Source organism: Planctobacterium sp. AWH2_060 (genome assembly GCF_056158425.1).
The window spans coordinates 1,211,098-1,268,768 of record NZ_JBSWTG010000001.1 but is presented as its reverse complement, the minus strand read 5'-3'; the positions used below and the strand labels follow the sequence as shown (position 1 = coordinate 1,268,768).

Sequence of the window (57,671 nt, the reverse complement as noted above, 5' to 3'; positions counted from 1 at the left end):
AGGTAATTAATTGTCCGGACCAGCGCTATTCTCGGTTTTTTAAATGAACGTAAACTGAAATTTAAGTGAATTAAATTTGGCGAATGACGTCAAAAGATCGGAGTAAATTGTGGATTACTTCATAGGAATGGGGGGAAAGCTGCAAAGACTTAAGTCTGGTTTTATCTATCCCACTATCACTTCTATGGTCTGGATTTTGGAGTAAGCTTTGTGCTGTTTTTTACCTTTTATGACAATGGTCAGAGAGTGTTTGCCAGATTGCTGCGCGTTGTATTTTAAACGATAGATGCCAGACTCTTGCTCGGGTTGAAAGGGGGCATCTTCCTGAAAAGTAATTTCAGGTGAGCCCTGAAAATTGAATTCAACGTCCTGGTAGCCTTTGGGTATGCGATAATAGATTGGAACAGATGCTTGTTTACCGCGTGAAGCGATAACTTTCTTGGCATGCTTTAATGATATTGGCGCAATGAGCTCTTCAATTTTTGGGGCTGGTAATTGGGCATGCATAACGGGAAATCGACCAAACCCGGCACTGGCGTGCATATCGCAGGCTAAACTGGTAGCGGAGCCCACAACAAGAGCGAGCCCTAAAATACATGCTCTGGCTGGTTTAGCCTTTGTTGAAAGTTTCATGTTCAGTCCTCATAAGGTGTTACCTTGCTCATGGCCAGGCTATACGCCGCAACGCCTAACTCATTTTCTTGTTTTTCTATTTTTAGCTTGCCCTCAAACCAAAAAGGTTGGCTGAGATGTGTAAGCTTAATCCCCTCACTGCTTTTTGCAAAGATTATTTGGTTTGGTGGAGGTGGAGGCATATGCAGGCAGGCACCAAAGTAGGGTACGATAAAGTACTCAGTTATTTTTTCATCTTCTGATGTTTCAAGTGGCACAATAAAACCAGGAATCTTAATATTTTTTTCAGCCATCGCCTCCACTACTTTGGTAGAACGCAGAGCCTGTTGAAAGCGTTGTGCTTTTTCATCCTCAAAGTTTTGTTCGGTAAAACTGTCTACTGAGTCTTGTTGTGAGCCATCGGCAATATCAAACAGAGCCTCTGGGGGATTAAGCAAAGCGTCCAGGTCGTCTTGTGGAATGAGCTCAATCCATTCTACTTCTTTGAACAGGGTACCGGCATGGGAAAAAGAAATTAAAGAACTGACAATTAAAATCTGAAAAATTGCTACTAAGGTTTTTAATGCTGACTGAATAAGTGACTTGAAATACATCATAGTTTGAGAGTTAGCCAAAGAATGTGAAATAGGTTGTTATAACATAACGATATTGGTTTGTGTATCCAGCTTATACCCGTTTTTGCCATATTTCCTGATGTCAGAGTAAAAAAATGCAGCAGATTTGGCATTTTTTTGTAACAATGAATTGCTGTTGATTGAAAATGCGCTGCTATATAGCTAGCGTCTCATCCTCACTACTAAAACGGATAATAACACATGAAACTTACTCTACTTGGTTCAGTCATTGCACTGGCACTGATGGGGTGCAGTGATAATCAAACTGCGCAACAAAGCAACCAATCTGCCCCTGCTGCGGCTGAGCAAAAAGCAACTCCTACGCCTGAACAGATCGAAGCAGAAACTGCACGTCTGAACCAATGGTTTGACGCAAAATATGAAGAAGGCGTGATGCGCAGCCCGATTCAGTTGGCTTTCTTGGGTCGCAAAGAGCGTCAGGGCGAGATTGATCAAATGTCTGAAGCGGCATTGGAAGAAAATCTGGCATTTACCCGCAAAAACCTGGAAGAACTGAAGTCTTCTTTCGACTACAACAAGCTAACCGACGATGCCAAAATCTCCTACGATGTTTGGGTACACCAGGCTGAAGCAGAGTTAGCAGCAGACGAATTCCGCTATAATGGCTATATCTTCGAGCAGATGAATGCCATCCAAACCTTTTTCCCAACCTTGCTGATTTCCTTCCATACGGTAGAAACCAAAGCCGATATGGATAATTACATCAATCGTCTTAAAGAAACCGGCAGAGCCTTAGATCAGTTAATAGAAGGCTCTAAAAATGTAGCAGAAAAAGGTGTCAGACCTCCGTATTTCGCTTTTGAAGAAGTCATTAAGTCTTCTGAGGCAATTATTACTGGTGCACCGTTTGACGATGGCGAAGATAGTTCTATCTGGAGTGCCACTAAAGATAAAATTGCTGCCCTGGTGGAAAAAGAAGAAATTGACCAGAAAACTGCTGACGAGCTGACCAATCTAGCAAAAGAGCATTTGCTAAATCATTTCCAACCAGCTTACGAGCGTCTGATAGCTTGGCAAAAGCAAGATCAGCCTAACGCAAGTAAAGAAGCTCAGGGTGTTAGTGCATTGCCTAATGGCGTTGCTTATTACAATGAGCGTCTGGCTAACCAAACCACCACTTCTTTAACTGCCGATGAAATTCACGAGATTGGCCTGAGTGAAGTGGCTCGTTTACGCGAAGAAATGATCGCGGCAAAAGAAGCCTTTGGTTTTGAAGGTTCACTGGCTGAGTACTTTGTATTTTTACGTGATACTAAAGATGATGAGCGTTTGTATTATCCCGACACTGATGAAGGTCGTCAGGGCTATATTGATGATGCTACAGCGGCCATTGATAATATTAAAACCATGTTGCCAGATTATTTCGGCATCCTGCCAAAAGCAGATATGGTGGTTAAGCGTGTAGAGCCTTTCCGTGAGCAGGATGGTGCTGCTCAGCATTACTATCCCTCCACACCTGACGGTTCTCGCCCAGGTATCTACTATGCCCATTTGTCTGATATGACAGCCATGCCGAAACGTGAACTAGAGGTTATTGCCTATCACGAAGGTTTACCGGGGCACCACATGCAAATTGCTATTGCCCAGGAGCTGGAAGGTGTGCCTACCTTCCGTACCCAGGCCGGTTTTACGGCTTACATTGAGGGGTGGGCCCTGTACACCGAATGGTTGGCAAAACAAATGCCTGGAACCTATCAAGACCCACTGTCTGAGTTTGGTCGTTTAGGTTCAGAAATGTGGCGTGCCATCCGTTTGGTATTGGATACTGGTTTACATGCAAAAGGCTGGACAGAGCAACAGGCGGTTGACTACTTCAAGGAAAACTCTGCGATCACTGAAGAGCAGGCGCGTTCAGAAGTTCGTCGTTACATGGTGTTACCGGGTCAGGCTACCAGTTACAAGATTGGTATGCTGAAGATTCAGGAGCTTCTGGCAAAATCGCAAGCGGAGCTGGGTGATAAGTTTGATTATCGCGACTTCCACGATGTAATCCTGGGCGGTGGTGCTGTGCCACTATCCGTACTGGAAAGAATCGTTGATAACTGGATCGCTTCTAAAAAGGCCTGATAAATTGCTGTTTTAGCATTTAAAAAGGTGACTTTAGGTCACCTTTTTTATTTCTGCTAATTGATTTTCTGCAAGTCGTGACAATTCATCTAACAATTCCACATTTATTCACTTGAAACTTATCTCCGGGCACACATATCGGGGCTTATTACAAACTTAGAAGCCTGATTAACATGTATCCAGTTGCATTAGAATCCTTATCTGCCAGTCGACGTAAAGCTGCTCAGTTTATTGAGAGTCCCTGGGTTACCCGTATTATTATCGCTTTGATTTTAATCAACGCCGTTACACTTGGGCTGGAAACCGATAAAGATATTTATGCTCACTATGGCACTTTATTGCAATGGGCCGACAGGTTTCTACTCAGTGTCTTTACGGTTGAACTGGCTATAAAATTTTATGCTTATCGCGGCCACTTTTTTAAGTCCGGCTGGAACGTCTTTGATTTTGTGATTGTGACCATTGCCTGGATCCCCGCCAGTGGGCCATTGTCCGTATTGCGTGCGTTTCGTATTCTGCGGGTATTGCGCTTGCTCTCTGTGGTGCCGCAAATGCGTCGGGTTATCTCTGCGCTGGGGCATTCCATTCCCGGTATGTCATCGGTAATTGGGGTACTTCTGTTGATTTTCTACGTCTGCGCGGTACTGGCTACTAAGCTGTTTGGTCAACATCCCGATCCCAATATGCAGGAGTGGTTTGGCTCCATCAGTGCCTCTGCTTATACCCTGTTTCAGGTAATGACCCTGGAAAGCTGGTCGATGGGTATCGTTAGGCCCACCATGGATATTTTCCCCTGGTCCGGTGTTTTCTTTATTCCTTTTATTATTGTTACCAGCTTTGCTGTACTGAATTTGTTTATCGGTATCATTGTGGATGCTATGCAAATGGCGCAGGTGGATTCCAGAAAAGAAGATAAGGAAGAAATGAAGGAATTCACCCACGATGAAATCATGTTGCTTAGTGAGCAGATAGATATGCTGCAAAATCAACTGACAAAAATGCAGCAGCAGTTAAAGCGTGGTGACTCCAGAGGAAAAGCTGATTTGTGATTATTTTATGCTTATAAAGTAAAGCGATAATGGTAAACGCCAAATTCGCTGCTTCGCTCGAAGTCGACGTTGGCGTTTTCAAAAGCCCAGTTCATGGCGTCGTTGTCCACCAAAACATCGGCTTTAAAGTGCTTGATTTTGTACTCTTTACCCAGTTTAAATAAACGTTTGATAAAGAAACTGCCCAATCCTTGCCCCTGCCAGTCATCCCGCACCTGAAAGGCAATTTCCGGAATACCATCACTGTCGTCCAATATCCATTGACCAATAGCAACGATTTCGTGTTTAGCTGTTTCAGGGGGCGATAAGGCCACCAGTGCCATATCCTTGCTATAGTCAATGTCAGAATACTGTTTCAGGATCTTTTGCGGTAAGGAGCGCAACTTGGAAAAATAACGCATGTACACGTTTTGGTCTGATAGCTTGTGAAAAAAGTCCCTTAGCAGGTCTTCATCAACCGCCTTAATGGGGCGGATCAATACTTGTTTATTATGTCTGGTGGTATGTACACATTCCCAGTTCTTTGGATAAATAGACTTAAAAGAGTGACCCGGTTGGGCAGAATGTACCAGATAGGACTGTTTTGCCTGTTCTAATAGCTTAGCCCGGTATTTAGGGTGTGCGATATCAATCAGCGCCAAACAGCGCTCCCTGATACTTTTGCCAAACAAAAAAGCAGTACCGTATTCGGTTATCACATAGTGTACATCGACGCGAGTAATGGTTACCCCCGAACCTTCCGGCAGCGACATCAAAATATTGGAATTACCCTTAACACTCAATGAGGGTAGGGCCACGATAGGTTTACCATTAAGCGAATAACCGGCTGCCCGAATAGAGTCATCAGAGCTGCCCACTCCGGCGTAAAAGCGATTGCCCACCGAATCTACCGCCACCTGACCCGTTAAATCCACCTTCAGCCCGGTAATGATGGAAATCAGGTTATTGTTGACGGCAATTCTGTCCAGGCGGTTGACGTAATAGGAAGGGTGAAATTCAATGGCTGGATTCTTGTGAATACCTTTATACAAATCACTACTGCCATAGGCATGGCAGACGATGGTTTTGCCCTGATTCACATTCTTTTGACTGTTGTTGATCACACCTTCCTGAATCAGTTTTAGTAATTTGTCGGTGAGCAAATCGGTGTGCAGTCCGAGGTTTTTGCGTTTGCGCAAATAGGGAATGAGATCGTCTGTCATGGCTGTCAGGTTAAATTTCAACGTAGCGCCATCGGGGATTTCGAACAGGATATTGGCTGCGATTTTATCCAATACCGACTTTTCAATTTTAAAATCGCCAAGCCATGGGAATAACTCTTCTTTGTCTGGGAGCGGACTATGGTTTTCCGTCCACCAGTTGATATCCTCAGCTTTTATCAGAGAATTGCCCTCTGTCCAGGGCATGTTTTCACAGATCTCGGCAATAACTATCTGAGCCGCCTCAACTGCTTCCTGACTAAAATCTACACCAGTACCCAGACTACAGAAGCCGTTATTGTCTGGTGGGGTGACCTTGATGATGGCCACTTCAATGGGAATACGCTTTTCTCGGATAAGGCGGTGCAACCTGGCACTGGATACCGGCATATAGTCAGTGATACCTTCGCGAATATTCTTTGCGGCCCGATCAAAAGCATAAAAGGCGGTTGTTCTGATACGACTTACATTTTGTTCCAGGTGGGGTAATTCGCCACCAGGAATAAATTGCAGAATGTTGATATCCACCAAATTGTGGGCACCAGAGACAATCGCGTTGAGGGTACAGTGTGCGGTAGCCGCGGTGCTCCCTATAAATATGCGGCTACCATCGGGGATTTTGGCTGCAACCTGGTCAAAGTTAAGCTTCTTTAGCTGCCACTGTTTAGATTCGGCATAATCAGATGCCTTATTTAATGGCTTGCGAAAGCCTAACTTACGCCAAAACACGAGAGCTCCGTTAGTCTGGGTTGCATTCAAGGGCATCATAGCCAACCTGGTATACCATTGCGACAGATTAATTGTCGTATTACACCTTGTTGAAGCTAATATCGCTTCATTTTACTATAGCGCCTTTATTTTCAGTCGCACCGCTATTTCGGGTAAATTTTGCAGTTCATACAATCACTTCCTATCAGTCAGCATCTGTCCGCAATCAGTGCTGAGCTGGAAAATCACCAACGTCTTGTGCTTACCGCTGAGCCCGGTGCCGGTAAATCCACCGCGGTACCGCTATTTCTGTTACAGCAAGCCTGGCTTACCGGCAAAAAGATAATCATGCTGGAACCCAGAAGGGTAGCAGCCAAGGCAATCGCCCATTTTTTGGCGTCTCAGTTCAATGAGCCAGTAGGGCAGCGAGTAGGTTATCGGGTGAAAAACGATGAAAAAGTCTCGCAACATACTCAACTGGAAGTGGTAACTGAGAGGATATTAACCCGGCAACTACAACATGATCCGGAGCTATCCGGTGTAGCGTTGGTGATATTTGATGAATTTCATGAGCGCAGCATCAATGCTGATCTCGGTTTGATGCTGGTCAAAGAAGTGATGTCGGCATTACGTGATGATCTGCACTGTCTAGTTATGTCTGCCACCATAGACAGCGAGGCAATCAGTGCCTATCTGGAAAATGCACCGGTGTTGCACTGTGAAGGGCGCACTTATCCGGTGGATATCAGCTACCAGCCAGTGCAAAACAAACGACTGCATGAGTCGGTTTGGCAGGCCGCTCGGGATGCTATTTCTCAGGAGCAAAGCGCCACTGCGAATAAAGACATCCTGGTATTCTTGCCGGGGCAAGGAGACATTAAACGGTGCATTGAGTTTTTCCAGGAAAAGCTGGGTGACAATAGCTGTCAGTTGTTACCTCTGTATGCAGCGTTACCGTTGCAACAGCAACAAGCAGCGTTGCAGCCGGATGCGCATGGCAGGCAGAAGATCATTTTTGCCACCAATATCGCTGAAACCAGTTTGACCATTGATGGCATTGCTTTGGTTATTGACTCGGGTCTTGAAAAACAAATGCTTTACGACCCAAAAACCGGAATGTCACGGCTGGAAACCAGTTACATTGCTAAATCTTCAGCCACCCAGCGCAGTGGCCGCGCAGGTCGAACCGCAAGCGGCAAGGCAATTCGTTTATGGTCGCAAAGTCAGCAGCAACAATTAGCTGATTATCGTCAGGAAGAGATTTGTCGCAGCGACCTGATGGATACGGTGCTGGAACTGGCGGTTTGGGGACAGCATGAATATCAGCAGATTGATTGGCTAACGGCACCGCCAATAGGCCATTACCAGCGCAGTGCGCAATTATTAAACTTGATGGGCTTTATCGATGCTTCTGGTAAGCCAACAGAAAAGGGTAGGCAGGCTTGTCAATTGCCATTGTCGGTTCGCCATGCCGCCGTGTTTTTAGCGGCAAAGACTGAGCAGGAACAATTAATTGCGGCAGATATCTGTGGGCTTTTAAGCGAGCAGGATTTACTGCGAAATTTCCACAGTGTGGCTTTCTCTCATCGTTTGCAGGCATTGTGGCAGGAAGCGGATTATAAATCCTGTATTCGTTATCAGGTATTAAAACAGGTAAAAGCCACAGCGCAAAAACTCAAAAAGCGGTTGGGGTTGAAGGACGGCAAGCTCAATCCAGAACAGCAGTGTTTCAGGCTGGCCTCCAGGCTGTTGTTAGCAGGGCATCCTGACCTGCTAGCCAGGCAAAGGTCATCCACAGAGCACAAATACCTGTTAGTTAACGGACGAGGCGCAGAGCTGGATAGTACTGATCCGTTAGTATCCGCGCAGTGGTTATTGGTGCTGGATATCAATGCCCAAACGCAAAGTGGCCGTATCTGGCTGGCGGCAGAAATTGATGATGAAGAGGTCAGTGAGTTTGCCGCATCAAAAGCCGTCAAAGAAGAAACTTTGTTTTGGGATGACAAGGCCGGTGCTGCCAAAATTAAGATCAGTCAAAAACTCGGGGCTGTAGAGTTTCAGAGTCAGGTGAGTGCCGAACTGAGCCAAAACCAGAAACAACAATTTTTATTGCAACAGGTAAAACAAAAAGGACTGTCAGCGCTTAACTGGACAAGCGCCTGTCAAAGATGGTTGCAACGAGTTAGCTGGTTATCCTCAGTGGATGAATCTTTCCCGAAACTCAATGAATCTGTGCTGACAGATAGCCTGAATGAATGGTTATTACCCTATATAGGTACCACTACCAGCTTATCGGAATTGCGAAAAATTGAGGTTTTACCCTTGTTGAAAGCAACCCTGGACTGGGACCAGCAGGAGTTGCTGGATAAGTACGCACCGGAACAGTTTGTGGCACCGGGCGGTGAAAAGTACAGTATTGCCTATGATTCACCGCAGGGACCGATTGTGTCACTGCCATTACAGTCACTGTTTGGATTGACTTCAACGCCCCTATTGGGCAACAACAAGATTCCATTGTGTTTTGAACTGTTATCACCGGCAAGACGTCCTATTCAGACCACCAGCGACCTGAATGGTTTTTGGCAAGGATCCTATCATGACGTGGCAAAAGAGATGCGCGGCAGGTATCCGAAACACCGCTGGCCGGAACAGCCGTTACTGGAAAAGCCTGGTAAGTCGTTAAAGAAAAAGACTTAAGTTGCAACGAAAACCACCCCGGAGTTAGCGTCTGAGGTCATCCCTGACTCTCATTTCCGGGGCGGTCCTAAACAGGGAAAACGTGATAAGTCTTAGTGGTCGTCACATTCAGGTTTTTGCTCGCCATCTTTGTCTTCGCACTCAGGCTTTTGTTCTTCGTCCTTTTCACATTCTGGCTTGGTGCTGCCATCATCGTTTTTACAATCTTCAACGCCATAAAAGGCGGTTGTTAGCAGATTCTCAGAAGCGTTTGCCGATGCGTTGGTAAACATAGCAGCAGTTACCAGGTAAGCCAGAGTGACAAATACGGTTAATTTTTTCATAGGAATATCTCCGTGGTTTTATTTATTTAATTTTTCAAATTGGCTTCAACAGATTTGGGAACACTATCAAAGCTTCGATTAGCTAATGGCGATTTCTGTGCCAACTTTGTAACTTGTTGATATTTATAGCAAATACTGTTTTTTCGGGTTTTTTAGAGGTGAATTTCTGTTGGGGAGAGGCGACAGTCTTGCGTTTCTCGCTCTGAATTTGACAAATTTAAAATCTGGTTGATGTAGTTAACTATATGAATTTATTGTAAATATTTGAGTTTTAGGAATGTTATTTAATACTGTCTCAAAAAAGCGACAGCTTAACAGCAAGCGCTAATTCCCTTAAAGTTATGCCTCATTTGTCCTGGCATTAAATTTGGGGCAACTATGGATTTTGGCTTAAACAGGAACTTTGAAAAGCAGCAATCATGTCATTAGCGTTTTTATCTTCCATGTCGTTGCGCACTCTTGTTTTATGGAGTTTTAGCGCTGTCACCTTGCCCTTGGCTTTAGTTTTAGCTTCTTCAATGATGAGCATTGGTGATGTGTCCGGTAAAGGCGTGAACGCAGTGAAACAAGTGGCTGATGTGGTATTTACCAGCCAACAACTGTCGACTTTGCTAAGCAACATGGAACGCACTGCCAGTCAGTATCAGGTGTTGGCTGACGAGGACTTGAAGCAACAATATTTAGTTCAACGCACAGAATTTCTCGCTGCGGTAGAGACAGCCTATGGTGGTGCACATTCAGCTCAACTGGAAGGGGTACTCGGGCAATTAACATCAACCGAAGAACGCGTTTATAAGGGCTTAATGCAGGCTGATAGCGCACTGACTTTAACTCAAGTACAGCAAGAGTTTGGTGAGTTACACACTTATGCACAGGCGTTATTTGCGCTTAACAACGATATAATTTCCGCCGAAATAGATGCTATCGAACAAAGTGCTTCAGAGGTTTCTGATAAATTATTGCGCTCCACCTTAATATTCCCAATTACTTTACTGTTGGCGGTGTGCTTTATGGGCATCATCAACAGGCCATTAAAACAACTTATGCCGCAGTTAAAGCAACTGGAATTAGGCGACCTCAACCATCAAATTAAGGTGTCTGGGGCAAAGGATTTTCAGGATATCGCCACCACAATCGAAAATATGCGGATACAACTGTTGCGTCTGGAAGAGCAAAAAAAGCAGTCGTTGCAACATTTGTCACACGAATTAAAAACGCCGCTGGCCGCCATCAGAGAAGGAACCGAATTATTGTATGACGGCACGTCTGGGCAACTGAACGAAGCCCAAACTCATATCGCGGGAATTTTACGCAGCAGCACCGGGCGATTACAAAAACTCATTGAAGCGCTACTTGATTTAAATATCATTATTGCCGCTAAACTACCGGCACAAGACCGATATTGTGATGTTGAGCAGGTTTTAAATGATCTTCGTCAGGCACGCAGCCTGGAAATAAGTGCAAAAGCCTTAGATTTAAAGCTGACCATCCCCACCGGGATATCTTTACCCATGCAGGAAGAACATTGTCGCATTGTGCTGGACAATGTGTTGTCGAATGCCATCAGGTTTTCACCTGAACAGGGTGAAATAAGGTTGGTCATTGAGCAAAATGAAGAGCTGTTTACGATCCAGGTGTCGGATGACGGGCCAGGTTTACCTGAAGGGGAGTCTGAACAAGTTTTTGAACTGTTTTATCAGGCCAGGAATCAACCTGATAGCAAAATTAAGGGCAGCGGCATGGGGCTAACCCTGACACGTGAGATATTAAACAAATACGGTGCCTCGATAAGGCTGAAGAATAATACAGCACAGCAAGGTTGCTGCGCTGAAATCCAGTTGCCGATAATCAGGAAGAAAAACTAAATGCGACTTGTTTTTTCTACTTTAATACTGCTATGCCTCAGTGCCTGTCAGTCATTTACCGTCGAGACCGAGACCGTTCAAAACAGCAATGAACTGCATACTGATAGCAATAGCTGGTCTGCGCTTTATCTGCACTATAAGGCGATGAATGTGACTGAACTGGAACAGGCTATCACAGAGCTACAGTCTGCGCCGGTATCTAAAGAGTCTACTATTCGGCAAGTGCTTATTTATCTGGTTCCTCATTCACCTGTTAAAAATGTTCACATGGGCAGAACCCTATTGCGACGCTGGTTATCGGCTTATCCGGAAGAAGCCTCAGGTGAGTGGCAACTGCTATTGGATACCTTAACCGAAACAACGCGTTTATCTGAGCGACTGCAGCGAAATACCGAAACACATAAGAGCCTGTTACAGCAGTTGGAGCAGGGCAAAATTCAGCTGCAGCAGCAAATTGAACAGTTAAAATCCATTGAACAACACATTAACGACAGGGATAACCGAAACAATGGCAAGTGATGCTTTGCAGCGTATTCTGGTGGTGGATGACGATGAGGATTTGTTGAGTCTGATCACCATGCGACTAAGGGGAGCCGGCTATCAGGTGGAAAGCACTCTGAGCAGTGAGGCTGCTCTGGGCATGATTGAAGCCAGTCGGCCACATTTGTTAATAACCGACATGCGTATGGATGGCATGGACGGTATGGCACTGTTTAAGGCGGTAAGAGCCAAGTTCCCAGCGTTACCGGTTATTATCTTAACGGCTCATGGTTCAATTCCCGATGCAATCAATGCCACTAAACAAGGTGTGTTTTCTTATTTAACCAAACCCTTCAATAGTCAGGAGTTGCTGGACAATGTGGCACAGGCACTCAGACTGAATCCGGCAGCAGAAGTTAGTGAGCAAAACCAGGACGCACTTCCAATGCACCGGGACATTATTTATCGCAGTAATGTCATGAAGGAAGTGTTGTTGCAGGCGGTTCAGGTGGCACAAAGTGATGTCAGTGTATTGATCAACAGCCAATCGGGAACAGGGAAAGAGTTATTGGCAAAAGCGATCCATCAGGCCAGTGACCGAAAGGAAGGGCCTTTTATCGCGGTAAATTGCGCTGCGATCCCTGAAACCCTGTTGGAATCAGAGCTTTTTGGGCATGTTAAAGGCGCGTTTACCGGGGCGAATAAAGATCATTCCGGGCTGTTTCAGGCCGCTCAGGGCGGTACCTTATTTCTAGATGAGATAGGTGATATGCCATTGAATTTCCAGGTAAAGCTGCTCAGAGTTTTACAGGAAAAAGAAGTGCGACGGGTAGGAGATACCCAGACAGTGAGCATTGATGTGCGGGTGATCAGCGCCACTCACAAGGACTTGGAGCAAGCTGTCGAGGAAAAAACTTTTCGAGAAGACTTGTTTTATCGCCTGAATGTTGTGGAACTGCGCTTGCCTGCCTTGTCCGAAAGACGTGACGATATTCCGCTATTGGTAAATCACTTTTTCCAGCAAATTATAAAGCGCATTCAAAAACCGCTGACTGGTTATACCGATGACGCCATGGCTCTGTTGATCGCAGCCCCCTGGCCCGGAAATGTCAGGCAGTTGCAAAATGTGGTAGAGCAAACCGTGGCATTGAGTCAGGGACCGTTGATTTCTGCCGAGTTGGTACAACGGGCGTTGCGTATGAAGTCACCCGAAACGCCGTCATTGTCCTCGGCAAAAAACGATTTTGAGAGAGCTTATCTGGCAGAGATACTCAATGCTACATTGGGAAATATCACTCAGGCGGCCAAAATTGCCGGTCGCAATCGCACCGAGTTTTATAAATTGTTGGATAAGCATCATTTAAAACCTGAGCAGTTTCGTCAGGAGTAAACTGGGTAAAAAGTGCTTATCTGCTATACCCCTGTAGGTTGGAATTTATTCCGACGCCTTAGCTAAATTTACCTGTTCCCGTTCGAGGTAATGGTTACAAAACAAGCTGTCATGCTCTCACTTACCTAAAAATACAGAGCAAAATGAAGATTTTACGAAAAAATTAAAAAAATCTTTGCTGAATAAATATAAAGTGTCGGGTTACACTTTTTATAACGAGCACTAAATTTCTCCTGCGCAGTTGAAGTCGCTGTTAATTACGGTGTTCAAACTCGCGGGGTTGCAGGATGTCTGCGCACTCAATGGCAGTTTTTTCGTGCATAATTGTGTGGATAAATGCATTAAAATCTGATTTGTTGTGATGTGTATCCTAATTAGTTATTTTGGATTCATAGACATGAAATTGCCACAGGTTGATTTCTTTTGAAACCTTGTGATATACCTTGAGTAGTTCAAAAATAAAGCAAAAGTGAGCTTGTGGTGAATACCCCTCTTGCAACAAACAACGACAACCGTGCCCTCTCATTGGGAACAACGGTTGTTAATGTTGCGGTGTCAGCCACTATCAGCTCTTTGCAATCCCAAACCATTACCTATCCAGAATGCTCGACAGATTATCACCTGTCCGAGTGGTTTGACGAATAGTCTCTATTTCACTCTGCCCGATATTTCCGCTTGCAAATAGCGGGCGTATTCCTGCAAGCAAAAAACAATAAAAATAATCAAAAACAATTAACAACAACTGTTGGAAAAATCTATGAAAACATCAATAAAGCTGGTGTCAGCCATGACACTTTTGGCTTCGTCTGTGGCCAATGCCTGTCTCACTCAGGAAAGTGAGTCAAATAACACAGAATCCAGAGCCAATGACGGTATCTGTAGTGGCGTGCTGATTGAAGGAAGTATCAGTTCCCGGAATGATAAAGACTGGTATCGATTTGACGCTGCCAGCAGTGGTACCGTCAGTATTTCATTGGATCACAATGGCAATGATGACTTTGACTGGGACTTATATCGTTCCTCCGGTGGTGCGGTGGCTTCTGGTGCCACCAGTTCGGTTCCGGAAAACGGCTCTTATTCAGGCTCGGCGGGTGAGTACTTTTTAAAAGTCAGTCGTTATAGTGGCACAGGTTGGTATGATCTAACCATTAACTACCCTGACAGCGGCTCTGGTAGCGGCTCTGGTAGCGGCGGTGGCGGTAATTGCCAATACGGTGCTCGTCCTTCTAAGCCAGGTGGTTTACAGGCCTTTATTAGCGGAAGCTCACAAGATGTCTGTATCGCCGAGCCAGCTCAAGGTGCTGTATTGTTAATGGGCGGCGGTCCGGATGTCGATGCGTCATTTAGCCATCGGGTTAATCCTCATATTGATGGTGGTGATGTAGTGGTGCTGCGCACCTCAGGTTCCGATGCCTACAATAGCTATTTGTTACCGTTAACTGGTGCCGATTCCGTCGAAACCATTATTGTCGATACGGTTTCTCGCGCTAACTCTGACTATGTTGAGTGGGCCATTAAATCCGCTGAATTTGTGTTTATTGCCGGTGGTGATCAATCTGATTATCTAAATCAGTGGCAAGGCACCAAAGTGCAGACTGCATTACAACATGTATATGACAAAAACGGTATATTAGGTGGTACATCAGCTGGTAACGCGGTTCAGGGGGAATACATCTATGATCCTGATGGGGTATTGGGCGCTATCAGCGAAGAGGTGGTGACCGACTTGTGTCATCAAACCGTAAATATCTCAACCAACTTCCTGAATACACCAGTATTAGCCAATGTCATTACAGACACCCATTTTGCAGAGCGCGATCGAATGGGACGTATGGCTAACTTCCTGGCCAATATCGGTTTTGGTAAAACTGCGATTGGTGTGGACGAAGACAGTGCCTTGTTTGTAACCGAAGATGGCAATGGTGTCGTGGATGGTTCCGGTAATGTCTACGTGCTTAAAACCGACGGTCAAACCAGCTTCACCCAGGCTAGTTGTGGACAGGCTCTAATTCTGGATGACTTGTTAAACTATCGTTTGCAGCCAGGAGATACCTTTAACGTATTAACTGGGGCTTCCAGCGTGAACCCAACTCGGCTGGACATTGACGGTCGCAATACTAATTTCTATAACCCAACTAACCCTTACTAAAAATTGAGCAAAAGCACCACTTCTGACTGAGGTGGTGCTTATCCTGAAACCACCTGTCTCGTTTACTGTGTCGTTCGTCTGAAAGCGCTGGAAAAAGTCCTCATTTAACACTGTAATTCCGCTGTTAAGCCCGCGTAGGATTTTTTTGGAACAGACATGAACCTCACTCGCTCATCAGTTAAGAACCCGGCAGCTGTGCTGGTTATCGTTGCCCTGGTGTTTATTTTTGGCGTGATTGCCATGCTAAAACTACCCATTCAGTTAACCCCGGATATCGAACAACCACAAATCACTATTTCCACAGGCTGGCGCGCAGCCGCACCAGAAGAGGTGGAATCGGTGATAATCGAACCGCAGGAGAACGTGGTTAAGAATACTCGTGGTGTGGTGGATGTCGCCACCAATATCCAGCGGGGGTTTGGCAATATCACACTGACATTTGATGTCGGCACAAATATGCAACAGGCCATGTTGGATGTGATTAATAATCTGAACCAGGCACCGCCATTACCGCTGGATGTCTTCGAACCTGTTGTTGCTGCTGGCGGTGGCCGGGGCGGGCCAAATGCGGCCTCTTTATTAGTGCGCCCTGTTCCAGGAAGCGATTTGGCTGACATGGCTAATCATCAGGCCTTAATTGAAGACGTTATTGAGCCAAGGTTAGCCAGAATCCCTGGGGTGGGGCAAGTCAACCTGAATAGTCAGCGCCCCCGTGAACTGCGTATTACATTTGACCCATATAAACTGGCTGCTTTGGGCATTCAAATTGGTCAGGTAGCGAATACGGTATCCAGAGCTTCGGATGTGTCGGGCGGTTTTGCCGACGTAGGACGTCGCCAGTATACAGTGCGTTTTGCAGGCCAATACGATTTGCAATCTTTGGCAGATATGATCATCTCTTACAGTGGTGATCGCCCGGTATTTCTAAAAGACGTTGCTACGGTAGAGAACACCCTGGTAGACCGTTTTGGCTTTACACTGCGCAACGGTGCGCCAGCCTATTACATTACAATTACTCGTGGAAATGAGGCCAATACTGTTGCCTTATTGGATGATATTAATCTGGCCATTAAAGAACTCAACGAAGGCCCGCTGGCTGATGTTGGTTTAATGATCGATCTCAGTTTTGACTCTTCGGTGCACATTCGCAACGCCTTGCTGCTGGTTAAGAGTAATCTGGGGCTAGGTGTGTTTCTCGCCCTGGGCATTTTGTGGTTATTTTTACGGGGCTGGAAAGCCACGTTGATCATTGCTACCACCATTCCCCTGTCAGTTATGGTGGCGTTTCTGGTATTGAGTATGCTGGAGCGCAGTCTTAACGTTATTTCCTTGGCTGGCGTTGCCTTTGCGGTGGGACTGGTGCTGGATGCTGCCATTATTGTTCAGGAGAACATTGTGCGCTTGCGCGGTGAAGGCATGGAGAACAAAAAGGCGGTAGTTAAAGGCGCTACTCAGGTGGCTGGTGCCTTATTTGCATCAACCGCCACCAGTGTCGCTATTTTCTTACCTATCTTGTTTATGAAGGGCATTGAAGGCCAGTTGTTTTCTGATCTGGCGCTGACACTGTCGGTATCGGTGATTGCTTCATTAGTAACGGCAATAACGGTTCTGCCTATCACCAGTCGATATTTATTGTCAGAGAGTCAGAAGCAGGATCCTCACGAAGGTTATTGGCAACGATTAACCGATCTGATCATGACTTTGACGGATTCTGCTAAAAAACGCACGGCCTGGATTGTGGGACTGATGTTGGGATCTGCATTAATAACCACCACGCTGATGCCACGTACCGATTTTATGCCCAGAGCGCCAATAGACGGTTTTTTCTTTTCTCTGAATTTACCGCCCGGCGGCAACATCGAGTTTTTGGATGAAGAAATGGCAAACCGCTTCCGGGATCGCATTCAGCCTTACCTGGATGGCGAGCTACAGCCGAAAGTAAAAAGCTATAACTTTTACAGCTATGGTCCGGATTCTACCGGGGGATTTATCTATGCCGACGATCCTACCCGGGTTGAGGAGTTGATGCAGGTTGTGCAAAACGAGGTGTTAGCGGGATTGCCTGATACTCAGGTCTTTCTGTTCCGCGGCTCAATGATAAATGTAACCGGCGGGGGCAATGGTCGTTCGGTTAATATTGATTTGCAAGGTCCTGATATGGAGCCTCTGATGGCAGCTGCGCAAGTGGGCATTCAGAAAATTCAGGAACATTTGCCTGGCACCAGCGCCCAACCTGTACCAGCTTTGTCTATGGCGGAACCAGAATTGCGATTAATCCCCAATGACCGTCGTATTACTCAGGCAGGCTTGAACCGCAGTGACGTGGCTAATGCTGTTCGGGCATTTACCGATGGTCTGTTTGTCGCAGAATATTTTGACGGGAATGACCGTATGAATGTCATTCTACGTGGCTCACAATGGAGCGACCCGGATGAGTTTGCGTCATTACCGATTTATACACCGCTCTCCGGTATTCAAACCTTAGGTGAACTGGCAACCGTTACTCGTACAGTTGGACCCAGCCAATTGCGCAGGGTGGATGGCAAACGCACTGTTACCTTGATAGTGCGCCCGCCGGAAACTTTATCTTTAGAAGAGGCCATGTCTCAGTTAGAAGAGCAAGTGATCCCGGCGATAAAAGCTGAATTGCCGGTGGAGGCGAATTTGCTGATAAATGGCAACGCCAACCGAATGCAGCAAGCCATCTGGGATATGTTGCAAAACTTTATTCTGGCTTTGGTGATTTTGTTCTTGTTGATGACGGCTTTGTTCAAGTCGGCCAAGGACAGTTTGCTGGTATTAACTGTGATGCCAATGGCTTTGGCCGGTGGCGTATTAGGCTTATGGGTGCTTAATCTGTTTAGCTTCCAGTCGTTGGATTTACTTACCATGATAGGCTTTATCATTTTGCTGGGCCTGGTGGTTAACAATGCCATATTGTTGGTGGATCAGACCCGTAGCTCAGAGCGAGAGGGGTTAAGCCGCAGAGAAGCAGTGAGTCAGGCTGTGCGCATTAGAGCAAGACCTGTGTATATGAGCACCCTTACCAGTTTATTTGGCATGTTGCCTTTGATGATCTTACCCGGTGTAGGATCGGAGATATACCGTGGCCTGGCAACGGTCATTGTGGGGGGCATGGCTATCAGTGCACTGTTTACATTGATCCTGTTACCTTCATTGTTGCGAATAGGAGAGCAACAACAGCAAAGCAACTATACTTCTACAACATCAGACTTAGCGGGACGGGAGTCAGTCTAATGAAAAAACTAATTACACTAGCGACAGGGGTTGCCTGTTTATTTTACGCCGCCAGTGCCCTGGCTCAGCAGGCACCCGCAAAGCCGGTAAATGTCGGCACGGTAGAAAAATCCGTGTTTGTTCCCACAGTAGACATTGTGGGCAGCATATACAGTCGTAACAATGTGCAGCTTACTGCCGGTGTCGGTGGTCGATTGGAATATGTGGCAGAACCTGGTACCTATATATTGCAGGGTGAAGAAGTGGCCAGAATTGATCAATTACCACTGCAACTGCAGCAAGCCGAGCAAGAAGCAGAAATCAAGCGTGAACAAATTAATATCAAATACCTGGCAAGAGAAGTCGAGCGTCTGAGAAATCTGCGGGAAACTAACAGCGCCTCGGCGTTTCAGCTGGATCAGACGCAATCGCAATATGATTTGGCTCAGGCGGATTTAGAAATTGCGCAACTCAGATTACGTCAAATCAACGATCAATTAAGTCGTGCCATAGTCAAAGCGCCTTTTGATGGTGTGGTAACCGAAAGAGTAAGAGAAGCCGGTGGTGATGTTAATCGCAGTGATGTGTTGGTGACTATGCTGGACACAGAAAACCTGGAAGGGCGAATTTTCGTGCCTGTTAAATATCTGCCTTTTCTGCGCACCAGTAAAGATGTGTTAATTAGATCGGAAAACAATCAAATAAACGCCAAAATTAAAGCCATTATTCCGGCGGCCGACAGGCAATCGCAATCCTTTGAATTGCGAGTGAGCCTGCCCGCAGGCGCAAACGAAAACTGGACCAGTGGTGAGCTAATCACCGCGACTATTCCGGTGCGTGCTCCACAGGAAACCCTGACGGTTCACAGAGATGCGCTTATCCTTCGTAAAGAAGGTACTTTTGTGGTGGTCATAGATGATGAAAATAAAGCCCATCGCCATCTGGTGGAAGTCGGACAGGGTATGAAAGACCGGGTCAGCATTCAAAGTGAAGCCATACAAGCGGGGGACAAAGTGGCTACCCGCGGCGCTGAGCGGATTCAGGACGGTCAGACAGTCACGATTGCCGTACCTAATGCCTGATAGAAATTGAACCGGTCAGAGTTAACTGGCCGGCTTTTGTTTCACTTATTGCTGTTTTTCTTCGGGCTTTGACACCCATTTTTTTCGAAGCTTTTTCAGTTCACCGTTTTTGACCAGTTCGCGCAACGCGTCACTAATCTCTGCTCTGTAGCTGAACAGTGGACTGGCCTTGCTGATCACTGAAAAGGACTCCAGTTCCACCGAAGGCTGGTAAACGGATTTTTTCAAGATGCGTTTAAGGTGAGGGCTCTTAAACTCTACTCCGTCAAACAACTTGTCGAATCCGGCTAAAACATCTATGCGTCCAGCCACGAGAAGTTCAATGCCAATTTCTCGACTTTTCACATCCATTTTCAGCAAATTATCGGCCTGTTCAAACTGTTCGAAATAGACGGTGCTGCCTACATAACCGATAACGAAGTTGTCCTGTTGCAGATCTTCAAATTCATCGATTATGCGCTTGTCATCAAAGCGCTGATAAAAGACGGTAGAGTGAGTGTCTTTGAGGTAGGGAGGTGGTACGAATTCCAAAAATGATTCTCTGGCCGTAGAGTGAAGCAGGGTATGGGCCATATCTACATTGCCATTTTGTAAAGCTCTCATGCAGGCGGGCCAGTCACACTCATAATAGGCGTAAGTGAAGCCCAGAGTTTTGGATAAGATTTGTGTCAGGTCATGTTCAAAACCCGCATACTTGCTGCCTTGTTCGGTTTTGGTAATGATCATGTAAGGAGGAAGGTGATTAGCGATTAATCGTATAACTGGTTGTTCATTGGCCGGCATCAGCTTTTCTTTGCCCTGAACGACAAAGCTCAAAACCATTAAAATCCCACCGGCTGTCCATAGCAATTTTCGCAAAAATAAATACAACAGAAATTTACCCAGTTAGCTTTTATCATTATAGTTAATAGTGACGGCTGAACCTGAAGCAGACCTTTGTCACTTGTTTAATACTTAAATTGATGGAGGCTTGTCGCGATAGCTTTCATTTCACTCAGGAGAGAAAACCATGACGGCGTTTAATAACAATGATATACAAAAGGCATTAGGTCAATTAAACCTTAGTTGTAAACCTGAATGGAAGTTGGTTGATGGTACTTTGCACAAAAGTTTCAAATTCAACAATTTTATTGAAGCTTTTGGCTGGATGAGCAAAGTGGCTATTGTCGCTGAAAAAATGGACCACCATCCTGAGTGGTCAAATGTCTATAACAGAGTAGATGTAAACCTGGTTACCCACGATGCGAATGGCGTCACCCAAAAAGATTTTGACCTGGCCAATCAGATGGAAGCACTGTTAGGGAATCAGAAATAAGCAGCTGATTTCGCGTTAAGTGTCAAAGCGAAAAATTTGGTCGTTAATCGCAGGAATTGTCTAGGGTGAGAGCATGACTGCTTATATTTCGACCACAAAGACTAGAAGCTAAATATTTACATTTTAAGATAAAGGCAAACTGACTCGTATATGGACTCAGTTAGGTCAAAGTTTGTTCGAAGAGCTAAACCCTGTTTCCCTTTACGCGCAATAAACTGCGATATCAGTTAAAACAACGATGAGAGCTATCAGGGATGATATCAAATACCAATAAGTAACGTTAAGCATGCTACTCAGTGGAAATTGAAACGGTTTTAGACAAGGCAGATGTTTACAGGTTTAATGGGTTAAATCAAAAACATCTAACGACGTATAAAACCGTTTCAAATCCATCGAAGACGCCATCTCAGCGGCTTACTTCTTTGTTGCGTGAAATTCGAAAGACCACCAGTATTACTTCATTCACGCGCCTCGAATTAAGCTCGCTGATATGGCGCTGAGCGAATGTTTAACGTTACTTATTGGTATACTCAATGGCCTGCACAGGGACGTGCTGTCATTGATGGTCGTCGTTGTTCTGATGGCGAAGTTTATGGTGTTGCGCGTCAGGGGCTGCGGGGGATTCTTAAGGGGGGCGCAGCCAGGTCCCCTTGAGGCGCAGTCGGCGCCCCGACAATGATTTCAATCAAACAACAGTGGTTGAATTGAACTACGTCGTCGAAAAAAGTCTACCTACCAGAAAACTCAATTAAGGAGTCTGAAGGCTGGTTGATAGTCTCGCTTCAGTATTCCAGGGCAAATTAATTAGCTTTTGGCTCCGATTAGAGCTGACTATGCTCGAGTGTTGCTCAAAAAACGATCGCGATCTAGCCCTGAGAAATTGTCCCGATAAATTTGCAAAATCGCTGTAGCAAATTACATTCAAAGGAGTGGAATTAAAAAACCGGAAACTTGCATCGCGATGTTTCACTCCATAAATAAACAGATAAACGTTACCAGCGGCGCCAGTCTGGGTGCCGCTATCCTGGTCATGACATTAGTCGGGGTGGTACTTTCAACCACCTTGCTGTCGAGCACTTCCAATTCCTTAAATCGCTATTCAACAGAAATAATCTCTGAGTCGCTAAAACGCATCAAAAGCGATATTAAAGATGTTGAGTCTATTGTTTCTGATACCGTGCGCATTGCTAAAGATATGGCCACCACTCAGACTTTTATGTACCAGTCTGGGCTCAGTAATCAACTGCAGCGCGACGATGTCAGCGAATACGTGCGTACCCTATTATCGGAAAACCCACGAGTATTAGGTAGCTATATCGTATGGGAGCCGAATGCTATTGATGGACAGGACGCAAGTCACCAGAACGCCGGTGGACATTCAGGTGACAATGGCCAGTTTGGTCCATACTGGACTAGAGCCGCGAATGGTGATCTGGGCGTAAGGCCGGTTAACTTTGCGTCTGCTTACGACCGAAGCACCGATAACAGAGGCGTAATGCGCGGCGAGTGGTATCAATGCTCCATGACAGAGCGTGCCCCTTGTGTCAGCAACCCTGCGGTTTGGGATGTGCAGGGTAAACCCACACTAATGACGTCAATCACCGCGCCAGTGATATCAAACGGGCAGTTTAAAGGTATCGCCGGAGCAGATTTGTCTGTGGCTTTTATTCAGCGCTTAACAGAGCGCATCAATGGCGAAATCTATCAGGGGCAAGGGCACATGCGAGTGGTGAGCTTTTACGGTAGCGTGGTGGCTGATACCAAAAGCCCTGAACTGGTAGGAAAGCCTTTGGCAGTTGTAGAATGGCAGGATATTAAAGCTACGGTGAAATCCGGTAATGAAAAAGTTGAAGTGGGTAGTGAGTTCATCAGCTTGATGTTACCGCTCACCTTTGAGGGGGTTAAAAATCCCTGGGCGATTCAATATGTGCTTAATAATGCAGTCGCGATGCAAAAGGCAGAAGAACTGAATAGTCAGCTAGAGGGGCGCTTTAAGCGAAACCTGTTTTTGCAACTGCTGTCCGGTGCCATTATCGGTGTCATCGGTTTTTGCATAGTCTTTGTTACTGCCAGGCGCATTGCTTCGCCGGTACGCAAAGCCAGCGAGTTGGTGACTGAGTTGTCTGAATCCGATGGCGATTTAACCAAACGCATTGATCTGCGTATCAACAATGAAGTCGGCACTCTGGCCAAAGGCTTAAACTCCTTTTTATCCAAGACCCATGAAATTATCAAAGATACCTGTGATTCACTCGGGATCTTGCGCAATTCTGCTGACCAAAATGCCATATTGAGCCATGACACGCGTGAAAGTGTCAGTAAACAGGAGCACGAGCTGGAAGAAGTTACTTCGGCCATTACCGAAATGTCCAACGCTACTACAGAAATTGCCAAAAACTGTACCGATACGGCCCATTCCGCAGAGTCAGCGTTGGAGCGGGTGAAACACTGTGCTGAAGGGCTGAATGTAACTGTCAACAGTCTAAAAGCACTGACTCAAAACATGCAAAAAGCATCGGAGCAGGTAGATGAACTGGAATCTGCAACGCAGGGGATCAGCGGCATAGTTGGGGTAATTAGTGATATATCTGAGCAAACCAATTTATTGGCGTTAAATGCCGCTATCGAAGCTGCCCGCGCTGGTGAACAAGGCAGAGGGTTTGCCGTTGTGGCAGATGAAGTACGCAACCTGGCTACTCGCACAAATCAGTCCACCTTAGAAATAAACAATCTGATAGAAACCCTGGCGAAAAACTCTGCATCAGCGGTGCAATCCATGCGGGAGGGCGCATCCTTGTGTAGCGAAAATGCGCAGCGGGCATCAGAATCGCAAAAAGAGTTACAGGATGTGGTGGCCACCACTGAGCATATCAGTGATTCTTCCATTGCGATTGCTGCTGCGGTGGAGCAGCAAAATGCAGTGGCTTCGGAGATATCCCGCAATATTAATAACATTAACGATGCCGTGCATGAAGTAGCCGTGATTGCAGATAAAACCAGCGAAGAGAGCAATCGCATTAAAGAAGTTACAGATGTACTGGAATTAAAACTCAATCAGTTTAAGTATTAATGGCGAAATGATGGAGCCAGGCAAGCTCAAGATTCTGTCACTAAATCTCTTGTTGGGACTGTCAGCGTGTCCGGTGACGGGCGCTGAAATACACAGCTGGTTTGGTGGTCATGCCAGAATTAACCTGGATTATCGCGATTGGGTGCAAGAGGACGAAGTTCGCATTGATTTTGAGTCTGTCAAACTCACTGGCAATCTGAGTTGGGATTCAGGTAATACCTTTAACTTTGATGTGCGTTATTACGATACGTTGGGCAAAGTCATTCTGAGATATGCTGATTTTGCCTGGAAGTTGGATGAACACAGCCAATTGTCGTTTGGGGTGACCAGAGTGCCTTTTGGCTTACAGCAATACTTGTCTGATAGCTTTTGGTACTCCATCAACTACTACCTGGGGTTAGAAGACGATTACGATATTGGCCTTGTTTATCACCTTCAGGAGGACGAACATAGCTGGAAGTTTGGTTATTTCGTTGCCGATGAGCTGAATAATGGTAGCGAACATGCTCGCTATTCGTTTGATGTTTCATCAGTAGCTGGCATTGATTATGAAGAAGATGGCCAGGTTAATCTCTATTATGAGTATGCACCGATTTGGCTGCAAAACCGAAAGAGTCGCCTGGGTTTTTCTTTGCAAGTGGGGCAGATATCAGCGTCAGATAATAGCCATCACAAACACACGGCCTGGTCTGTGTTTTATCGACAGCCTTATGGGCCCTGGCAAACCAGTGTTCAGTTGAGTCATTATGACTTTGATATTGATGCCCGGCAGGTACAACTGTCAGCATTTGATGCAGGCTTTCCAGTGGCCAGAAAAGCGAAAACCCTGGTGCTAAATCAGTCTTATCGGATAACGGCATTGCCATCTTTTCTGGACGCCGCGTTACTCTACGCAGAACTTGGTGTTGCCAATAGCGGGATTGATGCTGGAGACAAGTCGCGACAGTGGGTTTTGGGAAGCAATTTGATGTCGGGCAATTTTGTGTTTTATCTGGATGTTATTTAGTCAGCCGTTATAAAAACATATCTCATTGATATTTATAATTAATCTTCCTTAAAACCTGGTCTGCTTCGACCGAACCTGGTAAAATTAACATCAGTTTCTGGTCGAAACAGACTACGGTTTTATGATAAAAGACAGCCCCAAAACTTCACGACAAATTGGCTTTTTTGACCTCATTTCTCAGCTCGACGAAAAACATCCACTATTGTTGCTCGCCGATGAAATTGACTGGGATTTTCTGAATGAAAAGTTATCTGTGTTTTACAGTGATAAAGGCCGCCCCGGGAAACCCATCCGGCTCATGTGTGGTCTGTTGATGTTGAAACAGATGTACAACCTCAGTGATGACAATACCATCGCTCAATGGATGATGAATCCTTATTACCAGGCGTTTTGTGGGGAAGTCGCTTTTCAGACTGAGCCACCCTGTTGCCGCACCGAAATCACGGCTTTCCGCCAGCGGATTGGAGAAGAGGGTATCAACGCCATTTTTGCTGTTTCTGTGGCATTACATCAACAGGATGTGGAAGAAGATAAAGTACTCGTCGATACCACGGTACAGGAAAAAGCCATCACTTATCCCACGGACACAAAACTCGCCATTAAGATCATCAATCGGCTCAATAAGCTGGCTAAAAAACACGGTGTAAAGCAACGCCGGACTTATGTGAAAGAAGTCAAAGAGTTACGTTTACAGTGTCGCCACTTTCGTCACCCCAAAGTACGGGGAAAAGCCAGAAGAGCCCTGAAACGTCTGCGCACTATCGCAGGAACACTACTCAGAGAATTGCAACGTAAATTGCCTGCACAACTCCTGTCAGAACAGAAGGATAACTTTGCTCTGTATGAAAAAGTGCTGGCACAACAACCCAAAGACAAAAACAAGATCTACAGCCTGCATGAGCCGGGGGTGTATTGTGTTGGCAAAGGTAAGGACCATAAACCATACGAATACGGCAGAAAAGCCTCCGTGGTATCGACTTTAGAAGGACAGGTCATCATCGGTGTGGCAAGTCATGACGAAAACATCCATGACAGCAAAACGCTGGAATCGGCTCTGAAACATGCCCGTCAACATCGGAAGAACCCGATAGCAATGGCAATAGCAGACAGAGGCTATCGCGGAGCACAGCAGTATGTTTGCGAAGAGGTTCTGCTTCCCAAACCGCCGCTAAAAAGAGACAACGCGTATCAGCGTCAGAAGAAACGAAAGTTGTGTCAGAAGAGAGCAGCGATAGAGCCGATTATAGGGCATCTGAAACAGGACTTTCGCCTTAGCCGCAACTGGTTAAGAGATAGTTTGGGCGATGCGATCAATCTGTTAATGTCAGCCAGTGCCTGGAATCTTCAAAAGCGGATGAAGGTGCTTTTTTTGGCTTTAATTTATGTCGCGATCAGAGCTGCTATCGCAGCTCTGTCACGATATCTCATCCGGAAAAAATATTGAGATAATTTGGTACGCTCGTTAGGTGTTTTTAAAGTCACAGGGTTCAGCAAAAAGTACTTTTATAACGTCTGACTATTTATGGAGAAAACATGTGGTTTTCAGGGGGACAGGGCGTTGCACTGCACTTTCCTGATGATATCGGACAAACCCGACGGGTTAATTTAAGTTTGGCTTATCATTTCTGACAGGTTGTTGAGCGTTAACATGGTAAAACTGATTTATTTAATATTACTAAGTGCCGTTCTTTGGAGTGGTATTATTGCTCCGCGTGCTATGGGCGAAGGTGACACAAGCATAGAGATAGCAACCGGCGAACAGCCACCTCATACTTCTTCAGGCTCGCCTCATTATGGCTATCTTAATCATATAGTCACCCTGGCGTTTGAACAGGTGGGTATCAAAGCCGAATACGTGTTTATGCCATGGCCCAGAGCCTATAAAGAAACTGAAGAGGGGCGCTTTTTGGCCAGCAGTTATTGGTACAGAGATCCTCGTCACGAGTCTTCATTTTACATTAGCGAAGCGCTGGTTCAGGAGCGGGTGGTATTTTTTCGTAAAAAATCGTCGCTGACAGTGAATAATTTCAATGATGTCAAACGATTGCGTTTGCGGGTGGGCCTCACCCGTGGCTACACCTACATGGAAGACTTGTGGCGCTATGCCCGGGAAAATGCCAGTCTGGTATCAGTGGTCAATACAGAGCTACAGAATTTCAGAATGCTGTTGCTAGGCCGGATTGACGTATTTCCGGCTGAGGAAATCTCGGGTTGGTATGCCCTTAATCAAAATTTCAGTGCCGAACAGGTCAGAACTATTGAAACCCTGAACAATGAGTTGTTTTCCAGAGAGGCTACGGTTCTATTTTCCAAAGCTAACCCCGAAGGTAGAAAGATGCAGCAAGCCTTTAACAAGGGCCTGCAAATAGCCCGAGATAAAGGCTTACTCGAAGCGCTGGAAAACGATTTTATTACCGGGAAATATACCAGTGCACTGAAACCCGAGGAGCTTGACAGTTTTGCGGAGAATGATTTCAGCGATCCATAAATAAGTTCTTCAGCGGCGTCAGGTGCTTCTCATAATGTCGCCATAATCCTTGTCCCTTGCGATTGATGGGCTGTTTAACCTGCTCTGAGCTGGGAGTTTTTATGGCGCGTTGGGTCTCATAAAAGCGCAGGCAATTGTCTTCAAAGGGCAGATGACAAAAATCCAAAATGCGTCGTACCTGAGTTTCCAGGTCATCCAGCACGTCCTCATGTTGTACTTTTAAAACATACCCAGGGATAACCTTGTCCCAATGCGCCATGAGTTTTTCATAAGCCAGATAGTAACGGCCAATATGCTCCAGACTGTAAGAAAACTCCTGGCCTTCGCCAAAGAGCTGTTTGTAGCCACTAAAGCAGCAGTCCATCGGGTTTCTTCGGGCGTCGATTATTTTGGCATTGGGTAACATCAGTTTGATCAAGCCAACATGCATAAAGTTATTAGGCATCTTGTCAATAAAGTAGGGGTTGCCGCTGCGATACACCAGAGTGTCTTTTATATACTGCTCTCCAAAACGGGCAAAGTATTGAGGATCGATTTGACTCAGGTTGTCAGGGTAAGCGTTATTGTTGCCTCTCAATCGGGTCACCAGGCTTAGCACATTGTGCAACTCCATGGTGCCCTCTATTTGAGAGTGGGATGCCAGTATTTGCTCCAACAAAGTAGAGCCTGCGCGCGGTAAACCAACTATGAATATGGGCGCATTGTCTTGTGCGCCAGCCTCACTGAGAGTGGTAAACAACTCTGGGGTACAATGTTCTATCTGACGTTCTACCTGGCGTTCTACACTGGCAATATCGTAGTTGAGTTGTGCTTGCTTGAGTTCATTACCCTTGTGAAAGTGGCTAAAGGCAGTGTCGTAAGCCTTTTGATCTTCATATGCCTTGCCCAGTGCAAAATGAATATGAATGCGATCTTCTGTGCTGGTCTCTGCCGCTTTGGCCAGCGACGTCATGGCTTGCAATTCCACGTCCTGAAACTGATAAGTCTTAGTATTGGCCAAACTCCAGTAGGCATCGCCAAAGTCAGGTTTAATCTGCCAGGCATTGCGGTAGGCGGTAATGGCTTCAGCGAGTTGTCCCTGTGCTTTTAACGCGTGTCCCAGCAGAAGATGAATGTAGGGTTGCTGTTCATCCTGAGCCAGTAAATTCTGGTATAGGCTTATGGATTCTTGAACATCTCCAATCCCCAACAAAGCCCCTGCCTTGGCCAATAAAAAGGGTTTTTCTTGCGGAAAATGGCCTAAAAGCTTGTTGCAAGTGTCTAGCGATTGTCGAAACTTGCCAATTTGATTGAGTAGTTTAATGTATTCCAGTCCGGCGTAATAATGGTCTGGGTAAAGCTCGACACAGCTTTCCAGCACAAACTCAGCCTCTGCGTAAGCTTTAAGTTGAAGCCCGATCTCGCCCAACAAGGTTAGCGCTTCCGCGTGGTGCTTGTTTTGGCTTAAAAACTGTCGGCAAAGTTTGTCAGCGGTTTCTGTCTGGCCTTCATACATCAAATCCCGTGCCCCCAAAATTGGCTTTGGCAAGGCAGACAGGCGGCGTACTTGTTTTTCTGCGATTGCCTGCGCCTGAACGTTTTGGGATTGCTGATAATATTCAACTAAATAGCGCCAGCTTGCTAACAATGCCGGATTGAGTTGGGTGGCTTTATAAAAGTGCTTTGCCGCTTCGTGAGGCTGTTTTAAGGCGCTATGGCAGTGTCCCAGTTCCTGCCACGCTCTGGCGTGTTCGGGATGTTGCTCCAGCAATTGTTGATTGCATTTGATTGCGGCTTCCGAGTTGCCGCTCATTCGAAGTGCTACGGCAAGCAGATATTGTAATTCTTTTCGGTTTTGGTGGTCTTTTTCTGACTGCAGTTTTTCCTCAGCCAGCGCGATAGTCTCGGGGAAACGTCCTTGCGCCAGTAAATTTTTAATCTCTGTGATCATAAACAGTCTTTATTATTTTTGTTGTTAACGGTCTCATAAAAAAGGCAGGCTGAAAAGCCTGCCTGAATACTTTAAGTCTCAGTAAGATCAGAACATGTCGTAAGAGAATCTAACCCCAATTGTGCGAGGACGATTGGTAACCACTTTCGGCGTGAACTGCTGATTGTCGATATGCAATACGGCACTTTCGTTAGTGATATTGTCGACGTATAGCTCTACCTTCCACTCGTCGTTAGTAACACCCACGGCGAGATTCGCCAGCAGATAGCTGTCCTGAACATAACGACCACCGCGGAACGCATTACCATTGGAGTCAGTATAGGTAACACCTTGGTAGACAGCCGCTTCATCTTTGATCGACAATCCAGAACCTGTGCCATACACCAACTGTGTAGTGTCTTCCAATACGTAGGCATCCATTTTCATGCTGGCTAGTCGATCACCGGTGTAAACCAAAGAGCCGTTGACATAGCCGCTGAGATCGCCGTCCAGGTCAAAGTAGTAGCGGGCTCTCAGGTTACCGGAAAAGTCAGAAGAGTAGGGCAGCTCACTGCCAGAAGGCGGTGCAATGCCCTCTAACTCAGGGTTAATATTGGTCAACTCGGTATCCAACATGCTGAAGGCACTATTGATGATCAGATTCTCCGTGGCTATCCAGGTGATATCAGCATCTATACCGCGAATTTCCGCATCGCCCACATTATCGGTAAATACCAGGAAGCTGATATTAGTGGGATCAAAACGAGACGTTTGTAAATCAACGATATCCGAGTAATAGGCCGTGGCATTAACCCGAAGCGTACCATCCAGGAAGTCGCCTTTCATGCCTATTTCGTAGTTATCCAAGGTATCCGTTAAAGAGTAAACCGGGATACGGAAACCATCGAAAGCGCCATTTTGGTTGGTGGCTAATCCGCCGCCGACCCGGTTGGTAACCGGAGGTCTGAAGCCTTCAGAGTAGGTGGCAAACAACAACAGATCTTTGTTGACTTTCCAGTCAATGGAGAACTTGAGTATGGTGTCGTCAACGGTTAAAACTCCGTCATCATCCAGCAGATCAACCTGTAATTGACCTGAGTTAATGGCTTCCTGAATCAGATCGGGATCTTCACCAACGGCGCGCAGCTCATCTGGATCTAATGTGCCAAACGCACGCAGTCTTCGGGATACATTTACCGTGCTTGTTGAGCCTTTGTATTCATCCTCGATCTCATACCAGCGAGCGCCAATAGTTGCAGTAACTGACTCAGTAATGTCGTACTCTAAATTACCAAATACGGCAATTTGATCGATGTCATGGCTGACATCATTGACGAAGCTGACATCTGATTCAAATGGGCCGCCATCACTGTTAATGCCTTCCGTACCGACAGTAGTACGCTGTAAGTCAGAGAAAAAGGCCAGGTCGGTATTGCCCAACTTAAACTTGCCTACGGTGTCCAGAGACTGCTCATCCAAAAAGATACCCGCCGTTAAACGCCAACGATTAGAGGCATCGGTATTGAAGCGGAATTCGTGTGTGGTGCGCGTCGTTTTAGTGCTTTCTTTGTAAAATTTCGTTGGGTCAAGGCAGCGCTCGTCCTCGGGTGTCGCAGCCTGATAATGGTTACAGACATAGTACGCAGCAAACAGACCACCATTAGTGTAACCGGTGTAATCTACATTGGATTCTATTTCCCGATTCAGATATCCGCCGGTATAAACCAACTCCAACTGGTCCAGGCGCCCTTCAATAGTCCAGGTGGTTAAACCAAACTCATCTTTGTTGTCATCTGGCTGAAAGCGATTAGTTGAGCTTTCACCTTCCAGATTGGGGTCGTAAGCAAATACCCCTTCGGTTTCTAAAACCTGCTCGGTGTGTTGAATTAAAAACGACCAGTCCTGGTTGTCATACAGGGCACTGAATCTGGCACCTGTGTAGCGGGCATCGTTAAAATCGTCTTCTACCAACAAATTGTTGGTAGGTGAAACCACCGGTGTGTTCTCCGGATCGCTTAAGGGACCACCAGATATTCTGTCGATAACGACTGCGCTGCCAATGTAGCCGCCCTGGCCAGGCTGGTTGGGGATGTTATCAATCCAGCCGCCCTGATTATCATTGTAGGCCGCAACGCGAATACCAAAGTTCTCCGATACCGGTGCATTGATGTAGGCTTCAAAGGTATTGCTGGCCTCTCCACCGTCTGTGGTCGCCAGGTCTAAATCAATCCCGGCAGTAAAACCGCTCAGATCCGGTTTGTTGGTAATGATACGCACGGTACCTGCCTGAGAGCTGGCTCCGAATAAAGTGCCTTGTGGACCAGGTAAAACCTCTACGCGTTGCACGTCGGTGGCAAAAATATCCATGTTACGCCCTTGCATGGATACCGGCTGTTCATCCTGATAGAAGGCAACGGAAGGCTGCAAGGCCTGTACCGAAGAAACCGCGATATTGGTTTGCGTTGTGGCCGCCCCGCGAATGTAGATCTCGTTTTGCCCGGGTCCCGTACCCTGAAAAACCACGTTGGGCAAAAACTCAACATAGTCCTGAAAGTTATCGATACCTAAGTTTTCCAGCGCACTGCCATTAATGGCGGTAACTGAAACTGGGATTTCCTGAACCGATTCGGTTCTTTTGGTGGCGGTAACTTCGATGGTTTCGAGTGCCGCTTTACCTGTTGATTCTTGCGCATGAACGCCTGTTGTTGCCAGCGCTGCAAGCACTGCACAGCAAATTCTGGATTTATGCATTGTGTGACCTATGTGTGTGATGTGTAATTATTGTTCCTGAGGAACCTATAAGTATTTCTTTTTAAAGCTTAATTGTATTTCTGGAAAACTGCAAAATAAGTATAGTTCTAATCAATAGAATTGAGGTGAATTTGGTTGGGGTATTCTGCATATTTGTATTTTATGTGGTTGATTAGTTGCTTAATGTCTAAAAATAGGCTTTATAGAATAAGAAATTATAACTAGAATACTACTTTAAAGGCTCACTATTGCTAACCCAGTTCATCAAGGAAGGCCATCACGCGTGATATCCGCCAATACATTTCGACACCTGAATTTAAATGTTTTTATTGTTGCCACCCTGAGTATAGCTGCATTGGTGGTGTTTACCCTGTTGGCCCCGCAGTTTGCAGAATCAACTTTCGACTCCTTACAGACTGAAATTGTCGCCAGTGGTAGTTGGTTTTATGTATTTACCGTAGCCGTTATTTTGCTTACCACGCTTTATCTGGGATTGTCGCAATATGGTGAGGTGAAGTTAGGGCCGGACCACGCGAAACCCGATTATAGTTTAGCCACCTGGTTATCTATGTTATTCGCAGCGGGGATGGGCATAGGATTAATGTTTTTTGGTGTCGCCGAACCGCTTATGCATTACATGGCCCCGCCTACCGCGGAACCCGGTGGTGTTGAGGCGGTAAAAGAAGCCATGAAAATGACATTTTTTCATTGGGGCGTTCACGCCTGGGCGATCTACGCCATTGTGGCGCTTATTCTGGCTTATTTCAGTTTTCGCAATAACTTGCCGCTTACTTTGCGTTCCGCGCTGTACCCCATTATTGGTGACAAGGTGCACGGTTGGGCCGGTCACTGGGTGGATATTATTGCAGTGGTCAGTACCATATTCGGTGTCGCAACCTCGCTGGGGCTTGGCGCTGCTCAGATTAACGCTGGCTTGGCTTATATTGTTGGCATAGAAGTTAATGTGACTAACCAGATATGGTTGATGATAGCGGTTATAGCCATCGCCACCATTTCTGTGGTTTCGGGCCTGGACAAAGGCATTAAAATCTTATCGCAAACCAATATGATGATGGCGGTGGCATTGCTGCTGTTTATCCTGATATTGGGACCTACGGTATTTTTGCTAAAAGCCTATTTGCAAAACACCGGTGACTATCTGTCGGATATTGTGCGCAATACTTTTAATTTATTTGCCTATCAGAAAAAAGACTGGATAGGTGGCTGGACGATTTTTTACTGGGGCTGGTGGCTTGCCTGGGCGCCGTTTGTAGGGATCTTCATCGCACGGATTTCAAAAGGCCGCACAATCCGGGAATTCATCTTGGGCGTTATGTTAATACCCACCGCGTTTACCTTGTTCTGGATGACCGTATTTGGCAACACTGCCATAGATCTGGTGCAAAATTTTGAATCCAATCTGGGGACATTAGTTAATGAAGATACCTCAGTTGCGCTGTTTGTGTTTTTAGAAAGTTTTCCGTTTTCCGATATTCTGGTGATTTTGGCGGTGATTATGGTGGTTATCTTCTTTGTAACCTCCTGTGACTCCGGAGCCATGGTGGTTGATATGCTTTGCTCCGATGGCAAAAACAATACACCTGTCTGGCAGCGAATGTTTTGGGCTTTTACGGTGGGTATTGTGGCTATAGTACTCCTGTTTGCAGGTGGATTGTCAGCCCTGCAAACCATGACTATAGCTACAGCTTTGCCATTTTCAATTGTTCTGTTGCTGGCTATCTTTGGCTTGATCAAAGCACTGCGGTTTGAGCGACGCAAACGAGAGAGTCTGACTTTTACTTCTGGGCCAATGGTTACTTGTGGCAATAAAGAGGGCTGGCGAGAACGACTGGAAAGCATAGTTACTTATCCGGATAAAAAAGCGGTAGAACATTTTTTAGATAACGTGGTTAAAGAGGCCTTTGAGTCGGTAAAGTCTGAATTATTGCAGTATCAGTTACACGTTGAGATCAAACGCAAAAACAGAGCTATCGAAATGACTGTCAGACACGGCGAAGAAACCGAATTTGTGTATGGTGTATACCGTCGTAAGCACGAGCAGCCGGATTATGCTGCAAATGAGCCCGAAAGCCTGGACAATGATAATGAACAGTCTTACTATCGCGCCGAAGTTCACTTAAGAGAAGGCGGGCAAGACTACGATATTATGGGTTGGTCTACTACTGCGGTGATAAATGACATCATCGACCAATATCATAAGCATCAGCATTTCTTGCACTTAATGCGTTAGCATCGCAACGCCCTTACCGGATTGAGATATGGAAAAAGACGAAGAATTATTGGTAGCACTGAGAAAGGTGATCCGGGCTATCGATTTACGCTCCAGACAACTCAATCGGGAAGTGGGGCTGACTGGACCACAATTATTGGTAATGCAAAATATCGGTAAAGTGCCGGGTATTATGGTGCGCCAGATCGCAGACAACATTAATCTGAGCGCAGCCACTGTTACCAGTATTTTAGATCGCCTCGAAGGACGGGAGTTGGTACAGCGCATTCGCAGTACTGAAGACAAACGGCGGGTAGGGGTGTTTCTGACCGAAAAAGGTCAGGAGCTATTAAACGAAGCACCTATGCCATTTCAGGAGCACTTTCTAAATCGCTTTGCCAATCTGGAAGATTGGGAACAAAGTCTGATGATTGCTTCTATTCAGCGCCTTGCCAGTATGATGGATGCAGAAAACCTGGATGCGGCTCCGGTGTTAGAAATTGCCAGTTTTGACGATAAAAACACCCAGGATAACAGTAATAAATAATTGCCCCCAAACTGTCATTGAACAGTTGGCAAAAGTTTAAGTGATTAAATGCTTTAAGGTGTGCTGTTAAAACACCCAATTACCTCTTCGGCCATCAGCTATTTGCCCGGTAATCTTGTCTGTCACAGCACCCTCTGAAAGTCGCCATATTTGCGACTTTGCACTGTACCGGTTTTTAATTTTAAACAGGTAAAAACTTATGGGTGATATTGTCATCGTCGGTGGAGGTGCCGGAGGCTTAGAGCTGGCCGTTAAACTGGGCCGTTATTTCAAAAAATCTGATACCAATGTTCTGTTGGTAGATAAAAACCGCACACATATCTGGAAGCCGTTATTGCACGAAGTTGCAGCAGGTTCTCTGGATGCAGATATAGATTGTCTGGATTATCTGGCCCTTAGCCAGAAAAACGGATTTCAGTTTCAGTTAGGGGAAGTGGTTGGACTCAATCGCAGTGCCAAAACCTTATCTCTGGCTCCTATGATAAGCAGCGACGGGGAAACCATATTAGGCGCTCGTGAAATTGCCTATGACAAACTGGTATTCGCACTTGGTTCAGTAACCAATGATTTTGGTACGCCTGGCGCAAAACAGCATTGTATCTTTTTGGATTCTGCAGGCAGCGCTCAGCGCTTTCACACGCAGTTGCTCAATGAGTTCCTGAAACTGCAATCAGACAGCAATAAAAGCAAACTGGATATTGCCATAGTGGGGGCAGGGGCCACCGGTGTAGAGCTGGCCGCTGAACTCTACAAAACCGCGGAGTTATTAAAAGCTTATGGTTATCAGAATGTATCAACCGCAAAGCTGAATGTCACCGTGATTGAGGCAGGATCGCGCCTTCTCCCGGCACTGCCAGAGCGAATAGCACAAAAAGTGGCTCACGAGCTGCGTCAGCTAGGCGTATCTTTAATGCTAAACACTGCTGTATCCGAAGCTAATGAAGAGGGATTGCGCACTAAACAAGGCGATTTTATTGAGGCGGATATCTCAGTCTGGGCGGCGGGCATTAAAGCGCCAGAGTTTTTGAATAACCTGGATGGTCTGGAAACCAATCGTATCAATCAGTTAGTAGTGGATCGTACTTTGCGTACCAGCAACGATGCCAATATCTTTGCCATTGGCGATTGTGCCCATTGCGTCATGCCCGATGAATCTAAAGTACCGCCAAGAGCCCAGTCTGCTCATCAGATGGCCAGTTGTTTGTTTGACAACATCAAGCGCCTGCACGAAGGCTTAGAGCCAAAAGAATACCAGTATGTAGATTACGGCTCTTTGGTGTCTCTGTCTTCCTATTCAACCATAGGCAGCCTGATGGGTAGCTTGTCCAAAGGCAGTGTCTTTATCGAAGGGAAACTGGCTCGCATGGTTTATATCAGTCTGTATCGCATGCATCAGATGGTGGTTTACGGCAAGCTGAAAACCTTGTTTTTTATGCTGGTAAATCGCATCAACAAACGCTTAAGGCCCACCTTAAAACTGCACTGATGGAATAACTGCTACAAAGCAAATTAAGCAACGCTTGTTGCGCAAAAAATGTCCATTCAAATCAAGGTCGTATCATAAAGGTACGGCCTTTTTTATATTTTGACTATGCTGAAGGTAAGGAGCTTTTGTAGCTCGCTGCTGAAGGAGGTTGTGCATGTCATTATTGGGAACCCTTGCCGGTGGCATTGGACTTTTCTTATTGGGCATGATGCTGCTCACCGATGGTTTAAAACAATCAGCCGGTCAAAAACTGGAACACTATTTACACGCCGGAACCCGTTCCAAGTTCAGAGGCTTTTTTTCCGGTTTTACTCTTACCGCATTGGTGCAATCCTCTAGTGTTGTAACTGTGGCGACAATCGGTTTTGCCAATGCCGGATTGCTCACTATAGGGCAATCTGCCTGGGTGGTGTTTGGCAGCAACGTAGGCACCACTATGACCAGTTGGATTGTGGCGCTGGTTGGCTTCAAAATAAAAGTAGAATTGTTCGCCTTGCCCTTAGTGGGGGGCGGGGCGTTTTTACATATATTATCCCATTCTTCCCGCATTAAAGCGTTGGGTCTGGCTTTTTCTGGATTTGGTTTATTGTTTATCGGGTTGGATACCTTACAGGGGGCAATGCAGGGCTATCAGGGGGATTTCAGCTTTCTGGCCTCAAGAGAGGCAGATATCTATCAGATATTACTCTTTACTCTGATTGGTTGCATTATGACTACCCTGATGCAGTCTTCCAGTGCTGCTATGGCGATGATCTTAACCTTGGTAAACACTGGCAATGTACCCTTGGTGCTAGGCGCTGCTGCAGTCATTGGTGCCAATATTGGTACAACATCCACGGCGTTATTAGCCATAATTGGTGCCACAGCCAATGCGAAGCGCGTGGCCTGGGCGCACGTAATCTTTAATCTGGTGGCAGCGATCGCCGCTTTTTGTATGTTACCTGTGGTATCAGAAGTGTTTGAGCTGGGTTATGAGCGCCAGTTGATGGGTGGTAATGCTGCGTTTTGGCTGGCTGTTTATCACACATTATTTAACTTCTTTGGTGTGGCGATCATGGTCTTTATCGAACCGAGAATTACCGCCTTCCTCAATCGACGATTTATAGAATCTGATCAGACACTGCAATTGCAGTACGTGGATGCCACTTCAACGGAAGTTCCGGCCGTCGCAGCACATTCCGTCATGAAGGAGTTTGATCATCTTATTAAAAGAGTTACCGATCAGTTTGCAACCTATTCAACCGAAGAAACTAAAATCAATGGCTCGGAGTTTCGTGATTTGCTCAGTAAACTGGATGGTTACATCGCCAAGGTATTGGCTCAGCCGATGGATAATAACCTGGTGCAGGGCTTTAACCTGGCCATTAAGAATACTCAGACCTTGTCGAACTTAAGTGTATTGATTACAGACTTGCATCACCTCAGGGATTCGCTGGGCAGTTCGGTATTGTCAGAAACACTGAATGAATTAACCCTTACCTTTCAGTCAGTGCCTTTACAATTAGTGGCGGGAAAACCAGCAGCAGAACTAAAAGGCTTAGTAAAGCAACTGGATGCTGAGTCTGCTGATGTCACTGAAAAAGTCTTTCAGGCATTGCAAAATAAGCAGATCCACGAAAAGCAGTTGCGGGATGCCAGTGCACTATTGGATGTGCAAAAACGCATTGCTAAACTTCTGCTTAAAATGCAAAGAAGGCGTGAGTCCATGACAGCGTTAATCGCTGATAGCTAGAGCGTGTTCATTGTATTCCCAACACTGTAATTGCTTGTAATGTATAAATTTTTCACCCTTGTTTATGCTGGATAAATCGACGCCACTGTGCCATTGAAAGCCCGGTGCTAAGGCATATTTCCCCGTTTTTAAAATACAAGGATTAGAACATGTCAGAATCAAATCAATACATCCCAGCTGGTAGCTACCTGTTAACCAGTAAGGATGTAGAAATATCTATAAACGCAATCAGCACCCGGGTGGACGGTTCCCAAAACCCCAATGCTGCAGTGACCTATCCGGCAAGTGAAGCTGCTAACATCGGTGATATCATTAACGAGAACGGCAACCTGGTTGTAGGTGGTGGAGACGGTAATAAAGCAAACCCTATCAATCAGTTTGGTGCATTTGTACCAGCGGGGAGCTATCAGCTAACCAGTTCCGGTATTCACGTCACCATTCAGGCGCATTGCCAGAAAATAGACGGAAGCTGGGTACGCTCAGTTCCAGTGCGTTTTACCCCCAGTGATGCCAAACAACTGGCAGACATCTCCAACATGGATGGTCAACTGACATTAGCTATGAAATAGCCCTGTAGGTCGGAATTTATTCCAACGCCGTTGTAAGAGATAGCCTTGTAGGTTGGAATTTATTCCAACGCCGTTGTAAGAGATAAACCTGTAGGTTGGAATTTATTCCAACAGCGTAGTTAAATTTAACCACCGTTGTCCGACTGGCCGATTTTTGCTCCTGCAAAATCGGCATTCACTATATCCCTATAGCTCAAGTGGAACCTACCAATTTATTCCAACGCCGTTGTAAGAATAACCTTGTAGGTTGGAATTTATTCCAACAGCGTAGTTAAATTTAACCACCGTTGTCCGACTGGCCGATTTTTGCTCCTGCAAAATCGGCATTCACTATATCCCTATAGCTCAAGTGGAACCTACCAATTTATTCTAACGCCGCTGCAAGAGATAACCTTGTAGGTTGGAATTTATTCCAACAGCGTAGTTAAATTCAACCACCGTTGTCCAACTGGCCGATTTTTGCTCCAGCAAAATCGGCATTCACTATATCCCTATAGCTCAAGTCGAACCTACCAATTTATTCCAACAGCGTAGTTAAATATGCTGTTATAAACGGCTGATTACGATTATTAATACTCAGAAACATAGTATCTCCTAACCTGATTGGTAAACCGTCTTGATCAAATTATGAGCATATTATTTAATTAATTTATGCGGTTGCACTGTGCAGAAAAGCAACGGATAATCAGATGCGCAAGTAAAGAATAAATTTCAGAAAAATTCAGGTCAGGGATAAATCAGGATGAAGAAACGAATTTTAAGTGTGCTGTTGCTGGCAGCCTTAAGCGCCCCCCAGGTAATGGCGGAAACAGTGACAGCTGAGAGTCATCTTAATAACGCTCAGTCAGGTGAAGAACATCAGCAGCGAGGGCAACATAAGCATGTACAAACCTTTACTTTGAATCTGTGGGCACCTGATGAAGTACCGCCAGCAGAAGCGAAACTGGCGGAAGTAGGGGATAGTTATCATTACCTCTACACCCCGGATAGCCTGACCTTTTCAATGGATGATACCAATCGCATCGTTAAATTCCGCTTTCATAATGATACCCAAAATCGCTATCAGTTTCGCTGGATAACCGCGCAACACCCTGAAGATGTCACACTCACAAAAAAGACACCCAGCAAAATAAATCTGGCCTTAGATGATGGCGAAATAGCCGAAAGTACCTATTTTGAGGTGTGGGTTTACGACACTGAAACCGGGCAGCGATTTATGTGTGATCCGGATTTAGAGGTTGAAAGGCCAACCAACCCTAAATGAACTCGATTTTATATACTTAGTAGGCGTCAAGGTAAGCTGTTATACCATTAACTTTTGTTATTTCTTTGAATTGAGGGAGATAGTGAGTTAAACGAAGGTAAATTCAACTAATTCTTACCAACTTTAGTTGAACTTCTAACTCTAGGTAGTTGAGCCCAAGATCATGTCGGGATTTAAGGCATTTTTAATATCAAAGAGTGGGGCAATGGAAAGCAACCGGCTTCTAATTTTGCGCAAACGGTTGTCTGATTGGCGAGCAAATATGATTTTCGGTTTTGCTGTTGCGCAGCGACAGCAAACCGGAGTCCCTTTAATTCCTATAGTTTCACCCCCAATAAACACTCAGAAACAGAATGTTTTAATAGCTAATTGAAAAACCGTTCTGTTTAAATTATGAGCATTTTATTTAATTAATTTATGCGGTTGCACTGTGCAGAAAAGCAACGGATAATCAGTTGCACAAGTAAAGAACAAATTTCAGAAAAATTCAGGTCAGGGATATATCAGGATGAAGAAACGAATTTTAGGTGTGCTCTTGCTGGCAGCCTTAAGTGCACCACAGGTAATGGCGGAAACAGTGATAGCTGAGAGTCATATCAATAACGCTCAGTCAGGTGAACAACATCAGCAGCGAGGGCAACAAAAGCATGTACAAACCTTTACCCTGAATCTGTGGGCTCCTGATGAAGTACCGCCAGCAGAAGCCAAGCTGGCGGAAGTAGGGGATAGCTATCATTACCTCTACACCCCGGAAAGCCTGAATTTTTCAATGGATGACACCAATCGCATCGTAAAATTCCGCTTTCATGATGATACCCAAAATCGCTATCAATTTCGCTGGATAACCGCGCAACACCCTGAAGATGTCACACTCACCAAAAAGACTCCCAGCAAAATAAATCTGGCCTTAGATGATGGCGAAATAGCCGAAAGTACCTATTTTGAAGTGTGGGTTTACGACACCAAAACCGGACAGCGTTTTATGTGTGACCCGGAGATTGAGATCAGCAGGCCCCCCAATTAATGATTCACTTGCTGTAATCACGTGTAATTGAATCAATAGAAAAGGTTTTTTAATCTTTAGTTAAATTTAATGTTTTTAAGTCAATTAAATTCAGGAGAATGATAATGTCAAATGCGGATGTTAACCTGGTTATAGAACCATGGACTACGGCCAATACTCATTTTAACTTATATGTTGAAAACCCCGGCACAGACGAAGAGTTTTTGGTTGCCGAATTTGCGGGTAAAAAATTCCCGTTAACTGGAGAAAACCCTTTTGTCAAAATGACCTTCAACGGTAAGTATGATCCAGACGGCTACCAAACCGGAAATCTGTTATTTAATATCAAGACATCGGGATATACATTTCACAAAAACGATCATGGCATTAAACCAGATAGTAAAACTGGTGATTTTAATGTTACTGCAACATTGCAGACTCAAACCACCTGCGATGTCGGCCTGTCAATGGTTCAAAGTGAGGAAGGGAGTTTTAGTTTTAACTTTGACCTGAAGAATAATAATGGTGGTAAGAGTCATTTGTTTGATCCTGTAATAGTAATTATACGCCCACCACAGTAAGCTTTATAGATGATATTTAGTGATCACATCGTGAAAGTTGAATTCGGTCATTGATAGAAGTTAATTTTTCAAACTCTGTAAAATGACACAATTCATCAAACCAAGGGATGTAAAACCAGATTTTCCCTATCCCTTGGTTTATAGCTTCCTCTACGTGTAGCAGTGCTGATTTCGATTCATTTAACTTTGTTGAAATCATTGCGAAAGTAAACAACATGTTGGGATGAGTTGGTGCATATTGTTTGGCGTAGTTAATTGTCTTATGGGCTTCATTTAATTTATCTAAGTGCATCAATGCTTGAGCTCGGGCTATTAGATTTGCCATATCATTTTTATTTTCTGTGACTTTTATGACTTTATTATAAACGACCAATGAGCGCTCTTTTTTTCCGGAGAGTAAAAGCGCATCTGCATAGTTTATTAAATATCCTATATGTTCTTCATCGTAATTCAGGGCTAATTCTGCAAATTCTAGAGCATTCGCGTATTCTTTTTTTAGCATGCTAACTATTGCTAGATTTGTGAAGGTAGCACCACTTGGTGATATGTCAGACATGGTTTTATATATTTTAATTGCTTCATCAAGCAAGCCTTGTTGTAGGTAAATACCTGCCAGCAATGTATTCACACTGTTAAGATTTCGATTTAGAGCTCTTGCATTTTCCAAACTTTCTAAGACAAGTTTCTGATTTCCCATCCACCAATAATTAACGGCTAAATGGTAATAAGCTATGGCTGTTGGGCGTATTTTAATCGCCTTTTGATACTCAAAAACTGCATCTTCGAAACTCTTGGTCTTCTGAAAGTAATTAGCTCTGAGTAGGTGCAGCTTTCCTTTGGGCAGTTGGCTTGTATGAAGTTCGCTCAAAATATTATTAGCTACATCATATTGCTCTTGTTCTAATGCTAGCGCAAATCCATCAACCAAATAAAGTTCCGAACGTTGTATCTCGCTGGGTACTGACCTATATATTGTCAATGCTTTAGATATCAATTGATCGTTATTGTTGTTTACATAAGCCTCTAACACTAACTCAAAATACAAACTATAAACCGGATAAAAATAAGCATTGTTTTTAATCAATGCTTCCAGTCTTTCCAGCGATGCCTGCGTGTATTGTCCTTCCGTATACACCTGATAATAAATCTCCAGATACTCAGCGTAATCTTCTTCGGAAATCACCAGGGATTTAGCGTTAAGCTCGGTGATATTGCTATAAAGATTCGTTAGCTGAGTTTGCGCAAACTGATATATGGGCTGATAGCTTTCCAGGTAGATAGGGTTTTGCAGGCGATTAGTGGTGTGCCATTTGGCTTCTTCGTCGTTTTTGTCAGGCGTCTGATTATAGAGGGATAACACCAGTTCGCAGTGTTGTGCGTTACAAATCAGCTCCGGTGACACTATGTCATCAGCACCGGTACTTTTACCTATGAGGGCGATATCTCCCTGGGTATCGTCCAGTTCTGCTTGCGGGATCAGCATTAAATGAGGAGTGCTGATGATTAACTGTTGCAGCGCATCTTCGATACTGGTGAGTACCAGGTTTTTTTGCAGGCTGGATAGTGGTTCGGTCTCGGTGATTTTGGGTTTCAGTACCGCCACATAACGGGTTTCCGGAGGCTGGTTGTTGAACCAATATAAGCCAATACTTAACAGTGCCACCAAAGCCAAGGCAATCGCAGGTAATACAAAGGCTTTTTTGCGATTCGGTACAGGCAGAGTTTCAACCGTTTGGGTTTCCATGCTCAGTACATCTTGCCGCTCTAACATGCGTATTATCTGCTGCAACTGATCACAGCATTGTTTTGCTGTTGGGCGTTGTGATGCGTTTTTATGCAATAGCTGATTAAGCAATTGTGCTAATTCTGCAGGTAGAGCAGGGGTAATGTGACTGGCATCCATGGCTTTGCCATTAACAATTTCCTGAGCAATGTCAGAAGCGGTGCTTTCTGTTGGGGTATCCTGCAGATTTAACCCTGTGTGTCCGGCAAAAGCGTGCTTGTCGGCCAACAATTGAAAGGCCAGTAAGCCAAAGGAAAACAGGTCTGATGCAGTGGTCACTGCCTGATTTTGCAACTGCTCTGGCGACATCCAGGGCAGGCTACCTCTGATTTTTTCCGAGGTTTTGCTGTTTTTGTCTACGGGCCTTGCGATACCAAAATCAGAAAGTTTGGCAACAACGTTTTCACTGTCCCGCGTATCCAGCAAAATATTATCGGCCTTGATATCACTGTGGATTATGTCGTGCTTGTGAATGGCGTTCAGACCTTGAGCAATTTGATACAGGAGCCGCAGTTTCTGGCTCAGAGTCAGGCTGGTTTCTAACTGATATTTTTTCAGCGTAATTCCCGGCACGTACTCCATTATTATCGCTGGCGTGGGTTGTTCGATAACCGAGTGAACCTGAACTACATTGCTGTGATTTATTTTGGCTAAGGTACGTGCTTCTTGCAGAACGGCTTCAGTATATTTTGCATCTGTAATGTGGCTGTGCAGCACTTTAATTGCGACTTTACGGGCAAGAGCCTGATCCTCAGCGAGATAAACGCTCCCCATGCCACCCTGACCAAGGGGTTTAACCGTGTGATAGCCTTGAAGCTGAGGAAAACTAGTTGAATCTGACTGCGGTGTACTATCGTTCAATGCTATTGCCAATGGTTATTTGCTTAAAAAATATGCCAAAGTCTGGCTGCGTTTTAACTATAATAATGGCTTTTCTGGATCAAATACCAGATGTGGTGGGCTTAAATTTTTAAATGTTTTTTTATCCACATCAAAATCACTGTGGATACTGGCACTCCAGATTTGCGCCTTTATAAATCGAAAAATGTTCACCACCAAAGCGGATCTTGCCACTTTGGCGTTCAAATAAACGGTCGGCATTGTCCACCTGCTGTACCTGATCGGTAAACTGTTTGCGGGCACGGTGAATAAGAATATTCAGGTGATTGGTGTCCATTCCCAGGTCCCGGGAGAGCATTTCCATATCCACCCAGCCCTGGCTTTCAGGATTGATCCCCCGACTGGCGTGACGCGCCTTTTCTCTGGCCAGATGCAGGGTTAAATAGTGATGGCTGCGTACCTTGAAATCCACCTGATTGTCTGGAGTTTGCAATTGCAGATGGGTGGTTTCTTCATCCAGACTGAGATCAAACTTAAACAGCAACTGCGCGATTTCGTGGTGCTCCAGCAACTGTGTTTCATCAATGTTATTTGATAGCTGTAGCCGCCAGTTTTCGTCATTCATCAGGATTTGCTCACCGTTAAAAACCTTTTTCGGCGGCAGTTGGGTGCGCAGATCTTCGTAATACCACTGCTGTTCCAGGTCATTGTAATAGAGTGCCACCTGGAGGTTATTTTCATCAGGTAAAAGATTGTAATTACTTAAAAATATGGCGCGCTCTAACTGAGACTCAGGCGTAACCGGCAACAACAGGTTTTGTGGCGCGCTAACATCCAGTACCTTAAATAGATGTTCTCTGGTGTTACACAACTGAATGTAATCGCCCACTTTTACTGGGTAACTCTCACCCTTGGTGAGTTTGTGGTCGTTAAGCCAAACACCATTCTTGCTCTGATCCCTCAGTTGCCACTGTTGGTTTTCCCACTCAATAACGGCATGCACTTTACTAATGGCGGGGCTGTCCAGCAGGGTGTCTACTGCACCGGTAAGTCGTCCGAAACGATGATAGCTTTTAAGGAAAAAGGGGATTTGGTTTGCGTCGTTGCTGATCAATGCCATAGTGCTTCTGGGCCGTTTTTTGTTCTTAGAATGGTAATCAGAATAACTGTTTTATCGGCCTGTACGACGACAATTTAAGAGCGGTACAGATCAATAACAGCATAATTTAAAACTATTTTACGCAGGTTTCTCTGGAATTGTGAATATTATCGATACCAACTTTTTCAAAAATTGAACATTTCCACGTTTAGCGTCTTGGCGTATTACTGTGACAGCTGTTTAAATAATCGATAATTAGTAGTGTGGCGACAAGCAACAAAGGTACTAAGGCAATCACGAAGGTGCTGGTAAATGCTGAGTCTATCTGTTTAGCAGAAACCAGAGATAAGTGCGGATTTGGTAATTGATATGAAAATATTGCACCGGAAATAGCTGTACCTGAAAGAAGACCAAGTTGCTTGATAAGGTTAATGAGTCCCGCAATTTTCCCTGTTTGGCCCTGCTCAGCGGTGTGCATTATCTGGCTGTAACATGCTGCCAGGTAGAGCTGCCTGCCACAAGCCATAACAACCAAAGATAGTGCATAACCTGCCATTGCAATTAGTGGGGGCATAATTGCATAGCCCAGAGTACCCACACTGAATAAGCATATCCCTGTAAATAACGCCCGTTGAGTGCCTGTCTTGTCTACTAATTTTCCTGCCGCAACGGCTATTATTGCTGAAGTAACAGGGCCGATAGCCAACATAATTCCCACCCACTCAGGTGTAAGAGATAAACGCCGGGTCAGATAATAACTGCCAATGATAAGTGTGGACATGGCCGTTGCATCAATCAAGAAGCTACCCAGTAAAATCAGGTTGCGCTGTTTATTACAAAATAAGGATAAGGGGAGTAATGGCGATTTAGCTGTGCGCTGCGATCTGATAAACATTAACAGGCTCAACATGAACAGTGCCAGATATTCATGGCTCAGTTCATGAGTGGTAAGCAAAACAAAGCCAGAACAGGCAATAATCAGGAAAGTGGAACCTGTCCAGTCAAATACTTGCTTTGGGCTTAGTCGTGATCTGTGGGCGGACGGTAGCATAAAATGACAGAGAAACAGGCCAACTAAAGCCATAAGCGCGAGCAGCCAAAATACTGCTCGCCAGTTGCTAAAGTACAACAAGGCACCTGCGATCACCGGCCCGATTGCCGTGCCTGTGGCCGTTGCAGAGGCCATTAACCCCATTGCTTTTCCGCTATGGCTTTGTAGTGAGTATTGCTTCGCAGCTGACCAAACCAAAGCCAGCATAACCGCAGCAGAGATGCCCTGTAGTACTCTAAACAGGACTAAAGCGAATATCGAAGGGGATAATGCGCACCCTATTGAAGACATGAGGATACCAAAGCAACCCAAAACCAAGGTTTTGTTGCTGCCATAGTTATCTCCAATACAACCGGCAATAAGCACCAACGACGTGGTGGCAGTCAGGTAGGCCAGTTGTACCCAATTAAGTTGATTTACTGGTGCGTTAAACTCAACAGCTATATGAGGAAGAGCAACATTTATCATGCTAATTGCCATTGCAGGCAAGAGTAGCAGGAACGCAAGGGAGAAAAACACCGCTCGGTTGTTAGTGGTCATAAGTATCATTAGTTGCAAAATTTAGGTCTGGAAAATAGTATGCAACTTCAAGTTAACTTTAAGTCAATAGGTGCGGGATGAAGACCATAGATATTGCTCAGTTAGCGAAAAAGTCGGGTATTCCGGCATCGACATTGCGCTATTATGAAGAGAAAAACATGATCCGCTCTATTGGCCGCAATGGCCTAAAACGGGTTTATGACGAATACGTGCTGGAGCAACTGCAGTTTATCGCTTTGGGACAACGTGCCGGGTTTTCGCTGCAAGACATTCAGTCTATGTTGGTGACAAAAGGTGGCTTTGAAGTTAACCGTGAAATGCTTTCGCAACGGGCAGAAGACATTGCCAGAGAAGTTAAACAACTGAAAGCGATTCAACGGTGTCTGGAGCACGCCGCAAAATGCACTGCTGAACGGCACTCGGAATGCCCCAAGTTTCAACGCTTGTTGGCCGTAGCGGCAAAAGATGCCGCCAGAAAAAGAAAATAATGTTGCTATCTAATATCGCTTCATGCGCCCCGATTTTATTTCCTGTTTAAAGTCACAACTGGTGAATCTGAATTGCATAAAGTTGTCGCTAAGACAGTGAGTATCGTGAATATCACCGGGTAAAAACACCCGGCAGTCTCCCGCAGTCAGTACTTCTTTGCCTCGGTTTACCAACTGCTCATTACCCTTGTTATCAGTGACAATCTTGTAGGTGTTCATGGCTATTGTTCCCGACAGTACCGCATACAACACCCAGCCATTGCCATGATCATGTGGCTGTCGATAAAAATCTGCAGGTTCGTGATGGGCCAGCAGCATAAAGCCGTGCTGTTCACTTTCATACAGCGTTTTTGCGGCAGGTTTTTCGTTAAATAGTGCTGCAAGCCATGCTTCTTTGGGAGAGCTCTGAGTTAACACCGTCAAGGCTGATTTTAAGCGATTGACATTGTCGCTGTTTAATCCGCTCCAGTTGTTTTCCGTTTTATGGATAAACTGTTCAAGGCTGCTTTCTATTTTAGGCTCAAGGTTGCTTTCATTTAAAGGCTCAAGGCTGTTGTGTTTCATTAATTGTATCCTTTTGAATTTGGTAAATTCAGAGGATAAAACTTCAAGTTAACTTTAAGTCAAGGGGTTGTATCGGTGTTTTATTCCTGGTTCACCATTGCATCTTGATGATGTCACTTTCGGCGCTTAAGGATTCCACCAGAATGATATTTTGCTGGGACGGATTGATGTGAAAGTTCAACCGAAAGCGATTGTCGCCGGTTGACCAACATTGCTCATCTGCATCATTTGTTTCTGATAATAACGCCTTGCGACACAGAAAGGATTCGGGTAACTCATGTTTGGCATAGTAGAGGGCATCCAGCGTTATCTGCCAGCGGTTAGGTGAAAACCCACTGATTTTGCCAAGTGTCTGGATAGTTTGCCATCCGTTATCTTGCCAGGACAATTGCTGTGCTGTCATATTTGGCGTTATCGCTATGGCACGGTCCGTTGAACCTGGCATTAACCTGAATGCGGCAAACCCTTTAACAACCGCTTGTTTTTGCAGGCTAGCAACATCCAATAAAACGATTTCCGGTTGGTTCCCTGATATCTGAGTCACGTATACTTGACCGGGTTCATGGCTCCACACCGGGTTTTCATATCGCTCCAGGGCGCCAGTAATAAACTGCACCGGAGCAGGGGATGTATCTGGCTGGATGGGCGCAATAAATAGCCGGCCATTGGCGCTGCCCACAAGCTGGGTATTATCAGGGGAAACGGAGACGCTGCTGAGTTGCGCATTTCTGTCCAGGGTCGCAATGTCGCGTACCTGATTGGATTGTGTGAGTAGCTGAAAAACAAAATGTTTTTCTCGCAGGGTAACAAAAAACAATCCTGCATCATTATTCAGGTATTGCGGAAAATCCTGTGCATCGGCTAGCTTTAACAGACGTCCACCGGCAAGCAGCGCCGGTGCTGTTACAGCTTGTTCTCTATGCTTGGAATCATGTGATTTATTTGAACTCTGAGTTGCTTGGTTAGTGATGGAAGCCAGTGGCGTTTCTTGCAGATCCAGAAAATTGCCGTTGTGTTGTCGCAATACATAACATTGCTGACCACAGGTGGCGAAGATATCCAGGCTGTTTTTGGGTAGTTCAGGTGTCTGGCTTAGTTGCTTTGATACTATGTTGAAACGGCCATGCTCACCAAAGAAGTTGCTCATGGCGATAGTCTGGTTGTCCTGATGCCAGGCCAGATAACTGGGCACAAAAGGCAGGGCGCTTTTTGACCTCAGATCACCATTGGTTTTATCGATGATCAGCAAGCTGGCATTTTGCGCTACTTCTTCTCTGAGAATAGCCAATTGATTTCCATCGGGTGACAGTGCGGCTTTATAATCACCGCGACCACTGACATTGGGTTGTGACAGGGCTGTGAGTTGCTGGTCTTGCAAGCTATATGCGTAAATGCCGTGTTTTTTATTGGGGCGCATGGTTTCGGCCAGTAAAAAGCCCTCATCATTGGGCAGCCAACCCAGTAAAAATTTATCTTTAAGGGATTCGTTGTTAATCGTCTCTGTGTGTTTTAACTTGCCGTCTGTGTTAAAAAGGGCGATGTGAAAACTCGCTGTTTGCTGCCATTGCCGGATAAAAGCCAGTTTAGTGCCATCCCCAGACCAAAACGCGTTACTGTAATTGGCTTCATCCCAACTCAATCGGGTTACCACACCGTCACTCAGGTTTTTTACGTACAGTTGCTGCGGACTGTTGCGGGTATCTCGGTTTACAAACGCCAGTTTGTTGCTGTCGGGGTGATAATGGGCGCTGACTTCTGAGCCGGTCAGTGTTGTTAACCGGGTTAACTTTGCTTTCGGAGCTACATCGTCGGATATCGGCTCATCAGAGCTCATCACATAAACTAACAAAGTCAGAAAAAGCACGGTGAATGCGACTGCGAGTAGCAGGAATTTGTGTTGTGAAGGTTCTTGGCTTTTTTGGTTGTTTTGCAACAAGTTAACCTGGGCTAACCATTTGTAACCTTGTTTAGGGATGGTTTTAATAAATCGCGGCGAGCGGGCGTCATCCTGCAATAGTTCCCGCAGTTTTCTCATGGCTGCGCGAATGGCTTCGTCACTAACCGGGCGTCCGGCCCACACCTGTTGTTCAATGGTGTCTCGGGAAATCACAACACCGGGATTGCTAATGAACAAACGCAACAGCGCATACTGCTGTGGTTCGATTTTCAGCGCTTCTCCGTTTCTGGACAGGCGTTCAGTTATGCTGCAAAGCTGAAAATCTGCAAACTGGTAAACTTCAGCCTGTTTCCGGGAATCTTCCATTTATCAATAACTTAGTTGTGTGACTTTTTGTGAAGTGCCTAGTTTGACACAGCTTAACAAGACATCACAAAAGTTTCGTGTTTTTAGTTTCGAGTTTTCGCTACAAAGTTTGCTCGTTAGTGACGCATAAACCTAAAAACTTAAAAGGAAACACAGGTGAAATTCATAAATCACACTTTGCCATACTGGTTATCAGCAATCTTGCTGATAATCAGTTCAATGTTAACTACCGCAGCAGCCAGACAGTCTGATAAGTCGCAAGATCTGCAGCAACTACAGGCACAAATTGCGACTATTGCCAATAAGCATAAACTACCATCGGTTAGTTATAGTTTGATTCAACAGGGCGAAACCCTTGCTGAGGAGTCCATTGGCCTGGTGGATATCGAACAACAGATTGCAGCTACTGTGGATACGCCCTATAGAATTGCGTCAGTGAGTAAAATGGTGGTGGGTATTGCCGTGATGCAGTTGCTGGAATCTCGACAACTTTCCATGGACACCCATCTTAAAGATCTGTTACCCCAACTGGAATTTGAAAATCCATGGGAAAACAGCCATCCGGTTTTGCTCAAGCATCTGTTGGAAAATACCACCGGTTGGGATGACATTGCGCTGAAGGAGTTTGCCTACAACAACGAGCCGCAATTAAGCTTGCAACAGGCATTAGCCATTAACCCCAAGAGTCGAATTTCTCGCTGGGTGCCGGGTAGCCGACACGCTTATACCAACTCTACGGCAACCGTTGCGGCTTTGATTGTGGAGCAGAGCACGGGAATACCATTCTCCCAGTATGCTCAGCAGTTTATTTTCTCGCCTTTGGGCATTACCAGTGCAGATTATGGCAACCATCCAGAGGGCATTGGTCATGGTTATGGCAAAAATAACCAAAAGATTCATTACAAGCCGGTATTAATGACACCTTCCGGCGCACTGACAATGAGCCTTCAGGATATGAATAAATTGCTCAGGGCAATGGTGGTTCGGGACAGCCGTTTGTTAAGCAAAGACAGTTATGAGCGTATTGAAGTATCGCAGAGCAGCAATGCTGGTAATTTCGATGCAGGTTACGGCATTTTCAATTACGCCCGTTATTATCATGGCAATCGCTTTCGCGGTCACGATGGCGCGTTGCCGGGCTGGCTAACGGAATTGTCTTATTCTCCTGAGCACAAAGTCGGATTTGTGGTTATGCAAAACAGCGCCAATGGTCGAGCTTTTAGGGAAATTGTTACTGCAATCAGTGATTATCTTATCCAGTCGTTTCCTGAAGTTGAAACTCACCAGGTACATGAGGTTGAGAACCCTGAGCATTGGACTGGCTATTATCGGGCGCAAAACCCGCGAAGCGACAAACGCTATTTTCTGGAGCGTTTGATTTCTTCCAACAAACTGACAAAAGTGGGTGATGAATACCGCTTTACCGGCCTGTTCCCGCCTGGCTGGTCGCGCACGCTCAGTTACACAGGTGAGGGTAGATGGCAGAATCCACAGGGAGAAGTGGTGATGGTTAAAGCTAACGATCCCTTGCTGGGTGAAGCGCTTCACTATGGCGACAGGGTGTTTATTAAGGAGTCTGCCTTCAGTGCCTGGTTTGACAAACTGGTATTGCTATTGTGGTTAGTGATCTTGTTGTTGGCCATACCCACAATGTTTATCTGGTGGCGTCGAATCGCTAAAAAGCGTTATAGCGTCGCTGAGGATTACCGCCTGCGATTGGCGTTGCTGACCAGTGCACTTTGTGGATTGCTTTTCCTGATCTTGTTAATTATCGGCATGATGTCTCCCATTGCGCGTCTTGGCGGGCCAGGCTTAATTTCTCTGGGACTAATGTTGGCCAGCTTTGCGATACCTGCATGTACTTTATGGGCGGCATATCAATACGTGACTACCTTCAAGCAAGTGTCAGGTAAGTTTTTAAAAGTGTTCGGTGGTTTGTTATTGAGCACCCAACTGCTTGTCGTACTTTACCTTGGCTGGTTTGGTGTTATTGGTATTGTTACCTGGAGTTGAGTAAATCAGCTGGCTGCATTAGCGATTAATAGGGGCAAGAGGGTCGAATAGCCGGTTTTCTGTAATGTAAAAATCGGCTTTCGACACATTGATAAAGCGAACTTAGCGAGTATATGCAGATAGTTTTAAACAACACATATAGTTAACTTCGTAGACCTGAACCGTGATATGAATTCACCTTAAAACAAGTTGTAAAAAATAGTGTACCAAGGTGCTTTATTGCCTGAAGGATCTGGTGGTGGTTTGCTACCACTAGCATATGTTGTCGAAGACATTAAAACAGTTAACATAAATAGCGTAATAATTTTCTTTTTCATGATTGACTCCAATAGTTTTAATAAAATGTGAGGCATTTGCCACAAATCATTATGAAGTCAAAGGAGAGGCAGGGCAATAAATGTCCGTTCAGGCTTGAAGTTCTATCGCTTTTAAGTGTTTGACACTTTCAATAAGAATATTATAGAGAATAAAACAATTAATTACCTGGCTTATGTATGGGTATGAATAGTAAACATAAGTGATATCCTTTAAGCCAAACACATGCCTGACATAAAATTCCAAAACCATAGATACATGTAATGCTACAAAGAGCATTGTGGCATTAATGAGCTTTAAATCTAAGTTAATCGGTTCTCCGCTCTTCTTGGTTAGATAAATTAACCAAAATGCCCTGCGTCGCAACGACCATCTTACCCACAGACTTAAAGTGAACAGAAAACAGGTCCATAAAATTAATCGTGGGGCATAGTCGGTTAACACCCAATAAATTTCTACAATAATTGCAATAGAAAGAAATGAAAGAGCAAATATCCGGAGCTTACTTGTTGTACAAAACCAAAGGCTTAAGGCTAACCCCAGATAGATTGGTACCTTTATCCAGATGTTGTTGTCTATATTGATTACAGTTTGATAACCAAGTTCTTCAAGCAATCTTTCTACTAGAAAAATCGCACAAATTGATACCAGATCTTTATTTCTTCTGAACAGAAAGGCAATTGCAAAAAACGCTATCAGAATGACAGGGTCAAAGTACTGTGGAACGCCGAAAAAGTTTACAATCGCAACAACTAGCATTGAAAACGCCAATGCGATTATGAACTTCTCAGCAAATTGTAAGAGCATATAGTAACTAGATATTCAGCTTATTAAGAATAAATTGCATCCAGCTTTCTTTGGTATTCTGAGAGGCTCTTGATCTGCACACTTTCCACCACCGGTCTTCCAGGTCAGAAGTGATGCTTTCCATTTGCTGCAAATGGCAATTTTCTATAGCAACAACCTTTTCTCTGGAAATCTGAAGTCTTATTGAAAGGTCTTGCTGAGTGAGACCGGCATCCTTTCTCATTTTCAGTAGTAATTTTGATTTTTCTTGATGAACAGTTTTATTACTTTTTAATGCCATGACGATACTAAGCGAGTCTGCTATTTCGAGTTATTATTTTCCCATAGACAAAAACTTTAACACACAATCACGGATTTAAAAAATTATTGAGTGGAAAAATGTTTCCGGATTGTGCCTGTTATTATCAGTTTGTGAATCTGGTTTTACTGCAAGTTGTTGAGTGTAGATCAAAAAAGGGAGTCACCTGGACTCCCTGATGATACTAACGGTGTTTTCCTAGCGGAAATTGGCGATAGTGTCAGTGACTAAATCCAGTGCTCTTTGTGCATCAGCCACATTGTGCTGTCCACACGGCGTGTTAACCGCGCAGTTGCGACCTGGATCTGAAAAGTAGGGTAGGTGAGTTGAGGTATTAAACTCCTGCGGGTAAGCCATTACGGTGGCAAACTCATAGTCTACGCCATAGCCAACACCCCAAGAATATACGCCACCTTCTGCACCCTGACGAACCGAATGACCCAGTCCCATGTTGTGACCCAGCTCGTGCATAAAGGTCAGGGTAGTGTTACCACAGTCATTGGCTGTGATGTTGTAAGCGTAGCTTTCATAAGTATCGTGATCGGGGAAGATCTTCAGACCGTAGATATCACCAGCGATACCACATGTGGTGCCCCAGCCATCACTGTCGGCTGAACCAATCACCACTACAAAGTCGGCCTTGTATTCATCGCGCCAGCTGCGGATATTGGAAGATTTATAAACCCGGCGAATATCGTTCAGCGAAGCTTTCAGGTTAGTACTCAATTCATAAAAATTGGGGTACACCGGAACCAAAGTAATATCCAGATTATTATCAGCGTAGTATTGGTTGCTTGCTGCCACCATATTGCTGATTTCTGAGACGATATTAAAACTCCGGTTTTTCGCCGCAGTCGTGTAGTAAATATCGACGGTGACATCCTTTGCCATTGCCGGAAGTGTGCTAAACGCTGATAGGGCAGCGCCGATTTTTATTAGTTTTTTTGATAAAGACATTTCATGTTCCTGGGTATGTTTTTGTTATTAAAATTAGCCTTGGCTAATTTCCGTTTTCACGGGGATGGGGCGTATCAACCTCATCATGAGAGTGAGACCCACCGTCCGTAAAATGGTCGGGATCATAGCTATCCTGAATAACCCCTTTAATTAAATCTCTGGTTTCAGCAATCCAAACGTGACGTCCATCACCGGCCATTGAGTAAGTGCCGGTAGGGGTCACAATATTTGCGTATAACGCGTCATCATTAACGGTGAAAACAGAGCTGTGAGGGAAATCCTGATCCGGCAGGCCTCCCACAATGGTTTTATTGCCAAAACGGTCTTGTTGTACGTTCTTTATCGTCAGTTCGTAATCCAGATCCAGCGCATCAACTCGCAGTGGTAACACATCACCTTCGGTTAACTGGGCAAGCAATTGGTTGTCGATTTCCAGATAAGCTTCATTCTGCAGGTCTTTGCGCAGCTTTCCCGAGGCTTGCAGTACTTGTTTCGCCTTCTCTGAATCGCTGAATATCGCCCCTTCTTTTTCTGGCATATCGTCAGAAGAATTCGCTGTACTTTGTGTTGCTTCCGGATCAGCCGCTTTGGAGCTGCTTTGCAAAGGCTCTCTGGCGATTAATTGATTGATCTGTTCTGCGGAAGCTGCATCAGCTTCTTGAGCCCCGTCGGACTCAGACACTACATTGTGGCTGGCAGTGTTTTCTTTGATGGATGGTGCTGTTTGCTGGTTGTCAGTATTGTAAAAAGACACAACAGCAATAAGGGATATTATTGCGACGATGAGAAACGTCGCGCTTTTATTCGTCATATTATGTGATCCTGGTTCTTATTATTTTATGGGTAATAATACTTACCTGTGAATCATCAAAAATACCTAATATGGGTGATTGCTTCTGATGAAATATCAAACAGTGAGCGATGCGAACGTGCGCTCTGTAGAGGCGTCGAGAGTAGGGGAACTTTGATATTTTGCGAATGAGCCTTGCTTTTATAGGCTAATTTGCAGCATACAGTGCAGACAGAGATATGAGAGGTTCTGTTCTATGGGAGATTAGATATAAAGCTGAGTCTGGCGGCAGAGCAGAGGTGTAATTACAAACTGCTATTTTGTCGAGCCAACAGCTCATAAGCCGCTTCGTAACGGGAGCTGACATCGAGTTTTCGGAAGATGTTTTTTGTATGAGTAATTACCGTATGAACGCTCAGTTCCAGTATTCTGGCAATTTCCTTATTGCTCATCCCTTTGGCGATTAATTGTAAAATTTCCAGCTCTCTTTCTGATAACGACTGCGTACTGTTATTCATAGCAACTATTTATATCCCTGAGTTATTGATCTCGCTAAAGCTCTAAATCACTTCCTGCGACTCTGGCAGCTAAGTGGTGGTTAAAAAATTAACCTGATGCTATTGTGTTTGTCACAATAGTGCAATACTTAACCAACAAAAATTAACCAGGTGGTCAATTTGTTGCTGTGGCAATGAATAGTGAGGGACTGAATTTCTCAGGCTCGGAACCTAAAGATCGCAATGAAATATAACCCTACAATTTCATCGATTTTGGCACCGTCCCTGATTCCATATCGGTAGGTTCCACTTAAGCTAAAGGGGTTTAGTGAATGCCGATTTTGCAGGGGCGAAAATCGGCTAGTCGGACTGCCGAGATTGAATTAAACCGAGATGTTGGACTGAAGTCCAACCTACAGAGAGGCTATGAAATAGTAGCGTATTTACTCCGTGCATTGGTGAGGCTTTTAACAGGCTTAATGTGGGTGTCCTGGTTAGAGTTCAATATTCATTTTTATATATCAAAAAGTTAGGATCCCGCGCTGAGTACTGGCTGAATCGCTCGTTGGGCAAGCTCGCTTTTATACTTCGGGAAACCTAAAAACCTGGGATGGTTCTTTTTCTTCTAGTGATTTTAGCCTGTTTAATATTCAGCAAGAAATATTTTTAGTGGTGCCCGGAAAAATTAATGGACGAATAATTATGAAGAGCTTTAATGGCGATACCTACGACTTCAAAGGTTCGGGTAATCCCTCTGCCAGAGCCATTTAACAAACAAGAGGGACAGTTTTACGGCTATGAACTTTGCATATGCTTCGATTTTATCTAAGAGAAAGTAGCTCAATTTGAGGACATTACCTACGGATTGTTGAGCCTAATTGTCATATAAAACATCAATTTTCCTGGCCATTAGTCCCTAATCGGGGAAGGTTAGGAATTGCGTTCCCTGCTGGTAGGTTAGTATTCTGCGCGGCCAATACCCCCTGGCGTTGATACCCTTGCTGATTGGGGGGGCCTGCAACTCCGCCGGTAGCGCTATTTCCATGAGCACTAGAAGTTTGTGCCCTTAATTGTGGTCCTCCGGGTTGTTGAACGTTCCCGGGTTGTAAATTATTTCTTCCCATCATACCTCTTCCGACTCTTTGCAAAGTCTGAGTGGCTTGATTTTGTTGTTGAGCTCTAGGTCCCCAAGTTGCTACAGCAGGCGTATTTAATCTTGGTGTAGTTGGACTGTTGCTTCTGCTTGATGAGCCACTATTATTTCCATTATTCATTGTCGATTCCGAAATTTAATTTCTCTTAATTAAAGTTGACAAATGCCAATTGTACAAACACAAAAAGGCAAAAATGTTAAACTAAATCCCGTCTCTTGCTTCCTTGTAACTTTTGATACTAAAGCCCGTTCTGGGCTTTATCTTTTTGGACTCTTCGGCCAATTGCAATAAATACAATCTGCGCTCTTCAGTCATGGGTTCTGTAGGCTCACAAAAATCGCTGAAAAAGCCGTCACCCGCTCCAGATGTTGCGTTAAATTTCTGGGTTAAACCTCGTTCAAACAGGTCATATTCTGCAGTGTTTTCTTCATAGGGATTCTGGCTATAGTTAGTAGCGCGAAGTCCAGCCCTATAGGCTGGATGATGTGTAATCGGCTTATCTGTCATATTCAACAATCCACAAAGATATTGCCAGTTGCAATTACTATGAAATGATGCTGGTTAAAAGTACAGTTGTTTGGTGGGTAATTGTTCTGATTTGTTGTTCGATTTGTTCATTGCCGTTTGTTGCTGCGGGTAATTTTATTTGGTTGGATAGGGGGCCTGCGCATTTTGATTGTTGGGTGGAAGAGGTGCGACGGGTGCCGGTTCGCAAGCAACCGTTTGTGTTTGATCCTAAGCTTATCT

At 45.0% G+C, this 57,671-nt stretch carries 45 protein-coding genes; 26 read left to right on the top strand and 19 right to left on the bottom strand.

Annotated features, from left to right (window positions below):
• Positions 1-165: 165 nt before the first annotated feature.
• The gene (locus tag ACXAD8_RS05525) at positions 166-633 is read right to left on the bottom strand and encodes a hypothetical protein (protein WP_475225891.1); all 468 of its coding nucleotides are present in this window, start codon (positions 631-633) and stop codon (positions 166-168) included.
• A 2-nt stretch (positions 634-635) separates the two neighbouring features.
• On the bottom strand, positions 636-1,229 hold the full coding sequence (locus ACXAD8_RS05520; RefSeq protein WP_475225889.1) for a DUF3299 domain-containing protein: 594 nt from the start codon (positions 1,227-1,229) through the stop codon (positions 636-638).
• Positions 1,230-1,448: 219 nt separating this feature from the next.
• Between ACXAD8_RS05520 and ACXAD8_RS05515 the strand changes: the two genes are divergently transcribed.
• Together ACXAD8_RS05515 and ACXAD8_RS05510 are read left to right on the top strand one after the other, a co-directional pair.
• Complete coding sequence (locus ACXAD8_RS05515) at positions 1,449-3,335, top strand: DUF885 domain-containing protein (protein ID WP_475225886.1); 1,887 nt, start codon at positions 1,449-1,451, stop codon at positions 3,333-3,335.
• A gap of 173 nt (positions 3,336-3,508) precedes the next feature.
• Complete coding sequence (locus ACXAD8_RS05510; RefSeq protein WP_475225884.1) at positions 3,509-4,384, top strand: ion transporter; 876 nt, start codon at positions 3,509-3,511, stop codon at positions 4,382-4,384.
• 11 nt (positions 4,385-4,395) lie between these two features.
• On the opposite strand, the gene ACXAD8_RS05505 is transcribed toward ACXAD8_RS05510, so the two are convergent.
• On the bottom strand, positions 4,396-6,312 hold the full coding sequence (locus ACXAD8_RS05505; RefSeq protein ID WP_475225881.1) for an acetyl-CoA hydrolase/transferase C-terminal domain-containing protein: 1,917 nt from the start codon (positions 6,310-6,312) through the stop codon (positions 4,396-4,398).
• 159 nt (positions 6,313-6,471) lie between these two features.
• Between ACXAD8_RS05505 and hrpB the strand changes: the two genes are divergently transcribed.
• A complete protein-coding gene (hrpB, locus tag ACXAD8_RS05500) occupies positions 6,472-8,988 on the top strand; it encodes an ATP-dependent helicase HrpB (RefSeq protein ID WP_475225879.1) in 2,517 nt (838 codons plus the stop codon).
• Between the two features lie 92 nt (positions 8,989-9,080).
• On the opposite strand, the gene ACXAD8_RS05495 is transcribed toward hrpB, so the two are convergent.
• Complete coding sequence (locus ACXAD8_RS05495; RefSeq protein ID WP_475225876.1) at positions 9,081-9,311, bottom strand: hypothetical protein; 231 nt, start codon at positions 9,309-9,311, stop codon at positions 9,081-9,083.
• A gap of 419 nt (positions 9,312-9,730) precedes the next feature.
• Between ACXAD8_RS05495 and ACXAD8_RS05490 the strand changes: the two genes are divergently transcribed.
• From ACXAD8_RS05490 to ACXAD8_RS05460, 7 genes are all read left to right on the top strand, one after another.
• Positions 9,731-11,176 carry a HAMP domain-containing sensor histidine kinase gene (locus ACXAD8_RS05490; RefSeq protein ID WP_475225874.1) on the top strand — a complete coding sequence of 482 codons (1,446 nt, stop codon included), beginning with the start codon at positions 9,731-9,733 and terminating at the stop codon, positions 11,174-11,176.
• A complete protein-coding gene (locus ACXAD8_RS05485; RefSeq protein WP_475225871.1) occupies positions 11,177-11,695 on the top strand; it encodes a hypothetical protein in 519 nt (172 codons plus the stop codon). It begins immediately after the preceding gene.
• Entirely contained in the window at positions 11,685-13,046 is a 1,362-nt protein-coding gene (locus ACXAD8_RS05480; protein ID WP_475225868.1) for a sigma-54-dependent transcriptional regulator, read from the top strand. The genes ACXAD8_RS05485 and ACXAD8_RS05480 overlap by 11 nt, the downstream gene beginning before the upstream one ends.
• 480 nt (positions 13,047-13,526) lie before the next feature.
• A complete protein-coding gene (locus ACXAD8_RS05475; RefSeq protein WP_475225866.1) occupies positions 13,527-13,691 on the top strand; it encodes a hypothetical protein in 165 nt (54 codons plus the stop codon).
• A gap of 112 nt (positions 13,692-13,803) precedes the next feature.
• On the top strand, positions 13,804-15,195 hold the full coding sequence (locus ACXAD8_RS05470) for a Type 1 glutamine amidotransferase-like domain-containing protein (RefSeq protein WP_475225864.1): 1,392 nt from the start codon (positions 13,804-13,806) through the stop codon (positions 15,193-15,195).
• Between the two features lie 156 nt (positions 15,196-15,351).
• Positions 15,352-18,453, top strand: coding sequence for an efflux RND transporter permease subunit (locus ACXAD8_RS05465; protein ID WP_475225862.1), 3,102 nt, complete (start codon positions 15,352-15,354; stop codon positions 18,451-18,453).
• The gene (locus tag ACXAD8_RS05460) at positions 18,453-19,514 is read left to right on the top strand and encodes an efflux RND transporter periplasmic adaptor subunit (protein ID WP_475225860.1); all 1,062 of its coding nucleotides are present in this window, start codon (positions 18,453-18,455) and stop codon (positions 19,512-19,514) included. The genes ACXAD8_RS05465 and ACXAD8_RS05460 overlap by 1 nt, the downstream gene beginning before the upstream one ends.
• Positions 19,515-19,559: 45 nt before the next feature.
• On the opposite strand, the gene ACXAD8_RS05455 is transcribed toward ACXAD8_RS05460, so the two are convergent.
• The gene (locus tag ACXAD8_RS05455) at positions 19,560-20,336 is read right to left on the bottom strand and encodes a substrate-binding periplasmic protein (protein ID WP_475225857.1); all 777 of its coding nucleotides are present in this window, start codon (positions 20,334-20,336) and stop codon (positions 19,560-19,562) included.
• Between the two features lie 187 nt (positions 20,337-20,523).
• On the opposite strand from ACXAD8_RS05455, the gene ACXAD8_RS05450 reads away from it, so the two are divergent.
• From ACXAD8_RS05450 to ACXAD8_RS05425, 6 genes are all read left to right on the top strand, one after another.
• Entirely contained in the window at positions 20,524-20,829 is a 306-nt protein-coding gene (locus ACXAD8_RS05450) for a 4a-hydroxytetrahydrobiopterin dehydratase (RefSeq protein WP_475225854.1), read from the top strand.
• A 504-nt stretch (positions 20,830-21,333) separates the two neighbouring features.
• Positions 21,334-21,483 (top strand): hypothetical protein, encoded by a 150-nt coding sequence (locus ACXAD8_RS05445; protein ID WP_475225852.1) that lies wholly within the window; start codon positions 21,334-21,336, stop codon positions 21,481-21,483.
• Positions 21,484-21,790: 307 nt separating this feature from the next.
• Positions 21,791-23,899 (top strand): methyl-accepting chemotaxis protein, encoded by a 2,109-nt coding sequence (locus ACXAD8_RS05440; RefSeq protein ID WP_475225849.1) that lies wholly within the window; start codon positions 21,791-21,793, stop codon positions 23,897-23,899.
• A gap of 7 nt (positions 23,900-23,906) precedes the next feature.
• Positions 23,907-24,905, top strand: a complete 999-nt coding sequence (locus tag ACXAD8_RS05435; RefSeq protein WP_475225846.1) for a porin — start codon at positions 23,907-23,909, stop codon at positions 24,903-24,905.
• Between the two features lie 121 nt (positions 24,906-25,026).
• On the top strand, positions 25,027-26,349 hold the full coding sequence (locus tag ACXAD8_RS05430; RefSeq protein WP_475224681.1) for an IS5 family transposase: 1,323 nt from the start codon (positions 25,027-25,029) through the stop codon (positions 26,347-26,349).
• Positions 26,350-26,553: 204 nt separating this feature from the next.
• The gene (locus ACXAD8_RS05425; protein WP_475225843.1) at positions 26,554-27,393 is read left to right on the top strand and encodes a substrate-binding periplasmic protein; all 840 of its coding nucleotides are present in this window, start codon (positions 26,554-26,556) and stop codon (positions 27,391-27,393) included.
• Here the strand turns inward: ACXAD8_RS05425 and ACXAD8_RS05420 are convergent.
• Positions 27,380-29,323 (bottom strand): tetratricopeptide repeat-containing sulfotransferase family protein, encoded by a 1,944-nt coding sequence (locus ACXAD8_RS05420; protein WP_475225841.1) that lies wholly within the window; start codon positions 29,321-29,323, stop codon positions 27,380-27,382. The two genes, ACXAD8_RS05425 and ACXAD8_RS05420, sit on opposite strands and share 14 nt — an antisense overlap.
• Before the next feature lie 87 nt (positions 29,324-29,410).
• Positions 29,411-32,053: a TonB-dependent receptor gene (locus tag ACXAD8_RS05415; RefSeq protein ID WP_475225838.1), complete on the bottom strand. Its 2,643-nt coding sequence runs from the start codon at positions 32,051-32,053 to the stop codon at positions 29,411-29,413.
• A gap of 283 nt (positions 32,054-32,336) precedes the next feature.
• On the opposite strand from ACXAD8_RS05415, the gene ACXAD8_RS05410 reads away from it, so the two are divergent.
• From ACXAD8_RS05410 to ACXAD8_RS05375, 8 genes are all read left to right on the top strand, one after another.
• Positions 32,337-34,304 (top strand): BCCT family transporter, encoded by a 1,968-nt coding sequence (locus ACXAD8_RS05410; protein WP_475225836.1) that lies wholly within the window; start codon positions 32,337-32,339, stop codon positions 34,302-34,304.
• Positions 34,305-34,332: 28 nt separating this feature from the next.
• Positions 34,333-34,830, top strand: coding sequence for a MarR family winged helix-turn-helix transcriptional regulator (locus ACXAD8_RS05405; RefSeq protein ID WP_475225833.1), 498 nt, complete (start codon positions 34,333-34,335; stop codon positions 34,828-34,830).
• A gap of 199 nt (positions 34,831-35,029) precedes the next feature.
• Entirely contained in the window at positions 35,030-36,316 is a 1,287-nt protein-coding gene (locus ACXAD8_RS05400) for an NAD(P)/FAD-dependent oxidoreductase (RefSeq protein ID WP_475225830.1), read from the top strand.
• 154 nt (positions 36,317-36,470) lie between these two features.
• On the top strand, positions 36,471-38,048 hold the full coding sequence (locus ACXAD8_RS05395; protein ID WP_475225828.1) for a Na/Pi cotransporter family protein: 1,578 nt from the start codon (positions 36,471-36,473) through the stop codon (positions 38,046-38,048).
• 149 nt (positions 38,049-38,197) lie between these two features.
• A complete protein-coding gene (locus ACXAD8_RS05390) occupies positions 38,198-38,617 on the top strand; it encodes a hypothetical protein (RefSeq protein ID WP_475225825.1) in 420 nt (139 codons plus the stop codon).
• A 742-nt stretch (positions 38,618-39,359) separates the two neighbouring features.
• Positions 39,360-39,881, top strand: coding sequence for a hypothetical protein (locus ACXAD8_RS05385; protein ID WP_475225823.1), 522 nt, complete (start codon positions 39,360-39,362; stop codon positions 39,879-39,881).
• 508 nt (positions 39,882-40,389) lie between these two features.
• Positions 40,390-40,905, top strand: coding sequence for a hypothetical protein (locus ACXAD8_RS05380; protein WP_475225821.1), 516 nt, complete (start codon positions 40,390-40,392; stop codon positions 40,903-40,905).
• Positions 40,906-41,009: 104 nt separating this feature from the next.
• On the top strand, positions 41,010-41,465 hold the full coding sequence (locus ACXAD8_RS05375; protein WP_475225819.1) for a hypothetical protein: 456 nt from the start codon (positions 41,010-41,012) through the stop codon (positions 41,463-41,465).
• 16 nt (positions 41,466-41,481) lie between these two features.
• Here the strand turns inward: ACXAD8_RS05375 and ACXAD8_RS05370 are convergent, their stop codons facing one another.
• The 3 genes from ACXAD8_RS05370 to ACXAD8_RS05360 form a co-directional block, all read right to left on the bottom strand.
• Positions 41,482-44,121: a protein kinase domain-containing protein gene (locus ACXAD8_RS05370; RefSeq protein ID WP_475225816.1), complete on the bottom strand. Its 2,640-nt coding sequence runs from the start codon at positions 44,119-44,121 to the stop codon at positions 41,482-41,484.
• 124 nt (positions 44,122-44,245) lie between these two features.
• The gene (locus ACXAD8_RS05365; protein ID WP_475225814.1) at positions 44,246-45,208 is read right to left on the bottom strand and encodes an FHA domain-containing protein; all 963 of its coding nucleotides are present in this window, start codon (positions 45,206-45,208) and stop codon (positions 44,246-44,248) included.
• 187 nt (positions 45,209-45,395) lie between these two features.
• On the bottom strand, positions 45,396-46,778 hold the full coding sequence (locus tag ACXAD8_RS05360; protein WP_475225812.1) for an MFS transporter: 1,383 nt from the start codon (positions 46,776-46,778) through the stop codon (positions 45,396-45,398).
• A gap of 86 nt (positions 46,779-46,864) precedes the next feature.
• On the opposite strand from ACXAD8_RS05360, the gene ACXAD8_RS05355 reads away from it, so the two are divergent.
• Positions 46,865-47,266 (top strand): helix-turn-helix domain-containing protein, encoded by a 402-nt coding sequence (locus ACXAD8_RS05355; protein WP_475232885.1) that lies wholly within the window; start codon positions 46,865-46,867, stop codon positions 47,264-47,266.
• Positions 47,267-47,275: 9 nt separating this feature from the next.
• Here the strand turns inward: ACXAD8_RS05355 and ACXAD8_RS05350 are convergent, their stop codons facing one another.
• Positions 47,276-47,830, bottom strand: coding sequence for a cupin domain-containing protein (locus tag ACXAD8_RS05350; protein ID WP_475225810.1), 555 nt, complete (start codon positions 47,828-47,830; stop codon positions 47,276-47,278).
• A 91-nt stretch (positions 47,831-47,921) separates the two neighbouring features.
• A complete protein-coding gene (locus ACXAD8_RS05345) occupies positions 47,922-50,093 on the bottom strand; it encodes a winged helix-turn-helix domain-containing protein (RefSeq protein ID WP_475225807.1) in 2,172 nt (723 codons plus the stop codon).
• 156 nt (positions 50,094-50,249) lie between these two features.
• On the opposite strand from ACXAD8_RS05345, the gene ACXAD8_RS05340 reads away from it, so the two are divergent.
• The gene (locus ACXAD8_RS05340) at positions 50,250-52,106 is read left to right on the top strand and encodes a serine hydrolase domain-containing protein (protein WP_475225805.1); all 1,857 of its coding nucleotides are present in this window, start codon (positions 50,250-50,252) and stop codon (positions 52,104-52,106) included.
• A 179-nt stretch (positions 52,107-52,285) separates the two neighbouring features.
• On the opposite strand, the gene ACXAD8_RS05335 is transcribed toward ACXAD8_RS05340, so the two are convergent.
• The 7 genes from ACXAD8_RS05335 to ACXAD8_RS05305 form a co-directional block, all read right to left on the bottom strand.
• Positions 52,286-52,423 (bottom strand): hypothetical protein, encoded by a 138-nt coding sequence (locus ACXAD8_RS05335; RefSeq protein ID WP_475225803.1) that lies wholly within the window; start codon positions 52,421-52,423, stop codon positions 52,286-52,288.
• 88 nt (positions 52,424-52,511) lie between these two features.
• Positions 52,512-53,228, bottom strand: coding sequence for a hypothetical protein (locus ACXAD8_RS05330; protein WP_475225801.1), 717 nt, complete (start codon positions 53,226-53,228; stop codon positions 52,512-52,514).
• 7 nt (positions 53,229-53,235) lie between these two features.
• The gene (locus ACXAD8_RS05325) at positions 53,236-53,508 is read right to left on the bottom strand and encodes a helix-turn-helix domain-containing protein (RefSeq protein ID WP_475225798.1); all 273 of its coding nucleotides are present in this window, start codon (positions 53,506-53,508) and stop codon (positions 53,236-53,238) included.
• Positions 53,509-53,724: 216 nt separating this feature from the next.
• Positions 53,725-54,483, bottom strand: a complete 759-nt coding sequence (locus ACXAD8_RS05320) for a zinc-dependent metalloprotease family protein (RefSeq protein WP_475225796.1) — start codon at positions 54,481-54,483, stop codon at positions 53,725-53,727.
• A gap of 43 nt (positions 54,484-54,526) precedes the next feature.
• Complete coding sequence (locus ACXAD8_RS05315; RefSeq protein ID WP_475225794.1) at positions 54,527-55,294, bottom strand: hypothetical protein; 768 nt, start codon at positions 55,292-55,294, stop codon at positions 54,527-54,529.
• A gap of 284 nt (positions 55,295-55,578) precedes the next feature.
• Complete coding sequence (locus ACXAD8_RS05310; RefSeq protein WP_475225792.1) at positions 55,579-55,791, bottom strand: response regulator transcription factor; 213 nt, start codon at positions 55,789-55,791, stop codon at positions 55,579-55,581.
• Positions 55,792-57,125: 1,334 nt separating this feature from the next.
• Positions 57,126-57,431: a hypothetical protein gene (locus ACXAD8_RS05305; protein ID WP_475225789.1), complete on the bottom strand. Its 306-nt coding sequence runs from the start codon at positions 57,429-57,431 to the stop codon at positions 57,126-57,128.
• Between the last annotated feature and the right edge of the window lie 240 nt (positions 57,432-57,671).

What these genes read in the sequence shown, in the direction of transcription:
- ACXAD8_RS05525 (WP_475225891.1), bottom strand. Translation starts at nt 633, where the DNA reads ATGAAACTTTCAACAAAGGCTAAACCAGCCAGAGCATGTATTTTAGGG.
- ACXAD8_RS05520 (WP_475225889.1), bottom strand. Translation starts at nt 1,229, where the DNA reads ATGATGTATTTCAAGTCACTTATTCAGTCAGCATTAAAAACCTTAGTA.
- ACXAD8_RS05515 (WP_475225886.1), top strand. Translation starts at nt 1,449, where the DNA reads ATGAAACTTACTCTACTTGGTTCAGTCATTGCACTGGCACTGATGGGG.
- ACXAD8_RS05510 (WP_475225884.1), top strand. Translation starts at nt 3,509, where the DNA reads ATGTATCCAGTTGCATTAGAATCCTTATCTGCCAGTCGACGTAAAGCT.
- ACXAD8_RS05495 (WP_475225876.1), bottom strand. Translation starts at nt 9,311, where the DNA reads ATGAAAAAATTAACCGTATTTGTCACTCTGGCTTACCTGGTAACTGCT.
- ACXAD8_RS05490 (WP_475225874.1), top strand. Translation starts at nt 9,731, where the DNA reads ATGTCATTAGCGTTTTTATCTTCCATGTCGTTGCGCACTCTTGTTTTA.
- ACXAD8_RS05485 (WP_475225871.1), top strand. Translation starts at nt 11,177, where the DNA reads ATGCGACTTGTTTTTTCTACTTTAATACTGCTATGCCTCAGTGCCTGT.
- ACXAD8_RS05480 (WP_475225868.1), top strand. Translation starts at nt 11,685, where the DNA reads ATGGCAAGTGATGCTTTGCAGCGTATTCTGGTGGTGGATGACGATGAG.
- ACXAD8_RS05470 (WP_475225864.1), top strand. Translation starts at nt 13,804, where the DNA reads ATGAAAACATCAATAAAGCTGGTGTCAGCCATGACACTTTTGGCTTCG.
- ACXAD8_RS05465 (WP_475225862.1), top strand. Translation starts at nt 15,352, where the DNA reads ATGAACCTCACTCGCTCATCAGTTAAGAACCCGGCAGCTGTGCTGGTT.
- ACXAD8_RS05460 (WP_475225860.1), top strand. Translation starts at nt 18,453, where the DNA reads ATGAAAAAACTAATTACACTAGCGACAGGGGTTGCCTGTTTATTTTAC.
- ACXAD8_RS05455 (WP_475225857.1), bottom strand. Translation starts at nt 20,336, where the DNA reads ATGGTTTTGAGCTTTGTCGTTCAGGGCAAAGAAAAGCTGATGCCGGCC.
- ACXAD8_RS05450 (WP_475225854.1), top strand. Translation starts at nt 20,524, where the DNA reads ATGACGGCGTTTAATAACAATGATATACAAAAGGCATTAGGTCAATTA.
- ACXAD8_RS05445 (WP_475225852.1), top strand. Translation starts at nt 21,334, where the DNA reads ATGTTTAACGTTACTTATTGGTATACTCAATGGCCTGCACAGGGACGT.
- ACXAD8_RS05440 (WP_475225849.1), top strand. Translation starts at nt 21,791, where the DNA reads ATGTTTCACTCCATAAATAAACAGATAAACGTTACCAGCGGCGCCAGT.
- ACXAD8_RS05435 (WP_475225846.1), top strand. Translation starts at nt 23,907, where the DNA reads ATGATGGAGCCAGGCAAGCTCAAGATTCTGTCACTAAATCTCTTGTTG.
- ACXAD8_RS05430 (WP_475224681.1), top strand. Translation starts at nt 25,027, where the DNA reads ATGATAAAAGACAGCCCCAAAACTTCACGACAAATTGGCTTTTTTGAC.
- ACXAD8_RS05425 (WP_475225843.1), top strand. Translation starts at nt 26,554, where the DNA reads ATGGTAAAACTGATTTATTTAATATTACTAAGTGCCGTTCTTTGGAGT.
- ACXAD8_RS05420 (WP_475225841.1), bottom strand. Translation starts at nt 29,323, where the DNA reads ATGATCACAGAGATTAAAAATTTACTGGCGCAAGGACGTTTCCCCGAG.
- ACXAD8_RS05415 (WP_475225838.1), bottom strand. Translation starts at nt 32,053, where the DNA reads ATGCATAAATCCAGAATTTGCTGTGCAGTGCTTGCAGCGCTGGCAACA.
- ACXAD8_RS05405 (WP_475225833.1), top strand. Translation starts at nt 34,333, where the DNA reads ATGGAAAAAGACGAAGAATTATTGGTAGCACTGAGAAAGGTGATCCGG.
- ACXAD8_RS05400 (WP_475225830.1), top strand. Translation starts at nt 35,030, where the DNA reads ATGGGTGATATTGTCATCGTCGGTGGAGGTGCCGGAGGCTTAGAGCTG.
- ACXAD8_RS05395 (WP_475225828.1), top strand. Translation starts at nt 36,471, where the DNA reads ATGTCATTATTGGGAACCCTTGCCGGTGGCATTGGACTTTTCTTATTG.
- ACXAD8_RS05390 (WP_475225825.1), top strand. Translation starts at nt 38,198, where the DNA reads ATGTCAGAATCAAATCAATACATCCCAGCTGGTAGCTACCTGTTAACC.
- ACXAD8_RS05385 (WP_475225823.1), top strand. Translation starts at nt 39,360, where the DNA reads ATGAAGAAACGAATTTTAAGTGTGCTGTTGCTGGCAGCCTTAAGCGCC.
- ACXAD8_RS05380 (WP_475225821.1), top strand. Translation starts at nt 40,390, where the DNA reads ATGAAGAAACGAATTTTAGGTGTGCTCTTGCTGGCAGCCTTAAGTGCA.
- ACXAD8_RS05375 (WP_475225819.1), top strand. Translation starts at nt 41,010, where the DNA reads ATGTCAAATGCGGATGTTAACCTGGTTATAGAACCATGGACTACGGCC.
- ACXAD8_RS05365 (WP_475225814.1), bottom strand. Translation starts at nt 45,208, where the DNA reads ATGGCATTGATCAGCAACGACGCAAACCAAATCCCCTTTTTCCTTAAA.
- ACXAD8_RS05360 (WP_475225812.1), bottom strand. Translation starts at nt 46,778, where the DNA reads ATGACCACTAACAACCGAGCGGTGTTTTTCTCCCTTGCGTTCCTGCTA.
- ACXAD8_RS05350 (WP_475225810.1), bottom strand. Translation starts at nt 47,830, where the DNA reads ATGAAACACAACAGCCTTGAGCCTTTAAATGAAAGCAACCTTGAGCCT.
- ACXAD8_RS05345 (WP_475225807.1), bottom strand. Translation starts at nt 50,093, where the DNA reads ATGGAAGATTCCCGGAAACAGGCTGAAGTTTACCAGTTTGCAGATTTT.
- ACXAD8_RS05335 (WP_475225803.1), bottom strand. Translation starts at nt 52,423, where the DNA reads ATGAAAAAGAAAATTATTACGCTATTTATGTTAACTGTTTTAATGTCT.
- ACXAD8_RS05330 (WP_475225801.1), bottom strand. Translation starts at nt 53,228, where the DNA reads ATGCTCTTACAATTTGCTGAGAAGTTCATAATCGCATTGGCGTTTTCA.
- ACXAD8_RS05325 (WP_475225798.1), bottom strand. Translation starts at nt 53,508, where the DNA reads ATGGCATTAAAAAGTAATAAAACTGTTCATCAAGAAAAATCAAAATTA.
- ACXAD8_RS05320 (WP_475225796.1), bottom strand. Translation starts at nt 54,483, where the DNA reads ATGTCTTTATCAAAAAAACTAATAAAAATCGGCGCTGCCCTATCAGCG.
- ACXAD8_RS05315 (WP_475225794.1), bottom strand. Translation starts at nt 55,294, where the DNA reads ATGACGAATAAAAGCGCGACGTTTCTCATCGTCGCAATAATATCCCTT.
- ACXAD8_RS05310 (WP_475225792.1), bottom strand. Translation starts at nt 55,791, where the DNA reads ATGAATAACAGTACGCAGTCGTTATCAGAAAGAGAGCTGGAAATTTTA.
- ACXAD8_RS05305 (WP_475225789.1), bottom strand. Translation starts at nt 57,431, where the DNA reads ATGACAGATAAGCCGATTACACATCATCCAGCCTATAGGGCTGGACTT.